At 66.2% G+C, this 53003-nt stretch carries 66 protein-coding genes, 1 tRNA gene and 1 pseudogene (1 of these 68 running past the window's edge); 51 read left to right on the plus strand and 17 right to left on the minus strand.

All coding sequences use genetic code 11. The annotated features are described in order from the left end of the window. From tuf to ACO2RV_RS20660, 34 genes and pseudogenes are all read left to right on the plus strand, one after another. Nucleotides 1-356, plus strand: a pseudogene (gene tuf / locus ACO2RV_RS20495) (elongation factor Tu); the annotation flags it as partial. A gap of 99 nt (nt 357-455) precedes the next feature. After that, nucleotides 456-764, plus strand: coding sequence for a 30S ribosomal protein S10 (gene rpsJ, locus ACO2RV_RS20500; RefSeq protein WP_013166261.1), 309 nt, complete (start codon nt 456-458; stop codon nt 762-764). 22 nt (nt 765-786) lie between these two features. Further along, entirely contained in the window at nt 787-1521 is a 735-nt protein-coding gene (gene rplC, locus ACO2RV_RS20505; protein WP_423296101.1) for a 50S ribosomal protein L3, read from the plus strand. Further along, on the plus strand, nt 1521-2141 hold the full coding sequence (gene rplD / locus ACO2RV_RS20510) for a 50S ribosomal protein L4 (RefSeq protein WP_423296102.1): 621 nt from the start codon (nt 1521-1523) through the stop codon (nt 2139-2141). Before rplC ends, rplD begins: the two co-directional genes overlap by 1 nt. Continuing rightward, nucleotides 2138-2434, plus strand: a complete 297-nt coding sequence (locus tag ACO2RV_RS20515) for a 50S ribosomal protein L23 (RefSeq protein WP_152301884.1) — start codon at nt 2138-2140, stop codon at nt 2432-2434. Before rplD ends, ACO2RV_RS20515 begins: the two co-directional genes overlap by 4 nt. Nucleotides 2435-2457: 23 nt before the next feature. Beyond that, nucleotides 2458-3291: a 50S ribosomal protein L2 gene (rplB, locus tag ACO2RV_RS20520; RefSeq protein ID WP_423296103.1), complete on the plus strand. Its 834-nt coding sequence runs from the start codon at nt 2458-2460 to the stop codon at nt 3289-3291. 17 nt (nt 3292-3308) lie between these two features. Next, entirely contained in the window at nt 3309-3587 is a 279-nt protein-coding gene (rpsS, locus tag ACO2RV_RS20525; protein WP_423296104.1) for a 30S ribosomal protein S19, read from the plus strand. 10 nt (nt 3588-3597) lie between these two features. Further along, nucleotides 3598-3978, plus strand: coding sequence for a 50S ribosomal protein L22 (gene rplV, locus ACO2RV_RS20530; protein WP_018390605.1), 381 nt, complete (start codon nt 3598-3600; stop codon nt 3976-3978). Next, on the plus strand, nt 3978-4685 hold the full coding sequence (gene rpsC, locus ACO2RV_RS20535) for a 30S ribosomal protein S3 (protein ID WP_423296105.1): 708 nt from the start codon (nt 3978-3980) through the stop codon (nt 4683-4685). The genes rplV and rpsC overlap by 1 nt, the downstream gene beginning before the upstream one ends. A gap of 30 nt (nt 4686-4715) precedes the next feature. Then, entirely contained in the window at nt 4716-5129 is a 414-nt protein-coding gene (gene rplP / locus ACO2RV_RS20540) for a 50S ribosomal protein L16 (RefSeq protein WP_423296106.1), read from the plus strand. An 11-nt stretch (nt 5130-5140) separates the two neighbouring features. Beyond that, the gene (gene rpmC / locus ACO2RV_RS20545; RefSeq protein ID WP_423296107.1) at nt 5141-5350 is read left to right on the plus strand and encodes a 50S ribosomal protein L29; all 210 of its coding nucleotides are present in this window, start codon (nt 5141-5143) and stop codon (nt 5348-5350) included. Between the two features lie 10 nt (nt 5351-5360). Then, nucleotides 5361-5609 (plus strand): 30S ribosomal protein S17, encoded by a 249-nt coding sequence (rpsQ, locus tag ACO2RV_RS20550; RefSeq protein ID WP_423296108.1) that lies wholly within the window; start codon nt 5361-5363, stop codon nt 5607-5609. Nucleotides 5610-5682: 73 nt separating this feature from the next. Beyond that, nucleotides 5683-6051 carry a 50S ribosomal protein L14 gene (rplN, locus tag ACO2RV_RS20555; RefSeq protein ID WP_018390610.1) on the plus strand — a complete coding sequence of 123 codons (369 nt, stop codon included), beginning with the start codon at nt 5683-5685 and terminating at the stop codon, nt 6049-6051. Continuing rightward, nucleotides 6051-6368: a 50S ribosomal protein L24 gene (gene rplX / locus ACO2RV_RS20560; RefSeq protein WP_013166273.1), complete on the plus strand. Its 318-nt coding sequence runs from the start codon at nt 6051-6053 to the stop codon at nt 6366-6368. Before rplN ends, rplX begins: the two co-directional genes overlap by 1 nt. After that, on the plus strand, nt 6361-6918 hold the full coding sequence (gene rplE / locus ACO2RV_RS20565) for a 50S ribosomal protein L5 (RefSeq protein WP_423296109.1): 558 nt from the start codon (nt 6361-6363) through the stop codon (nt 6916-6918). Before rplX ends, rplE begins: the two co-directional genes overlap by 8 nt. Before the next feature lie 58 nt (nt 6919-6976). Beyond that, nucleotides 6977-7282 carry a 30S ribosomal protein S14 gene (gene rpsN / locus ACO2RV_RS20570; protein ID WP_423296110.1) on the plus strand — a complete coding sequence of 102 codons (306 nt, stop codon included), beginning with the start codon at nt 6977-6979 and terminating at the stop codon, nt 7280-7282. An 11-nt stretch (nt 7283-7293) separates the two neighbouring features. Next, entirely contained in the window at nt 7294-7692 is a 399-nt protein-coding gene (rpsH, locus tag ACO2RV_RS20575) for a 30S ribosomal protein S8 (protein WP_247030913.1), read from the plus strand. A 20-nt stretch (nt 7693-7712) separates the two neighbouring features. Then, nucleotides 7713-8246, plus strand: coding sequence for a 50S ribosomal protein L6 (gene rplF / locus ACO2RV_RS20580; protein WP_423296111.1), 534 nt, complete (start codon nt 7713-7715; stop codon nt 8244-8246). A 12-nt stretch (nt 8247-8258) separates the two neighbouring features. Beyond that, nucleotides 8259-8621 carry a 50S ribosomal protein L18 gene (rplR, locus tag ACO2RV_RS20585; protein ID WP_423296112.1) on the plus strand — a complete coding sequence of 121 codons (363 nt, stop codon included), beginning with the start codon at nt 8259-8261 and terminating at the stop codon, nt 8619-8621. 42 nt (nt 8622-8663) lie between these two features. Beyond that, on the plus strand, nt 8664-9215 hold the full coding sequence (gene rpsE / locus ACO2RV_RS20590) for a 30S ribosomal protein S5 (RefSeq protein ID WP_152301896.1): 552 nt from the start codon (nt 8664-8666) through the stop codon (nt 9213-9215). A gap of 27 nt (nt 9216-9242) precedes the next feature. Continuing rightward, entirely contained in the window at nt 9243-9434 is a 192-nt protein-coding gene (gene rpmD, locus ACO2RV_RS20595; protein ID WP_423296113.1) for a 50S ribosomal protein L30, read from the plus strand. Between the two features lie 16 nt (nt 9435-9450). Further along, the gene (gene rplO, locus ACO2RV_RS20600; RefSeq protein WP_423296114.1) at nt 9451-9939 is read left to right on the plus strand and encodes a 50S ribosomal protein L15; all 489 of its coding nucleotides are present in this window, start codon (nt 9451-9453) and stop codon (nt 9937-9939) included. 56 nt (nt 9940-9995) lie between these two features. Further along, a complete protein-coding gene (gene secY / locus ACO2RV_RS20605) occupies nt 9996-11327 on the plus strand; it encodes a preprotein translocase subunit SecY (protein WP_423296115.1) in 1332 nt (443 codons plus the stop codon). Further along, nucleotides 11324-11908 (plus strand): adenylate kinase, encoded by a 585-nt coding sequence (locus ACO2RV_RS20610; RefSeq protein ID WP_423296116.1) that lies wholly within the window; start codon nt 11324-11326, stop codon nt 11906-11908. The genes secY and ACO2RV_RS20610 overlap by 4 nt, the downstream gene beginning before the upstream one ends. Before the next feature lie 187 nt (nt 11909-12095). Next, nucleotides 12096-12464, plus strand: coding sequence for a 30S ribosomal protein S13 (gene rpsM, locus ACO2RV_RS20615; protein ID WP_423296117.1), 369 nt, complete (start codon nt 12096-12098; stop codon nt 12462-12464). A 118-nt stretch (nt 12465-12582) separates the two neighbouring features. Next, complete coding sequence (rpsK, locus tag ACO2RV_RS20620; RefSeq protein WP_423296118.1) at nt 12583-12972, plus strand: 30S ribosomal protein S11; 390 nt, start codon at nt 12583-12585, stop codon at nt 12970-12972. A 127-nt stretch (nt 12973-13099) separates the two neighbouring features. Beyond that, a complete protein-coding gene (locus ACO2RV_RS20625; RefSeq protein ID WP_423296119.1) occupies nt 13100-14116 on the plus strand; it encodes a DNA-directed RNA polymerase subunit alpha in 1017 nt (338 codons plus the stop codon). Between the two features lie 72 nt (nt 14117-14188). Then, nucleotides 14189-14614 (plus strand): 50S ribosomal protein L17, encoded by a 426-nt coding sequence (rplQ, locus tag ACO2RV_RS20630; RefSeq protein ID WP_423296120.1) that lies wholly within the window; start codon nt 14189-14191, stop codon nt 14612-14614. 124 nt (nt 14615-14738) lie between these two features. Then, the gene (locus ACO2RV_RS20635) at nt 14739-16157 is read left to right on the plus strand and encodes a DegQ family serine endoprotease (protein ID WP_423296121.1); all 1419 of its coding nucleotides are present in this window, start codon (nt 14739-14741) and stop codon (nt 16155-16157) included. Nucleotides 16158-16164: 7 nt separating this feature from the next. Further along, nucleotides 16165-17487: a replication-associated recombination protein A gene (locus tag ACO2RV_RS20640; protein WP_423296122.1), complete on the plus strand. Its 1323-nt coding sequence runs from the start codon at nt 16165-16167 to the stop codon at nt 17485-17487. A gap of 27 nt (nt 17488-17514) precedes the next feature. Continuing rightward, on the plus strand, nt 17515-17898 hold the full coding sequence (gene crcB, locus ACO2RV_RS20645; protein ID WP_423296123.1) for a fluoride efflux transporter CrcB: 384 nt from the start codon (nt 17515-17517) through the stop codon (nt 17896-17898). 48 nt (nt 17899-17946) lie between these two features. Further along, on the plus strand, nt 17947-19041 hold the full coding sequence (locus ACO2RV_RS20650) for an RluA family pseudouridine synthase (protein WP_423296124.1): 1095 nt from the start codon (nt 17947-17949) through the stop codon (nt 19039-19041). Between the two features lie 269 nt (nt 19042-19310). After that, nucleotides 19311-20732, plus strand: a complete 1422-nt coding sequence (locus tag ACO2RV_RS20655) for an exopolysaccharide biosynthesis polyprenyl glycosylphosphotransferase (protein WP_423296125.1) — start codon at nt 19311-19313, stop codon at nt 20730-20732. 170 nt (nt 20733-20902) lie between these two features. Then, nucleotides 20903-21688: a polysaccharide deacetylase family protein gene (locus ACO2RV_RS20660; RefSeq protein ID WP_423296126.1), complete on the plus strand. Its 786-nt coding sequence runs from the start codon at nt 20903-20905 to the stop codon at nt 21686-21688. Nucleotides 21689-21810: 122 nt separating this feature from the next. Here the strand turns inward: ACO2RV_RS20660 and ACO2RV_RS20665 are convergent. Next, nucleotides 21811-21895 (minus strand) — tRNA-Leu (locus ACO2RV_RS20665). Nucleotides 21896-22061: 166 nt separating this feature from the next. Between ACO2RV_RS20665 and lipB the strand changes: the two genes are divergently transcribed. Continuing rightward, on the plus strand, nt 22062-22799 hold the full coding sequence (lipB, locus tag ACO2RV_RS20670; RefSeq protein WP_423296127.1) for a lipoyl(octanoyl) transferase LipB: 738 nt from the start codon (nt 22062-22064) through the stop codon (nt 22797-22799). A 9-nt stretch (nt 22800-22808) separates the two neighbouring features. Here the strand turns inward: lipB and ACO2RV_RS20675 are convergent, their stop codons facing one another. Continuing rightward, nucleotides 22809-23105 (minus strand): acylphosphatase, encoded by a 297-nt coding sequence (locus ACO2RV_RS20675; RefSeq protein ID WP_423296128.1) that lies wholly within the window; start codon nt 23103-23105, stop codon nt 22809-22811. 149 nt (nt 23106-23254) lie between these two features. On the opposite strand from ACO2RV_RS20675, the gene mgtE reads away from it, so the two are divergent. The 3 genes from mgtE to ACO2RV_RS20690 all read left to right on the plus strand — a co-directional run bounded on the left by mgtE (nt 23255) and on the right by ACO2RV_RS20690 (nt 27973). Continuing rightward, nucleotides 23255-24655 (plus strand): magnesium transporter, encoded by a 1401-nt coding sequence (mgtE, locus tag ACO2RV_RS20680; RefSeq protein ID WP_423296129.1) that lies wholly within the window; start codon nt 23255-23257, stop codon nt 24653-24655. Nucleotides 24656-24854: 199 nt separating this feature from the next. Continuing rightward, nucleotides 24855-27167, plus strand: a complete 2313-nt coding sequence (locus ACO2RV_RS20685; RefSeq protein WP_423296130.1) for a putative bifunctional diguanylate cyclase/phosphodiesterase — start codon at nt 24855-24857, stop codon at nt 27165-27167. Between the two features lie 14 nt (nt 27168-27181). Next, a complete protein-coding gene (locus ACO2RV_RS20690) occupies nt 27182-27973 on the plus strand; it encodes a YdcF family protein (RefSeq protein WP_423296131.1) in 792 nt (263 codons plus the stop codon). A 15-nt stretch (nt 27974-27988) separates the two neighbouring features. Here ACO2RV_RS20690 and ACO2RV_RS20695 read toward each other — a convergent pair whose 3' ends face one another. Next, nucleotides 27989-28276, minus strand: coding sequence for a DUF3253 domain-containing protein (locus ACO2RV_RS20695; RefSeq protein WP_423296132.1), 288 nt, complete (start codon nt 28274-28276; stop codon nt 27989-27991). Further along, the gene (locus ACO2RV_RS20700) at nt 28273-28974 is read right to left on the minus strand and encodes a DUF599 domain-containing protein (protein WP_423296133.1); all 702 of its coding nucleotides are present in this window, start codon (nt 28972-28974) and stop codon (nt 28273-28275) included. The genes ACO2RV_RS20695 and ACO2RV_RS20700 overlap by 4 nt, the downstream gene beginning before the upstream one ends. A gap of 584 nt (nt 28975-29558) precedes the next feature. Between ACO2RV_RS20700 and ACO2RV_RS20705 the strand changes: the two genes are divergently transcribed. From ACO2RV_RS20705 to ACO2RV_RS20715, 3 genes are all read left to right on the plus strand, one after another. Beyond that, nucleotides 29559-30248 carry a glutathione S-transferase family protein gene (locus tag ACO2RV_RS20705; protein ID WP_423296134.1) on the plus strand — a complete coding sequence of 230 codons (690 nt, stop codon included), beginning with the start codon at nt 29559-29561 and terminating at the stop codon, nt 30246-30248. Between the two features lie 35 nt (nt 30249-30283). Then, nucleotides 30284-30718: a DUF1489 family protein gene (locus ACO2RV_RS20710; protein WP_423296135.1), complete on the plus strand. Its 435-nt coding sequence runs from the start codon at nt 30284-30286 to the stop codon at nt 30716-30718. A 70-nt stretch (nt 30719-30788) separates the two neighbouring features. Then, a complete protein-coding gene (locus tag ACO2RV_RS20715) occupies nt 30789-30959 on the plus strand; it encodes a hypothetical protein (protein WP_423296136.1) in 171 nt (56 codons plus the stop codon). Here ACO2RV_RS20715 and panC read toward each other — a convergent pair. Then, nucleotides 30956-31813, minus strand: a complete 858-nt coding sequence (gene panC / locus ACO2RV_RS20720) for a pantoate--beta-alanine ligase (RefSeq protein WP_423296137.1) — start codon at nt 31811-31813, stop codon at nt 30956-30958. The genes ACO2RV_RS20715 and panC overlap by 4 nt on opposite strands. Nucleotides 31814-31953: 140 nt before the next feature. Here panC and ACO2RV_RS20725 point away from each other — a divergent pair, with 140 nt between their 5' ends. Continuing rightward, nucleotides 31954-32670, plus strand: coding sequence for a VWA domain-containing protein (locus ACO2RV_RS20725; protein WP_423296138.1), 717 nt, complete (start codon nt 31954-31956; stop codon nt 32668-32670). After that, on the plus strand, nt 32667-33365 hold the full coding sequence (locus ACO2RV_RS20730) for a DnaJ domain-containing protein (protein ID WP_423296139.1): 699 nt from the start codon (nt 32667-32669) through the stop codon (nt 33363-33365). Before ACO2RV_RS20725 ends, ACO2RV_RS20730 begins: the two co-directional genes overlap by 4 nt. Before the next feature lie 10 nt (nt 33366-33375). On the opposite strand, the gene ACO2RV_RS20735 is transcribed toward ACO2RV_RS20730, so the two are convergent. Next, entirely contained in the window at nt 33376-35112 is a 1737-nt protein-coding gene (locus tag ACO2RV_RS20735) for a serine hydrolase (RefSeq protein WP_423296140.1), read from the minus strand. 375 nt (nt 35113-35487) lie between these two features. Here ACO2RV_RS20735 and ACO2RV_RS20740 point away from each other — a divergent pair, with 375 nt between their 5' ends. The 5 genes from ACO2RV_RS20740 (at nt 35488) to ACO2RV_RS20760 (ending at nt 40221) form a co-directional block, all read left to right on the plus strand. Further along, on the plus strand, nt 35488-35826 hold the full coding sequence (locus tag ACO2RV_RS20740) for a phasin family protein (RefSeq protein ID WP_423296141.1): 339 nt from the start codon (nt 35488-35490) through the stop codon (nt 35824-35826). Nucleotides 35827-36146: 320 nt separating this feature from the next. Further along, nucleotides 36147-36482, plus strand: coding sequence for an ATP-dependent Clp protease adapter ClpS (clpS, locus tag ACO2RV_RS20745; protein WP_423296180.1), 336 nt, complete (start codon nt 36147-36149; stop codon nt 36480-36482). A gap of 31 nt (nt 36483-36513) precedes the next feature. Beyond that, entirely contained in the window at nt 36514-38952 is a 2439-nt protein-coding gene (gene clpA, locus ACO2RV_RS20750; RefSeq protein WP_423296142.1) for an ATP-dependent Clp protease ATP-binding subunit ClpA, read from the plus strand. Nucleotides 38953-39196: 244 nt separating this feature from the next. Then, entirely contained in the window at nt 39197-39874 is a 678-nt protein-coding gene (locus tag ACO2RV_RS20755) for an AzlC family ABC transporter permease (protein WP_423296143.1), read from the plus strand. Then, nucleotides 39871-40221 (plus strand): AzlD domain-containing protein, encoded by a 351-nt coding sequence (locus ACO2RV_RS20760; RefSeq protein WP_423296144.1) that lies wholly within the window; start codon nt 39871-39873, stop codon nt 40219-40221. Before ACO2RV_RS20755 ends, ACO2RV_RS20760 begins: the two co-directional genes overlap by 4 nt. A gap of 4 nt (nt 40222-40225) precedes the next feature. Here ACO2RV_RS20760 and ACO2RV_RS20765 read toward each other — a convergent pair whose 3' ends face one another. The 4 genes from ACO2RV_RS20765 to ACO2RV_RS20780 form a co-directional block, all read right to left on the minus strand. Beyond that, entirely contained in the window at nt 40226-40648 is a 423-nt protein-coding gene (locus tag ACO2RV_RS20765) for an HIT family protein (RefSeq protein ID WP_423296145.1), read from the minus strand. Between the two features lie 51 nt (nt 40649-40699). Beyond that, nucleotides 40700-41947 (minus strand): GNAT family N-acetyltransferase, encoded by a 1248-nt coding sequence (locus ACO2RV_RS20770; protein ID WP_423296146.1) that lies wholly within the window; start codon nt 41945-41947, stop codon nt 40700-40702. A gap of 103 nt (nt 41948-42050) precedes the next feature. Next, entirely contained in the window at nt 42051-42797 is a 747-nt protein-coding gene (locus tag ACO2RV_RS20775; protein ID WP_423296147.1) for a glycerophosphodiester phosphodiesterase family protein, read from the minus strand. A gap of 20 nt (nt 42798-42817) precedes the next feature. Continuing rightward, entirely contained in the window at nt 42818-43279 is a 462-nt protein-coding gene (locus ACO2RV_RS20780; protein ID WP_423296148.1) for a RidA family protein, read from the minus strand. A gap of 151 nt (nt 43280-43430) precedes the next feature. Here ACO2RV_RS20780 and ACO2RV_RS20785 point away from each other — a divergent pair, with 151 nt between their 5' ends. Then, nucleotides 43431-44249 carry a cell envelope integrity EipB family protein gene (locus tag ACO2RV_RS20785; RefSeq protein ID WP_423296149.1) on the plus strand — a complete coding sequence of 273 codons (819 nt, stop codon included), beginning with the start codon at nt 43431-43433 and terminating at the stop codon, nt 44247-44249. Here the strand turns inward: ACO2RV_RS20785 and ACO2RV_RS20790 are convergent. Both ACO2RV_RS20790 and ACO2RV_RS20795 read right to left on the minus strand, forming a co-directional pair. Beyond that, complete coding sequence (locus tag ACO2RV_RS20790) at nt 44206-45588, minus strand: DNA polymerase IV (protein WP_423296150.1); 1383 nt, start codon at nt 45586-45588, stop codon at nt 44206-44208. The genes ACO2RV_RS20785 and ACO2RV_RS20790 overlap by 44 nt on opposite strands. Before the next feature lie 9 nt (nt 45589-45597). Continuing rightward, nucleotides 45598-45912, minus strand: a complete 315-nt coding sequence (locus tag ACO2RV_RS20795; protein ID WP_423296151.1) for a DUF3572 domain-containing protein — start codon at nt 45910-45912, stop codon at nt 45598-45600. Between the two features lie 116 nt (nt 45913-46028). On the opposite strand from ACO2RV_RS20795, the gene ACO2RV_RS20800 reads away from it, so the two are divergent. Next, complete coding sequence (locus tag ACO2RV_RS20800; RefSeq protein ID WP_423296152.1) at nt 46029-46400, plus strand: response regulator; 372 nt, start codon at nt 46029-46031, stop codon at nt 46398-46400. A 289-nt stretch (nt 46401-46689) separates the two neighbouring features. Here ACO2RV_RS20800 and rpmG read toward each other — a convergent pair whose 3' ends face one another. The 5 genes from rpmG to rnr form a co-directional block, all read right to left on the minus strand. Then, nucleotides 46690-46857 carry a 50S ribosomal protein L33 gene (gene rpmG / locus ACO2RV_RS20805; RefSeq protein WP_018390658.1) on the minus strand — a complete coding sequence of 56 codons (168 nt, stop codon included), beginning with the start codon at nt 46855-46857 and terminating at the stop codon, nt 46690-46692. A 119-nt stretch (nt 46858-46976) separates the two neighbouring features. Beyond that, complete coding sequence (locus ACO2RV_RS20810) at nt 46977-48134, minus strand: MFS transporter (protein ID WP_423296153.1); 1158 nt, start codon at nt 48132-48134, stop codon at nt 46977-46979. A 146-nt stretch (nt 48135-48280) separates the two neighbouring features. Next, a complete protein-coding gene (locus tag ACO2RV_RS20815; protein ID WP_423296154.1) occupies nt 48281-49021 on the minus strand; it encodes an NUDIX hydrolase in 741 nt (246 codons plus the stop codon). A 6-nt stretch (nt 49022-49027) separates the two neighbouring features. Beyond that, the gene (locus ACO2RV_RS20820; RefSeq protein WP_423296155.1) at nt 49028-49480 is read right to left on the minus strand and encodes a DUF983 domain-containing protein; all 453 of its coding nucleotides are present in this window, start codon (nt 49478-49480) and stop codon (nt 49028-49030) included. A 19-nt stretch (nt 49481-49499) separates the two neighbouring features. Continuing rightward, entirely contained in the window at nt 49500-51755 is a 2256-nt protein-coding gene (gene rnr / locus ACO2RV_RS20825) for a ribonuclease R (protein WP_423296156.1), read from the minus strand. 254 nt (nt 51756-52009) lie between these two features. On the opposite strand from rnr, the gene ACO2RV_RS20830 reads away from it, so the two are divergent. Continuing rightward, a protein-coding gene (locus ACO2RV_RS20830; RefSeq protein ID WP_423296157.1) for an MDR family MFS transporter crosses the window boundary here: on the plus strand, nt 52010-53003 show its 5' portion. It continues 488 nt past the right edge of the window; the window shows 994 of its 1482 coding nt (coding positions 1-994); its start codon is at nt 52010-52012; the stop codon falls past the right edge of the window.

The following is a 53003-nucleotide window of genomic DNA, read 5'->3' on the forward strand; positions in this document are numbered from 1 at the left end:
TCCTGGTTCGCGGCACCAAGCGCGAGGACGTGGAGCGCGGCCAGGTGGTGTGCAAGCCGGGTTCGGTGAAGCCGCACACGAAGTTCAAGGCCGAGGCGTACATCCTGACGAAGGAAGAGGGCGGCCGTCACACGCCGTTCTTCACCAACTACCGTCCGCAGTTCTACTTCCGCACGACGGACGTGACGGGCATCGTGACGCTGCCGGAAGGCACGGAAATGGTGATGCCGGGCGACAACATCTCGGTCGACGTGGCGCTGATCGTGCCGATCGCGATGGAAGAGAAGCTGCGCTTCGCCATCCGTGAAGGCGGCCGTACCGTCGGCGCCGGCGTCGTCGCCGCTATCATCGAGTGATCGATTAACAATCCCGAGGGGCGCGGGATCGCCTGCGCCCCTTTTTCGTGGAGCTCGTAATAGAGCCCTATTGACGAGCCCTCTGGGAGCCTGAAGTCAATGAACGGCCAGAACATTCGGATTCGCCTCAAGGCGTTCGATCACCGCATACTCGACGCCTCGACGCGCGAAATCGTTTCGACGGCGAAGCGCACGGGCGCCCAGGTTCGCGGGCCCATTCCGCTGCCGACGCGGATCGAGAAATTCACGGTCAACCGCTCGCCCCACGTGGACAAGAAGTCCCGCGAGCAGTTCGAGATGCGGACGCATAAGCGTCTGCTGGACATAGTCGACCCGACCCCCCAGACCGTGGACGCGCTGATGAAGCTCGACCTCGCTGCGGGTGTCGACGTCGAGATCAAGCTCTGAGAGAAGGCGAGGGGACACGGCCATGCGGTCAGGCGTCATCGCCCAGAAGGTCGGCATGACCCGCATCTTTAACGATGCAGGTGAACATGTTCCGGTCACTGTGCTGAAAGTCGATAATTGCCAGGTGGTTGCCCACCGTACGCTCGAGAAGAACGGCTACACGGCCGTCCAGCTCGGTGTCGGTCAGGCGAAGCCGCAGAACACCACTCGCGCCCTGCGCGGCCACTTCGCGGTCGCGAAGGTCGAGCCGAAGCGCAAGGTCGCGGAATTCCGCGTCGAGGAAGGCGATCTGATCCCGGTCGGCGCCGAACTGACAGTCGATCACTTCGTTGTCGGCCAGTTCGTCGACGTGACGGGCACCTCCATCGGCAAGGGCTTTGCCGGTGGCATGAAGCGCCACAACTTCGGCGGTCTGCGCGCTACCCACGGCGTGTCGGTGTCGCATCGTTCGATCGGTTCTACCGGTGGCCGTCAGGACCCCGGCAAGACCTTCAAGAACAAGAAGATGCCGGGCCACATGGGTGCGGAGACGGTGACCACGCAGAACCTGAAGGTCGTACTGACCGACGTGGAGCGTGGCCTCATCGCGGTCGAGGGCGCCGTTCCCGGCAACAAGGGCGGCTGGATCCTGGTCGCCGATGCCGTGAAGAAGACGCTTCCGGCCGAGGCGCCCAAGCCGGGCAAGTTCCGGCTGCCGGGCACCGAGGTTGTCGACGCGGCTCCGGTCGCCGAGGCGGCCGTCGAGGAGAACGTGTGATGGAACTCGCGGTCAAAACCCTCGAAGGAGCCGAAGCCGGTTCCGTGACCCTGTCGGACGAGATTTTCGGTCTCGAGCCGCGCCAGGACATCCTGCACCGCATGGTGGTGTGGCAGCTCGCCCGCCGCCAGGCCGGTACGCACCAGACCCTGTCGCGCGCGGACATCAACCGCACCAAGCGGAAGATGTACAAGCAGAAGGGCACCGGCGGCGCTCGCCACGGCGCGGCTTCCGCTCCGCAGTTCCGCGGCGGCGGCCGGGCCTTTGGTCCGGTCCAGCGCAGCCATGCCAGCGACCTGCCCAAGAAGGTCCGTGCGCTCGCCCTCAAGCACGCGCTGTCGACCAAGGCCAGGCTTCAGCAGATCGTCGTCCTGGACGACGCGACGCTCGCCGAGCCGAAGACGAAGCTGCTGCGCGAGCGTCTGGCGGGTCTCGGCCTGTCGAACGCGCTGATCATTTCCGGCGCGGAAGTCGATGCCAATTTCGGCCTCGCCTCCCGCAATATCGGCCATCTCGACGTGCTGCCCGTCCAGGGCATCAACGTCTATGACATCCTGCGCCGTCACACCCTGGTGCTGACGAAGGCGGCTGTCGACGCTCTGGAGGCGCGCTTCAAATGAGTCTGGATCCGCGCCACTACGACGTCATCGTGTCCCCGGTCATCACCGAGAAGGCCACGGCGGCGTCCGAGCACAACAAGGTCGTCTTCAAGGTTGCTCTGACGGCTACCAAGCCGCAGATCAAGGAGGCGGTCGAGAAGCTTTTCGACGTGAAGGTCGAGAGCGTCAACACGCTGGTCCGCAAGGGGAAGACGAAGTTCTTCAAGGGCCGTAAGGGCGTGCAGAACGACGTGAAGAAGGCGGTTGTGACCCTCGCCGAGGGACACTCCATCGACATCACGACGGGTCTGTGAGCCGGGACTAGGGGATCAGAGACATGGCGCTCAAAACCTTCAAGCCGGTAACGCCGAGCCTCCGTCAGCTCGTCATCGTCGACCGTTCGAGCCTGTACAAGGGCAAGCCGGTGAAGACGCTGACCGAGGGCAAGTCGGAAGCTGGCGGCCGCAACAACACCGGTCGCGTGACCGTCCGCTTCCGTGGCGGCGGGCACAAGCAGGCGTACCGCGTCGTCGACTTCAAGCGCGGCAAGCGTGATGTGCCGGCGGTTGTCGAGCGGATCGAGTACGATCCGAACCGCACGGCGTTCATCGCCCTCATCAAGTATGAGGATGGCGAGCTCAGCTACATCCTGGCGCCGCAGCGCCTGGCGGTCGGTGACCAGGTCATCGCGTCGAAGAGTGTCGACGTGAAGCCCGGCAACGCCGCTCCGCTCGGCAATCTGCCGGTCGGTACGATCGTGCACAATGTGGAGCTGAAGATCGGCAAGGGCGGCCAGATCGCTCGTTCGGCCGGCTCCTATGCGCAGATCGTCGGTCGTGACCAGGGTTACGTGATCCTGCGTCTGAACTCCGGTGAGCAGCGCCTGGTGCACGGTGAGTGCCTTGGCACGGTGGGCGCGGTCTCGAACCCCGACCACATGAACACCAATCTCGGCAAGGCTGGTCGCAAGCGCTGGCTCGGCCGTCGTCCGCATAACCGTGGTGTCACGATGAACCCGGTCGATCACCCCCATGGCGGCGGCGAAGGCCGTACCTCGGGCGGTCGTCACCCGGTCACGCCGTGGGGCAAGCCGACCAAGGGCAAGAAGACGCGGACGAACAAGTCGACCACCAAGTTCATCGTGTCCAGCCGGCACGCCCGCAAGAAGTGAGCGAGGGGAACTGAATAATGTCTCGATCGGTCTGGAAAGGTCCGTTCGTCGACGGCTACCTCCTCAAGAAGGCGGAAGCCGCGCGCTCGTCGGGTCGTCACGACGTCGTCAAGATCTGGAGCCGTCGCTCCACGATCCTGCCGCAGTTCGTCGGGATTACCTTCGGCGTCTATAACGGCAACAAGCATGTTCCGGTCGCGGTGACCGAGGACATGGTCGGCCACAAATTCGGCGAGTTCGCCCCGACCCGTACCTATTACGGGCACTCGGCGGACAAGAAAGCCAAGCGCAAGTAGAGGCAGGGTCATGGGTAAGGCAGCTCGTCCGCGCACGCTCGCGGATACGGAAGCCAAGGCGGTTGCACGCAATCTCCGCGTCAGCCCCCAGAAGCTCAACCTCGTCGCGGGCCTCATCCGGGGCAAGAAGGTAGCAACGGCTCTGGCCGACCTTCAGTTCTCGCGTAAGCGGATCGCCGGCGACGTGAAGAAGTGCCTGGAATCGGCTATCGCCAATGCCGAGAACAACCATGAGCTCGACGTCGACGATCTGATCGTCGCCGAGGCTCATGTCGGCAAGGGGCTGGTGATGAAGCGGTTCGCGGCACGCGCCCGCGGTCGCGCCAGCCGTATCGAGAAGCCGTTCTCGCATATCACGATCGTGGTGCGTGAAGTCGAGGAGAAGGCCTGATGGGTCAGAAGGTTAATCCCGTCGGGCTGCGGCTCGGCATCAACCGCACCTGGGATTCGCGCTGGTTCGCCAGCAAGGGCGAATATGGGCAGCTGCTGCACGAGGATATCAAGATCCGCGAAGTGCTGCACAAGATGCTCAAGCAGGCCGCGGTCAGCAAGATCGTGATCGAGCGCCCGCACAAGAAGTGCCGCGTCACCATCTACTCGGCGCGTCCGGGCGTGGTGATCGGCAAGAAGGGCGCGGACATCGACAAGCTGCGCAAGAAGGTCTCCGAGATGACCGCCTCCGAGGTGTTCATCAACATCGTCGAGATTCGGAAGCCGGAAATCGATGCGCGCCTCGTCGCCGAATCGATCGCCCAGCAGCTCGAGCGCCGTGTGGCGTTCCGTCGCGCCATGAAGCGCGCCGTGCAGTCGGCGATGCGTCTGGGCGCCGAAGGCATCCGTATCAACTGCTCCGGCCGCCTCGGCGGCGCGGAAATCGCGCGTCTCGAATGGTATCGTGAAGGGCGCGTGCCGCTTCACACCTTGCGCGCGGACGTGGATTACGGTACGGCCACCGCCTTCACGACCTACGGCACCTGCGGTGTCAAGGTCTGGATCTTCAAGGGCGAGATCCTGGAGCACGATCCGATGGCGCAGGATAAGCGCCAGGCGGAGAGTGAATCTTCGGGTGGTCGTCCCTCGCGCCGCGACGCGGCGTGAGATTCGTAAAGAAGGAATAAGAGGCGCGTCATGCTGCAACCGAAGCGCACGAAGTTCCGCAAGCAGTTCAAGGGCCGTATTCACGGTGCTGCGAAAGGCGGAACTGACCTCAATTTCGGCCAGTTCGGGCTGAAGGCCCTTGAGCCGGAGCGAGTTACCGCTCGTCAGATCGAAGCCGCGCGTCGCGCGCTGACCCGTCACATGAAGCGTGCGGGCCGTGTGTGGATCCGCATCTTCCCGGACGTCCCGGTCACGTCGAAGCCGACCGAAGTCCGCATGGGTAAGGGTAAGGGCGCCCCGGAATATTGGGCCGCCAAGATCAAGCCCGGTCGCATCATGTTCGAGATCGACGGTGTGACCCAGGACATCGCGCGCGAGGCGCTGCGGCTCGCTGCCGCCAAGCTGCCGATCAAGACGCGCTTCGTCGAACGCATCGCTGAGTGACGGAGGGACAGATGACGAAGGCTTCCGACATTCGGACGAAGACCGCGGACGAGCTCCAGGACAACCTGCTGAACCTGAAGAAGGAGCAGTTCAACCTGCGCTTCCAGAAGGCCACGGGCCAGCTCGAGAACACGGCGCGGGTGCGTCAGGTTCGCCGCGACATCGCGCGGACCAAGACCATCCAGGCGCAGAAGGCCGCTTCTGCGGCCAAGGCTAAGTGAGGAGACAGCGATGCCGAAGCGTTTGCTGCAGGGCGTCGTGGTGAGCGACAAGCAGGACAAGACCGTCGTGGTCCGTGTCGAGCGTCGTTTCACCCATCCGCTGCTGAAGAAGACCGTCCGCCGTTCCAAGAAGTACCATGCTCACGATGAGAGCAATGTGTGGAAGGAAGGCGATACCGTCTGGATCGAGGAGCACCGCCCCTTGTCCAAGCTCAAGAACTGGATCGTGGTCCAGGGCGAGAAGCGGGCTGAAGTCTGAGCTCCCGGTAACACGGGGTTAAGGGTGCGCCGTTTAACGGCTGCGCGCAGTTTTTGCGAGAAATAGGTGCGTCATGATCCAGATGCAGACCAATCTCGACGTCGCGGACAATTCCGGCGCGCGTCGCGTCATGTGCATCAAGGTGCTGGGCGGTTCGAAGCGTAAGTACGCCCATGTCGGCGACATCATCGTGGTGTCGGTGAAAGAGGCTATTCCGCGCGGCCGCGTCAAGAAGGGCGATGTGATGAAGGCGGTCGTCGTTCGTACCGCCAAGGACATCCGTCGCGTCGACGGCTCGGTGATCCGCTTCGACCGCAATGCGGCCGTGCTGATCAACAACAACAAGGAGCCGGTCGGCACGCGTATCTTCGGACCGGTTCCGCGCGAGCTCCGCGCCAAGAACCACATGAAGATCATTTCGCTGGCGCCGGAGGTGCTTTGATGGCCGCGAAGATTAAAAAAGGCGACAAGGTCGTCGTCCTCGCTGGCCGCGACAAGGGTCGCTCCGGCGAGGTGTTCGAGGTGCTTCCGAAGGAAGGTACCGCCCGCGTTCGCGGCGTGAACCTCGTGAAGCGCCACCAGCGGCAGAGCGCGAACCAGGAAGGCGGGATCATCTCCAAGGAGGCCCCGATCGACCTGTCGAACATCGCGATCGCCGATCCGAAGGACGGCAAGCCGACCCGCGTCGGTTTCCTGGTGCAGGCCGACGGCACCAAGGTGCGCGTCGCCAAGCGCTCGGGGGAGAAGATCGATGGCTGAGACCAACTACACCCCGCGCCTGCGTTCTCACTATGAGGACGTGGTGCGTAAGGCGATGATCGAGCAGTTCGGCTACGCCAACCCGATGGAAGTGCCGACGATCGACAAGATCGTCATCAACATGGGCGTGGGCGAAGCCACCGCCGATACCAAGAAGGTGCAGACCGCCGCTGGCGATCTGGCGCTCATTGCCGGCCAGAAGCCGGTCGTGACCCGCGCCCGCAAGGCCATCTCGAACTTCAAGCTGCGCGAGAACCAGCCGGTCGGCGCCAAGGTCACGCTCCGCAAGGTGCGCATGTACGAGTTCCTTGATCGGCTCGTGAACATCGCCCTGCCGCGCGTTCGCGACTTCCGTGGCTTGAACCCGAAGAGCTTTGACGGCCGCGGCAACTACGCGCTCGGCATCAAGGAGCATATCGTGTTCCCCGAGATCAACTACGACAAGGTTGATCAGATGTGGGGCATGGACATCATCGTCTGCACGACGGCGAAGACGGACGAAGAGGCGCGCGCGCTTCTGAAGGCCTTCAACTTCCCGTTCCGTCAGTAAGCATCCCCTTCCGGCAGTGGGGCCACGGCCCCAAACGCGGAGACTAGGAGCAAGTCATATGGCGAAGAAGAGCGCGGTCGAAAAGAACGAACACCGCCGGAAGCTCGTAAAGAACTATTCCGGCAAGCGTTCGCGTCTCAAGGCCCTGGTTAGCAACAAGGAACTCCCGATTGAGGAGCGCTTCGCGGCGGTTCTCAAGCTCGCGGAGCTTCCGCGCAATTCGGCGAAGGTGCGCATCCGCAACCGGTGCGAAGTCACCGGTCGCCCGCGCGCCTACTATCGTAAGCTCAAGATGAGCCGCATCGCGCTCCGTGAGCTTGGTTCGTCGGGGCAGGTCCCCGGCCTCGTCAAGTCGAGCTGGTGAGGAGGCCGAGCATGTCCACGACTGATCCGATCGGCGATCTCATCACCCGCATCCGCAACGCGCAGATGCGTCGCAAGGAAAAGATCTCCACGCCCGGCTCGCGTCTGCGCGCCAGCGTGCTCGAAGTTCTGGCCGCTGAGGGCTTCATTCGCGGTTATTCCGCGTCGGAGCCGGTCAATGGCCGCACCGAGTTCGAGATCGAGCTGAAGTACTATGACGGCGAGCCGGTGATCCGCGAGATTTCGCGCGTCTCCAAGCCTGGCCGTCGGGTGTATTCTTCGGTCAAGACCCTTCCCCGCGTCGCCAACGGTCTCGGCGTCGCTGTCGTCTCCACGCCGCAGGGCGTGATGGCGGACCACGAAGCCCGCGAGAAGAACGTGGGCGGCGAGGTCCTCTTCACGGTCTTCTGATCGGGAGGGAGAGAGAGCACATGTCCAAGATCGGTAAAGCCCCCATCACCATCCCCGCCGGCGTCACCGCCGCGATTGATGGCCAGACGGTCAAGGTCAAGGGCCCCAAGGGCGCCCTTGAAGTGAATGTCGTCGAGGAAATCGACGTGAAGCTCGAGAACGGGACCATCCTGTTCGCGCTTCGCGGCGAGACCAACCGGCACAAGGCGATGTGGGGTCTGTCCCGCACGCTGGTGTCGAACCTCGTCGAAGGCGTGACGAAGGGTTTCGAGAAGAAGCTCGAGATCAACGGCGTCGGTTATCGCGCCGCGGTGCAGGGCAAAGTCCTGAACCTCGCGCTTGGCTACAGCCACGACGTGATCTACCCGATTCCGGAAGGGATCCAGATCGCGACGCCGAAGCCGACGGAGATCGTCGTGTCCGGCATCGACCGCCAGAAGGTTGGCCAGGTCGCCGCCGAGATCCGTGAGTTCCGCGGCCCCGAGCCCTACAAGGGCAAGGGCGTCAAGTACGCTGGCGAGTTCATCTTCCGCAAGGAAGGCAAGAAGAAGTAACGGACCCGAACCATGGCACAGTATCAGGACGCTACCGAGCGCCGTAAGGCGCGTGTCCGTCGTGCGATCCGCGCGACGGCGAACGGGCGGCCGCGCCTCTCGGTGCATCGCTCGTCGAAGCACATCTATGCGCAGGTCATCGACGACGCGCGCGGCGTGACTATCGCCGCTGCGTCTTCGCTCGAGAAGGCTCTGCGGGAAAGCCTCAAGACCGGCGCGGATGTCGCGGCGGCCGAGGCGATCGGCAAGCTCGTGGCGGAACGCGCCGTCGCAGCCGGTGTGAAGGACGTGGTCTTCGACCGCGGCGCCTTCATTTATCACGGCCGCGTCAAGGCGCTCGCCGATGCCGCCCGCGAGGGCGGTCTCAACTTCTGAGATCACGAGCGGGATCTCCCGCAGAACGACGAGGAATAGATCATGGCTCGTGAACGTGAGCGTGAACGCGAAGATCGCGACAACACGTTCGTGGACAAGCTGGTCCACATCAACCGTGTCGCGAAGGTGGTGAAGGGTGGCCGTCGTTTCGGCTTCGCTGCGCTGGTCGTCGTCGGCGACCAGAAGGGCCGCGTCGGCTTCGGCCACGGCAAGGCCCGCGAAGTGCCGGAAGCGATCCGCAAGGCGACTGAAGCCGCCAAGCGCGCGCTGATCCGCGTGCCGCTGCGCGAGGGCCGGACGCTGCACCATGACGTGCACGGCCACCATGGCGCCGGCAAGGTCATCCTGCGCGCGGCCCCGGCCGGTACCGGCATCATCGCCGGCGGCCCGATGCGTGCGGTTTTCGAGACGCTCGGCATGCAGGACGTGGTGGCGAAGTCTTTCGGCTCGTCCAACCCGTACAACATGGTCCGCGCGACCTTCGACGCGCTGAAGAACCAGGACAGCCCGCGTCTCGTGGCTGCCCGCCGCAGCCTGAAGGTGTCGCAGCTCCAGTCCCGCCGCCGCGTCGACGACGCCGAAGCGACCGACTGAGCCGCCTGAGAGGTAGTGGAGCTTATCATGGCGAAAAGCAGCAAGACGGTCACCGTCGAACAGACCGGCAGCCCGATCCGCCGTCCGGAAGAACAGCGGGCGACCCTCATCGGCCTCGGCCTCAACAAGCTCGGGCGTCGTTCGACGCTCGAAGACACCCCGGCCGTGCGTGGCATGATCCAGAAGGTTCGCCACCTCGTCCGCGTCGTCGAAGCGTGACGGCAGGAGATTGGCGATGAGCAGCCTCAAGGACATCAAGGACAACGAAGGCGCGCGTAAGTCTCGCATGCGCGTCGGCCGTGGCATCGGCTCCGGCAAGGGCAAGACCGGCGGACGTGGCGTGAAGGGGCAGACCTCGCGCACCGGCGTCGCGATCAAGGGCTTCGAGGGCGGCCAGATGCCGATCCATCGTCGCCTGCCCAAGCGCGGCTTCCACAACATCTTCGCGCTGGATTGGAACGAGGTTTCCCTCGATCGTATCCAGGTCGCGATCGATGCCGGCAAGCTCGACGCGAAGGCGCCGATCACGCAGGCCGCGCTGGTCGAGGCCGGCGTCCTGCGCCGCGCCAAGGATGGCGTGCGCGTGCTGGGTGGCGAGCTGAAGACCAAGGTGACGCTGGAAGTGGCTCACGCCACCAAGTCGGCTGTCGCGGCGATCGAGAAGGCCGGCGGCACTCTGACGCTCCCCGCGTCGAAGGCTGAGGCTGGCGAAACGGCGGCCTGACGCTTAAGTCAGGCCTTCCGACTATTTTCAGGGCACAGGTGAGGGAGCGAAGCCCCATGGCCTCGGCAGCAGAACAGCTCGCGGCAAACCTCAATTTCGGTGCTCTGGCAAAAGCCGACGAACTCAAGAAGCGCATCTGGTTCACGCTGGGTGCGCTTCTCGTGTATCGGCTGGGCACCTACATCCCGATGCCGGGCATCAATCCCGACGCGCTGGCCGACGTGTTCCGCACGGCGTCGCAGGGCATCATCGGCCTCTTCAACATGTTCTCGGGCGGCGCGGTCTCGCGCATGGCGATCTTCGCCCTGAACATCATGCCGTACATCTCGGCCTCCATCATCATTCAGCTGCTCACCACCGTCTCCCCGACGCTGGAAGCTCTGAAGAAGGAAGGCGAGTCCGGCCGCAAGACCATCAATCAATACACGCGCTACCTCACCGTGGTGCTCGCCGTGTTCCAGTCCTACGGCATCGCCGTCGGGCTCGAGGGCTCGGGCGCCGTCGTGTCCGATCCGGGCTGGTTCTTCCGCATCTCGACGGTGATCACCCTGACGGGCGGCACGATGTTCCTGATGTGGCTGGGCGAGCAGATCACCTCGCGCGGCATCGGCAACGGTATCTCGCTGATCATCTTCGCCGGCATCGTCGCGGAGCTGCCTTCGGCGGTCGCCAACACGCTGGAGCTCGGCCGCCAGGGCGCCATTTCGACCGGCCTGGTTCTGGCCGTGATCCTGATGGCCGTCGCGGTCATCACCTTCATCGTGTTCATGGAGCGCGCCCAGCGCCGGCTGCTGATCCAGTATCCGAAGCGCCAGGTCGGCAACAAGCTCTATGAGGGGCAGTCCTCGCACCTGCCGCTCAAGCTGAACACGTCGGGCGTCATCCCGCCGATCTTCGCCTCGTCGCTGCTGCTGATCCCGACCACGGTCGCGAGCTTCATGCAGGGGCAGGGGCCCGGCTGGCTGACGACGGTGACGACGCTGATCGGCCACGGCCAGCCGCTGTTCATGCTGCTCTATGTGCTGCTGATCGTGTTCTTCTGCTTCTTCTACACCGCGATCGTGTTCAATCCGACCGAGACCGCGGACAATCTGAAGAAGCACGGCGGCTTTATTCCCGGCATCCGTCCGGGCGAGCGCACGGCCGAGTACATCGACTATGTGCTGACTCGCATCACCGTCATCGGTGCGGCTTACCTTGCGATCGTCTGCTTGTTCCCTGAGATTCTGATCTCCTACGCGGCGGTGCCGTTCTACTTCGGCGGTACGTCCCTGCTCATCGTGGTGAGCGTGACCATGGACACCGTGGCTCAGGTTCAGGGGCACTTGCTGGCGCATCAGTATGAAGGGCTGGTCAAAAAGGCCAAGCTCAGGGGGAAGCGCCGATGAGGCTGATTCTGCTCGGACCGCCGGGAGCGGGCAAGGGCACCCAGGCACAGCGCCTGGTCGCACGTCACGGGATCGTGCAGTTGTCGACTGGCGACATGCTGCGCGAGGCGGTTCGAAATGAGACGCCGATTGGCCTGAAGGCGAAGGCGGTGATGGAGGCGGGCAAGCTCGTCTCCGACGAGATCGTGATCGGCATCATCTCTGATCGCATCGACCAGCCGGACTGCGCCAAGGGCTTCATCCTTGACGGTTTCCCGCGCACGGTTGCCCAAGCAGAGGCTCTCGACGCCATTCTGGCGGCGAAGGGGCTGAAGCTGGATGCGGTCATCGAGTTCAAGGTCGATCAGGAGAAGCTGGTCGACCGCATCCTGCAGCGCGCGCGAGAGACTGCAGCGCGCGGCGAGCCGGTGCGCAAGGACGATGATCCGGAGATCTTCAAGACCCGCCTCGAGGCGTATAATCGCGACACCGCCGTGGTCGCGCCGTACTACTCCCAGCGGGGCCTTCTGGTGACGGTCGACGGCATGAGGCCGATCGACGAGGTGTCCAAGGCGATCTCGGACGTTCTCGAAACGGTCTGACGGAACCATCGCGCGGCTTGACATATGGAGTGAATCGCTCTATGTGCCGCGCTTCACTTAAGCGAGCGTCGCGCATCGACATCATTCGCTGATGTCGCGTGGCTTCGTGCGTATCCCTGCAGGGGCCGGCCTCCACCGGACGCGGGGCAATCAATTCCGGTTCGTCCGGTTACATGGAGTGAGCGAAGTGGCTCGTATTGCAGGCGTAAACATCCCGACCAACAAGCGCGTCATCATCGCGCTCCAGTACATTCACGGCATCGGCGCGAAGAACGCCGCCGACATCGTGGAGAAGGTCGGTATCCCGCTCGACCGTCGCGTCAACCAGCTGACCGACCAGGAAGTTCTCCAGATCCGCGAGACCATCGACCGCGACTATATCGTCGAGGGCGATCTGCGTCGCGAAGTCTCGATGAACATCAAGCGCCTGATGGACCTCGGCTGCTACCGTGGCCTGCGTCATCGTCGCGGCCTGCCGGTTCGCGGCCAGCGCACGCACACCAATGCCCGCACCCGCAAGGGGCCGGCCAAGCCGATCGCCGGCAAGAAGAAGTGATGCGGCGGGCCTCGGCCCGCCTTTTCAGCGTCGGCGGCGAGAGCCGCCGGCTTCAACAACGGCAATTATTGTCCCGAGCGCCTGGTATGACGGGCGCGCCTGAAGGATCGAAGGTCAAATGGCTAAAGAAGCAGCCCGCATCAAGCGCCGCGAGCGCAAGAACATCGCGTCGGGCGTCGCGCATGTGAACGCGTCGTTCAACAACACGATGATCACCATCACCGACGCGCAGGGCAACACCATTTCGTGGTCCTCGGCGGGCGCCATGGGCTTCAAGGGTTCGCGCAAGTCGACGCCGTATGCGGCGCAGGTCGCGGCCGAGGATTGCGCCCGCAAGGCTGCCGATCACGGCATGCGCACCATTGAGGTCGAGGTCTCCGGTCCGGGTTCGGGGCGCGAGTCGGCGCTGCGCGCCTTCCAGGCGGCGGGCTTCACGGTGACGTCGATCCGCGACGTGACCCCGATCCCGCACAATGGTTGCCGTCCGCGCAAGCGTCGGCGCGTCTGACGCGATTTGATCTGGCGGCGCATCGGTGCCGCCAAGGCCGCTGCGTTTGGCATTCCCTCCCGGTTCGACCGGGGGCGGTGTTGGCGGGCGAGGTGCCCGGAGCACCGTCGAAAGCAAGGGTGACGTCGTGATTCAGAAGAACTGGCAAGAGCTGATCAAGCCCGAGAAGCTCGAGGTCGCGGTCGGCAGCGATCCGAAGCGGTTTGCGACCGTTGTGGCGGAGCCGCTGGAGCGCGGCTTTGGCCAGACGCTTGGCAATGCGCTGCGGCGTATCCTGCTGTCCTCGCTGCAGGGCGCGGCGGTGACGTCGGTCCATATCGACGGCGTCCTGCACGAGTTCTCCTCGATCCCGGGCGTTCGCGAGGACGTGACGGACATTGTCCTGAACATCAAGGACATCGCCATCAAGATGGCCGGCGACGGCCCCAAGCGCATGGTGGTGAAGAAGCAGGGTCCGGGCATCGTGACCGCCGGCGACATTCAGACCGTCGGCGACGTCCAGGTGCTGAACCCCGAGCTCGTGCTCTGCACGCTCGACGACGGCGCCGAGATCCGCATGGAGTTCACGGTCGACACCGGCAAGGGCTACATTGCCGCCGATCGCAACCGTCCCGAGGACGCGCCGATCGGTCTCATCCCGGTCGACAGCCTGTACTCGCCGGTGAAGAAGGTCTCCTACAAGGTCGAGAACACCCGTGAGGGCCAGATCCTCGACTATGACAAGCTGACCCTCTCTATCGAGACCAACGGCTCGGTCAGCCCGGAAGACGCGCTGGCCTATGCCGCGCGAATCCTGCAGGACCAGCTTGAGATCTTCGTGAACTTCGAGGAGCCCAAGCGCGAGACGGAAAGCCCGGCGATCCAGGAGCTGCCCTTCAACCCGGCGCTGCTGAAGAAGGTTGACGAGCTGGAGCTGTCGGTCCGTTCGGCGAACTGCCTGAAGAACGACAACATCGTCTACATCGGCGACCTGATCCAGAAGACCGAGGCGGAGATGCTCCGTACCCCGAACTTCGGCCGCAAGTCGCTGAACGAGATCAAGGAAGTTCTTGCCAGCATGGGCCTGCACCTCGGCATGGAAGTGCCGGGCTGGCCGCCGGAGAACATCGAAGACCTCGCCAAGCGCTTCGAAGATCACTACTGAGCATTAGACGCGGCGGTCGAGCCGCCATCATCGAAACCCGGCTCGAAGGCCGTCGCATTTAGGATACTCGCCATGAACCACGGCAAGACGTATCGGAAGTTCAACCGCACCGCGGAACACCGCAAGGCCATGTTCGCCAATCTGGCGCAGGCCCTGATCACGCACGAGCAGATCGTCACCACCCTGCCCAAGGCGAAGGATCTTCGCCCGGTCGTGGAGAAGCTGATCACCCTCGGCAAGCGTGGTGGCCTGCACGCCCGTCGTCAGGCGATCGCCGACATCCGCGACGTCGCGGTCGTGCGCAAGCTGTTCGACGTGATCGGCCCGCGCTACAAGGAGCGCAATGGCGGCTACACCCGCATCATCAAGGCGGGCTTCCGTCATGGTGATTCGGCTGCCGTCGCGGTGATCGAGCTGGTCGATCGCGACGAAAGTGCCAAGGGCGCCGCCGACCTCGCCCGCCACGAGGCGGAGAAGTCGGCCGAGGCCGCCGCCTGATTTCTGGCGCGTACAGCACGTTTTGGGGAAGGGGCGGCATTTGCCGCCCCTTTTCTTTTGCCCGCGGCGGGGGCGCGGGCCCGCGACCCTTTTTCCGCCGCGCGGCGAGGGCTATATCTCAGGCATGAAACGCTTCGTCCCTGCCTCTGCCGCCATCCTCCTTCTCGCGCTCCCCGCCGCTGCGCAGACGCCGCAGCCGCGCGTGCCGACAACGCGTGCCGAGATCGGGCTCAGCTTCGCACCTGTGGTGGCCAGAACGGCGCCGGCCATTGTCAATGTCTACGCGCAGCGTACCGTGGAGGCCCGGCGCGGTCCGTCGTTGCTGGAGGACCCGTTCTTCCGCCGCTTCTTCGGCCGCCCGGATGGGCCCGGCTTCGGCGGGCCCAGCGAGCGGGTGCAGCGGGCGCTTGGCTCGGGCGTCATAGTCGACTCCTCCGGCCTCGTGGTGACGAACAACCACGTTATCGAGGGGGCGGACGAGGTCCGGGTATCGCTCGCCGACAAGCGCGAGTTCGACGCCGACATCCTGCTGCGCGATCCGCGCACCGATCTCGCCGTGCTGAAGCTGCGCGGGGGCAAGGGCGCGTTTCCCTCGGCGGAACTGGGCTCGTCCGACGACCTTCAGGTCGGCGACATCGTGCTCGCCATCGGCAATCCGTTCGGCGTCGGGCAGACGGTGACGCAGGGCATCGTCTCGGCGCTGGCGCGCACGCAGGTCGGCATTACCGACTACCAGTTCTTCATCCAGACCGATGCGGCGATCAATCCCGGCAATTCCGGCGGCGCTCTGGTCGACGGCGCCGGCCGCGTGATCGGCATCAACACGGCGATCTTCTCGCGCTCGGGCGGCTCGCAGGGCATTGGCTTCGCCATTCCCGCCGACATGGTGCGCGTGGTCCTGCAATCGGCGCTGACCGGGGGAACCTCGGTGCGCCGGCCGTGGCTGGGCGCGGCGCTGCAATCGGTCACGCCGGACATCGCCGAAGGGCTGGACCTGCCGCGTCCCGTCGGCTCGCTGGTGCAGACCGTGCGGCCGGGCAGCCCGGCGGAGAAGGCGGGCTTGCGCGTCGGTGACCTCATCACCGGCATTGCCGGGCAGGAGACCGACGACGCCGACGCCTTCGGCTATCGCTTCGCGACCCGGCCGCTGGGCGGGGCGGTCGACGTGGCGGTCGTGCGGCAGGGGCGGGCGTTGAATCTCAGCATTCCGTTGCAGCCGGCGCCGGAGACGGTGGCGCGCGAGGAGGTGACCGTGACCAACCGCTCGCCGGTCGGCGGCGCGACGGTGGTCAACCTGTCGCCCGCGGTCGCGGAGGAACTGCGGACGGTCGAGGCCGACGCCGGCGTCGTGGTGACGGCGGTCGTGGAGGGCTCGCCGGCGGAGATGACCAATCTGCGCGTCGGCGACGTCATCCTCGAGGTGAACGGGGTCAAGATAGAGCGCACGGCCGATCTGGTACGCGTGACGGGATCGCCGTCGCGCGTCTGGCGCATCACATTGCAGCGCGGCGGGCGAAAGCTGACCGCCATGCTTCCCGGGTGAGGTGACATTGGCCGATCTTTTCGCCAGCGCGGGACTGGAGGCGGCGGTGCCCCGGCCCCTGGCCGACCGCTTGCGCCCGCAGCGTCTCTCGGAGGTCGTCGGCCAGGAGCACCTGACCGGGCCGGAGGGAGCGCTCACGCGCATGCTGGGCAACCGCGCGCTCGGGTCGCTCATCTTCTGGGGTCCACCCGGCACCGGCAAGACCACCATTGCCCGCTTGCTGGCGCATGAGACGGATCTGCATTTCGAGCAGATCTCGGCGATCTTCACCGGCGTCGCCGACCTTAAGAAGGTGTTTGAGGCCGCGCGCGGGCGCCGTGCCGTGGGGCAGGGCACGCTGCTCTTCGTCGACGAAATCCATCGCTTCAATCGCGCGCAGCAGGACGGCTTCCTCCCGGTGATGGAGGACGGCACCATCACGCTGATCGGGGCGACGACCGAGAACCCGTCCTTTGAACTCAATGCGGCGCTGCTGTCGCGCGCGCGCGTGCTCACCTTCCGCCCGCTGGACGAGGTTGCGATCGGCCGCCTTCTGGAACGAGCGGAGTCGCTGGAGGGACGCCGCCTGCCGCTCGAGCCCCAAGCGCGTGCGGCGCTGTCGGGCATGGCGGATGGCGACGGGCGCTACCTGCTCGGCCTTGTCGAGGAACTGCTTTCCTTGCCGGAGGGGCCGGAACTGGATGTGGCGGCGCTGGCCGCCACCGTGCAGAAGCGGGCGCCGATCTACGACAAGGGGCAGGACGAGCACTACAACCTGCTCAGTTGCTTTCACAAGAGCCTGCGCGGCTCGGACGTCAACGCCGCCATGTACTGGGCGGCGCGGATGATCGTCGGCGGCGAGGATCCCGGCACGGTGTTCCGTCGCCTGGCCTGCGCTGCGTCAGAGGATGTCGGCATGGCCGATCCGCAGGCCATGCCGCAGGTGGTGGCCGCCTGGACGGCGTTCGACCGCGTCGGCTGGCCGGAGGGTCGGCTGTTCCTGGCGCAGGCCATCGCCTATGTCGCCACCGCGCCGAAATCCAACGCCGCCTATTCCGCTTTCAATGCCGCCATCGCGCTGGCGCAGAAGACCGGCTCGCTGCCGCCGCCCAAGCATATTCTCAACGCGCCGACCAAGTTGATGAAGGAGCTCGGCTATCACGCCGGCTACCGCTACGATCACGATTATCCCGACGCCTATGCCGGCCAGGAGTTCTTTCCGGAAGAACTCGCCGGCGATCGTCAGGCCGACCTGTACGCGCCGAACGAGCGCGGTTTCGAGCGCGAGGTGAAGAAGCGGCTGGAATACTGGGCGCGTCTGCGCGCGGAACGGCAGGGCGGAGGGAAATAGGGCAATGTGCAAGGTGGAGCCGGCGGCGTGAACGGCATCCTCATGGTCTTCTTCGGTGCCGGCATCGGCGGCGTATTGCGGCATGGAGTGAACATGCTCGCGCCTCGATTGCTGGGGATCGCCTTTCCGGGCGGGACGCTGTTCATCAACGTTCTGGGCTCGTTTCTCATCGGCTGTGTCGCGGGATGGCTCGCCTTCAAGGCCGGCGAGGCCTGGGCGCAGGGTGCGCGGCTGTTCATGGTGACCGGCATACTCGGCGGGTTCACCACCTTCTCCGCCTTCTCGCTGGAGACCGCGTTATTGGTCGAGCGGGGAGAGGCGGGGCTTGCGGCGCTGTATGTGGGCAGTTCGGTCGCGCTCTCGCTCGTCGCCGTGTTCGGCGGCCTCGCGCTGATGCGCTCTCTCGCGTGACGTGAGGCCGCGTCTCGGCTATGTGCTGGGGCGAGGAGAAATCTATCCATGGCTGTTGAGATCCGTCGCGTCGTCTCGGACGAAGAGGGCATGCGGCTCGACCGCTGGTTCAAGTCGCATTTCCCCGACCTGTCGTTCGGGCATCTGCAGAAGCTGCTGCGCAGCGGGCAGGTGCGGGTGGATGGCGGGCGCGCCAAGACCAACACCCGGCTGGCTGCCGGCCAGAGCGTGCGGGTTCCCCCGCTGGAAGAGAAACCGCAACTCTCCGCCGCCGACCATCTCGACGCGCAGGAGCGGGCCGAGAGGGGCGAGCCGCCCGTCCGCCCGGCACCGCGCGAGGGCAGGGCGGCCGGCGAGCCTGGCATCGCCGCGCCGGCAGTCAAGCGCGCCAGCGCCGACGACAAGGACGCGGCCGCGCTCAAGGCGATGATCCTTTATGAGGACCGCGACGTACTGGTGCTGAACAAGCCGTACGGTCTTGCCGTGCAGGGCGGCTCGGGCACCCATCGCCACGTCGACGGCATGCTGGAAGCGCTGCGCGGCGATGACGGCCAGAAACCTCGTCTCGTCCACCGCATCGACAAGGACACCTCCGGCATCCTGCTGGTGGCGAAGACGCGGCTGGCTGCCTCGACACTGGCCAAGACCTTCCGCTCGCGCTCGGCGCGCAAGGTTTACTGGGCGCTGGTTCCCGGCGTGCCGCGCCCGGCTCAGGGGCGCATCTCGACCTATCTCGCCAAGGACGAGGCGGCGGAACGCATGCGGGTCGCGCGCCATGGCGACGACGAGGCGAGCCACGCCATCTCCTATTACGCCATTGTCGATCACGCCGCGCAGAAGATGTCGTGGCTGTCGCTCAAGCCGGTGACGGGCCGTACCCACCAGCTGCGCGCGCATGCCGCCCATATCGGCCATCCGATTGTGGGCGACCCGAAATATTTCGACATCGAGAACTGGCCGCTGCCCGGCGGGCTGCAGAACCGCCTGCACCTTCTGGCAAGGCGTCTGGTCATTCCGCATCCGCGCGGGGACAGGCTGATCGACGTTTCCGCGCCGCTGCCGCCGCACATGCAGCAGAGCTGGAACGTGCTGGGTTTCGATGCCGGCCAATATGACCCGATTGTCGATGCCCCCGAGGAATGATGCCTCCATTCCTGCCGGCAACTGAGTTATATTTAATGGATATCCGGCACCGTAGATTCGTTGCGCTTTCCTTTTATCCAGCGGCCGGGTGAATCGATTGCTGCTGCCTCGATTTGGTGTGCAGTCGCGATCACAGCGTCAGATGCTAGCGTACATAATCGGACGATCGGTCGGCGTCGGCGACCGGTAATCCATCGGGGGGTGCCACGAGAGGCGATCCGGGCTGTGGGGCCAGGGGCGATCTTCTGAGGCTGTTGGGGAACGTCACGATGACGGAGCTCGGAGCCCGCAGCGGCCTTGCCAGGGCCACGGGACAGGGCCAGATGCGTCGTTCAAATGACTTTGTCTGGCGCCATCGGAATCTTTTCCGCCTGGCGATCACCGTCACGGCGGTGTTCGCCGACCTGATCGCGCTGCTTCTTGCCTGCCTTCTTGGCACGCTGCTGCGCCACGGTGACTTCGATGGTGGCAACTCGGTAGAGACCTTCATCCTCGTTGCGCCGATCTATCTGCTCGCTGCCGTGGCACTGCGCGCCTATCGACCGTCGTCGCTGCGTTCGTTGGGGCGTTCGCTGTTCTCGGGGACCGCTGCCTTCTTCATCGCGACCAGCATCGCACTCAGCGCGGCCTTCGCGCTGAAGGTGGGTACGATGCTGTCGCGGCTCGAGACCGGCTATGCGGTGCTGCTGGCACTGTGGTTGCTGGTCATTGTGAGGGTCGTCGGCGTCTATGTGCTGCGCCGGCTCTTTAGATCCGTGATCGAGCCGCGGCTGATCGTGCTGACCGACGGGCTCGGTGCGGACGGTTCCGATGACAGGCTGACGCAACTCGTCAATGTGCGTCAGCTCAACCTTCGTCCGGCTCTGGGCGATCCGCAGTTCTTCGATCGCGTCAGCCGCACGGTCCGCGATGCCGACCGGGTCATCCTTTCATTCTCGAACGTCAACGAACGCCTCAAATGGGCCGAGGCGATGCGCCTGAGCGGTCTCGACGCGGAGATTGTCGCGGATCTCGGCGATGTGAAGCCGCTGGCGCTGTCGCACTGGCGCCATCACACGACACTGGTCATTTCCCGCGGCCCGCTCAATCTCGGGGAGAGGATCACCAAGCGTGCCTTCGATATCGCCGTCGCGAGCGGTATCCTGTTCGTGGCCGGCCCGATCATCGCTCTGGCCGCCTTGTTGGTGAAACTCGATTCGAGGGGCCCCGTGCTTTTCGTTCAGGAGCGGGTAGGGCGCAACAACCGGACCTATCGCTGCTTCAAGCTGCGCACCATGCGCATCGATGCCATCGATGCCGCCGGCGAGGTGTCGACCTCGCGCAACGACGAGCGCGTCACCCGGATTGGCCGCTTCCTGCGGCGGACCAGCATCGACGAACTGCCGCAGCTGTTCAACGTTCTCAGGGGCGACATGAGCCTTGTCGGGCCGCGGCCGCATGCGCTGGGTTCCCGCGCCGAGGGCGCCCTGTTCTGGGAGCTCGTGCCGGACTACTGGAGCCGTCATTCGATGAAGCCGGGCGTCACCGGGCTGGCGCAGATCCGCGGCTATCGCGGCGCGACGCACAACCGGGAAGCCATTGTCGATCGCGTGGCGGCGGATCTCGAATACATCAACAGCTGGTCGCTCTGGCTCGACATCAAGATACTGGTCAAGACCGTCCGCGTGGCGATCCATCACAATGCCTACTGAGCCGGCCGAGCTCGCCGCCTGCTGCGTGGAGGTCTGCGGGAGCTGCGCATGACGCGTGGCCAAGGCATGTGCGAAGATCGCATTTCATCCCTCTTATTGCCGCAGTTCAACGCTCTTACACGCCAGGGCCGGCGAGCGGCCAATCGTTGCAATCTCGATCCGGAGACATCATGTCCCCCCTCTACCGGTGCGCCGCTGCCTTGCTGCTGGCCTGCGGCCTTTCCGCTTCGCCGGCCTTTGCCGCCGCGTCGTGCGAGGGGCGCCTTGGCACGTCGCGCGTCATGGAGGTGCAGGCGGCTGGGCTTCAGGTCGGCACCAAGCACTTCCCGCAAACGCTGGATTTGGCCGAAGGCGAGGTCGTACTCACCTTCGATGACGGCCCGCATCCCGGCACCACCAATATGGTGCTGGCGGCACTGTCGCGGGAATGCGTCCGGGCGACCTTCTTCCTCGTCGGACGCGCGGCGGCCGCCCATCCCGATCTCGCCCGTCGCATCGTGGCGGAGGGACATACGGTGGGGCACCACAGCCAGACTCATCCGATGACGCTGGCCGACATGCCCTTCGAAAAGGCGGTAGCGGATATCGAGAAGGGCTTCAGCTCCGTCGAGAAGGCGGCCTATGGCAGTGCCGCGCCGCAATTGCGCGTGCCGTTCTTCCGATTCCCCGGCTTCGGCTCGTCGCCGCAGTTGCTCGACTATCTCGCCAAGCGCGGCGTCGGCGTCTTCGGTGCCGATCTGTGGGCGGGCGACTGGAACCCGATGACGCCCGACGAGCAGCTACGGCTGGTGATGGAGCGGCTCGATCATCAGAAGCGTGGAATCATCCTGTTCCACGACACGCGCGCGCAGACCGCGAAGATGATTCCGGCTTTCCTCGTCGCGCTGCGGGAGCACGGCTATCACGTCGTGCATATCGTCCCGGCCGGTGTCGTCACCGCCGCCGCGCCGCACTGAGGCAAGGGTCGAGGACGGCTACCTCAAATTCGGATAAAATGTCTTGGAAACGACAACGGCGACCCTGAGGTCGCCGCGCGAATTCCACTTTCCGGTCAGCTGACCGAAGCCGCTGAAGTAGTTGGTGCGGTCGAGAGGACTCGAACCTCCACGGTGTTACCCACTGCCACCTCAAGGCAGCGCGTCTACCAATTCCGCCACGACCGCATCCGCTTACAGGCGAGGTCGACGAAGCGACCGCCACAGGAAGCGGGGCATCGTCTAACAGATCGATTGCCGGTCCACAAGGCCTGCGGGGGGCTGTGGATAGCGCCGTGACGGTCGCGGGGGCGGTGGGGCAGACAGAAGGCGCGGGGATGATTATCTCTAGGGCATGAACGAGCTTGTCGAGGACGGCGCCACCGCACCGGCGCATCTGCGGGGCGATCTGGTCGCGAGGCTTCCGGCCCGGCCGGGCAGCGCGCCCGTACGCTGGCGCATCGAGCGCCAGCCGGTCGAATATCCGCTCGCGCTCGCCGAGATGGACCGCCTCGCGGAGGCCATCGCCGCCGGGCGCGAACCCGAGACGGTCTGGCTGCTGGAGCATCCCCCGCTCTACACCGCCGGCACCAGCGCGCGGCCGGAAGACCTCGTCGATGCCAACCGCTTCCCGATCTTCCAGACCGGGCGGGGCGGGCAGTTCACCTATCACGGCCCCGGCCAGCGCGTGGCCTATGTGATGTTGGATTTGCGCCGCCGATCGCCGGACGTGCGCCGTTACGTGGCGGCGCTGGAGGAATGGATCATCCGCACGCTGGCGGGCTTCAATGTGCGTGGCGAACGGCGCGAGGACCGGGTGGGCGTGTGGGTTCGCCACCCCACCAAGGCGGGCGAGGGGGAGGACAAGATCGCCGCCATCGGCATCCGTGTCCGGCGCTGGGTGACCATGCACGGCATCTCGCTCAACGTCGAACCGGAGTTGGCGCATTTCGGCGGCATCGTGCCGTGCGGCGTACGCGAGCATGGTGTCACCAGTCTGGTGGAGCTCGGCCTGCCGATCACCATGGAGGATGTCGACCTCGTGCTGCGGCGGGAGTTCGAGCAGGTCTTCGGGCCGACGACGGACGAATAGGCGCGCGAGTCAAATCGTCGGGCGCACGTCGAAACCGGTGAAGGGTCCGTCTGCCTCGCCGGGCTCGATCTCCAGGATTTCGATACGCGTCACGCTGGCCGTCGGCGGTCCCATACGGCACGCGACGAGCAGTTCGGCCAGCGCGGCCTCCTCGGCGAACAGCAGAGCCTCGACGCTGCCCGCGCGGCGGTTGCGTACCCAGCCGGACAGTCCACGGCGGCGCGCCTCGCCCGCGAGCCAGGCGCGATAGCCGACGCCCTGCACCCGGCCGTGAATGAGCAGGCGCGTGGCCACGGCCGAATTCATGCAGCCGTCCTGTTGCAACGGGACAACGCGCAGGTCCGCATGGGAACGCTACCCCGAGGACTGAATTGCCATAGCGCGCCGCGCTTCATAAGAACGGCTCCTGTTCCACATTTCGAATGGCTCCCCCCGAACCCCAGCCGGAGAGCGGCATGCGCGAAGAGACCGAGCTCGCCGCCCCGCCGCCGTCGCGCGGGCCGGATCATGACATCGACCTGATGGAGGCACCAGGCTTCGTCGAGGCGGTCGTCGGCGCGATCGAGACCCGGCAGGTCGACACGCTGCGCGGGCTGATCGCCAATCTGCATGAAAGCGATCTGGCCCGGCTCATCGAGGCGTTGCCTGCCTCCGATCGGCCGCTGATGATCGAGCTGCTGGGCAGCGACTTCGACTTCACCGCGCTCACCGAGCTCGACGAGACGGTCCGCCTGCAGATCCTGGAGGAACTGCCGACCCAGACTGTCGTCGACGGTGTCCGCGACCTCGATTCCGATGATGCCGTCTACATCCTCGAGGACATGGACGATGCGGACAAGCAGGAGATTCTCGACAGCCTGTCGGTTCCCGAGCGCGCCGCGCTGCAGCGCAGCCTCGACTACCCCGAAGAAAGCGCCGGCCGGCGCATGCAGACCGAGTTCATCGCCTTGCCCCCGTTCTGGACCGTCGGGCAGGCGCTGGACTACATTGGCGAGACGGAGGGGCTGCCCGAGGTCTTCTTCGAGGTCTTCATCGTCGACCCCTCGTACCATCTGACCGGATCGGTGCCGCTCGACCGGCTCATCCGCACCAAGCGCGGCATCAAGCTGGGCGAGGTGGTGACGCCCGACCGGCATGTCGTGAAGGCGACCGACGACCAGGAGGACGTGGCGCGCGTGTTCGAGCGCTATAACCTGATCTCGGCTCCGGTGGTCGATGATGGCGAGCGGCTTGTCGGTGTACTCACCGTCGACGATATCGTCGACGTCATCCAGGAGGAGGCGGACGAGGACCTCAAGGCGCTTGGCGGCGTCGCCGGCGACGAGGAGCTGTCGGACAGCTTCTGGTACATCGCCAAGAGTCGCTTCTCCTGGCTGCTGCTCAATCTGATCGCGGCGAACATTGCCTCCTTCGTCATTTCGATGTTCGAGGGTGAGTTGCAGCGGATGGTCGCTCTCGCCGTGCTGATGCCGATCGTCGCCAGCCAGGGCGGCAATGCCGGCACGCAGACCATGACGGTGGCGGTGCGTGCCCTCGCCACGCGCGAATTGCGGGCGAGCAATGCCAGGCGCGTCATCGCCCGCGAGTTGCTCGTCGGCCTGTTCAATGGCGTGGTCTTCGCCGTGATCATGGCGGCGGTGGTCTTCGCGCGCTTCGGAATTGCCGATCTCGGTATCGTCATCGCCCTCGCCATGATCATCAATCTGGTGGCGGCGGCGCTCGGCGGAATTCTCATTCCGCTGGCGCTGAATCGGCTCAAGGTCGACCCGGCCGTCTCGTCGGGGCCTTTCGTGACGACGATCACCGACGTCGTCGGCTTCTTCGCCTTCCTCGGCATCGCCTCGCTCTGGTTCTAGAGCGACATCCGGTCGGTGAGTCACCTGTGCGGAACCAAGGCGTTCGCCGGTGCGGTGGCGGGGACAGAACCTGCTTCAAACGACGCTGTCCTACCGATCGTTCTGCCCACGCCGGAGGCCGTTGCTGCAACTGATTTGCTTCAAGCTGCATTAAGGAACGGCACCTACTGTACCGGCGAGGTAACACGGGAGGGAACGGATGAGGTGGCTGCTCGGCCGTCTTGCCGGATTCCGTTCCGCCGAGCCTCTGGAGACGGTGAAGTTGAACACAGGCCGCGAGGGCAGGGTCGCGCTGGGGCAGGCCGGCGACAGGACCATCCTGGCGGTGGCGCTGGTCATAGCAGCAGCGATCGCGGCGATGGTCGCGTTTTCCTTCCTCGCCGCCGGCCGCGTCGATAGCGCTTCACGTTCGCGCTGGGCGGTGCTCATGACGGATTCACTTTTCCGGCGAGCGCACGCCCTGGAACGCGATCTCGCCAGTTTCGCGCATTGGGATGAATCGGTGCTGCGCACTGCCTATTTCCTCGATACCGAATGGGTGCACGAGAATTTCGGCCGCTGGCTCCATGACACGCAGGGGCACGATCGCTCCTACATCATACTCGATGGCCGTGTGGCCTATGCGTCGATCAACGGGGCGCTCGTGGTGGCAGAGGATGCGAGCTTCGATGAGCAAGCCGTGCTGCCCCTCGTGCGAGGGGTGCAGGATGCCTTCATGGAACAGGTCGCCCATGCTGCGGGGCGCGGCACCATCGGCAGGACGGCGAGCGAGCCGGCACCGGTGTTCCGGGCGGGCTATCTGCGCGTCGAGGGGCGGCCGGCGCTGGTCGGCGCCATCAGCATCACGCCGGATTATGGACGGGTGGTGTCGCCCGATCGCGCGCCGCCGATCGCGGTGACCGTGGTCTTTCTCGACGGCGCCTTCCTCCGGGACGTCGTCGCGGAACTGCATATCGCCGACCCCGTGATTTCCGACGAGCCGGCAGATTCCAGCCGGCTCTCGGTGCCGCTGCCGTTCCACGATTCCACCATTCCTCCGGCATGGCTCAGCTGGATACCCGAAAATCCGGGTGCCGCTTTGTTGCGCGCGCTGCTTCCGGCCTTGCTGGGAACGGCCGCCCTGCTGCTGGCGGCCGCGGCGATCACGTTGTGGTACGCGCGCCGGGCCACGCGGGAGCTGGCCGCCAGCGAGGCGCTGGCCTCCCATTTGGCCTACATCGATTCACTCAGTGGGCTGGCCAACCGAGCCATGCTGATGCGCGCGCTCGACGAGCGGCTTGCCCGGATCGGCTCGGACGATCGGCTGGCGGTCTTCTTCCTGGACCTCGACGGTTTCAAGGACATCAACGATACGCTCGGCCATCACATCGGCGACCGGCTGCTGGCGGAGATCGGCGCCCGCCTCAAGGATCTCGCATTGCCCGCAATGCTGGCCTCGCGTTTCGGCGGCGACGAGTTCGTCCTCATCGCCTCGGTGGGCGCGGACAATCACGAGGTCGAGGCGATGGGTGCCGTCATCATCGAGGCGATCCGCCGCCCGACGACCGTCGCCGGCCACGTGCTCTCGGTGAGCGGCTCCATCGGCGCCACCGTGGCGCCCGATCACGGTGTCGAGGCCAGCCAGCTGATCCGGCTTGCCGACATCGCCGTCTACCGGGCCAAGGCCGAGGGGCGGGGAGGGGTCCGCCTCTTCGTGCCGCGCATGGAACGCGAGGTGGTCCGCCGCCGTGATCTCGAACTGGATCTGCGGCGGGCGCTCAAGGAGGGTGAGTTCACCGTCTATTTCCAGCCGCAGTTTTCCGTGGATGGCGAGGCGGTGGTCGGCTTCGAGGCGCTGGTGCGGTGGTTGCACCCGACGCAGGGGGTCATTTCGCCGGGCGAATTCATTCCGGTGGCGGAGCAGACCGGCCTCATCACCGAGCTCGATCTGTGGGTGCTGCGCCATTCCTGCACGCAGGCGCGCAACTGGGGCGAGGTGAAGATCGCGGTGAACCTGTCGCCGGTCGATTTTCGCAGCCGCAACCTTGCGACCACTGTTGGCGAGATCTTGAGGGAAACCAGCTTCCCCCCGGATCGGCTCGAGATCGAGATCACCGAGAACCTGTTGATCGGCAACCACTCCGAAGCCTTCGCCACCCTGTCGGCGTTCCGCAACATGGGCATCCGCATCGCGCTCGACGACTTCGGCAGCGGGTATTCCTCGCTCGGCTACATCAGGCGATTCCGGATCGACACCATCAAGATCGACCGGAGCTTCACCCAGAACATCGGCCAGAGCGACGATGCCGCCGCCATCATCGACTGCGTCGTCCGCCTCGCCCGTGCGCTCGCCATAACGGTGACGGCGGAAGGCGTGGAGACGCGCGAGCAACTGCGCTACCTGCGACTGGTCGGGTGCCATCAGGTGCAGGGCTTCCTGCTGGCCAGCCCGGTTTCGGTGGAGAATATAGGCCGTTTCCTGGAACGTGTTCGTCCCGCCGGAAGTGTGGGGACGAGGCGCGACCTGCCCTGATGAGGAGGTGAAGGATGTTCTTCGGCGCCTCGAAGCTGATCTGGATGGTGATGGTTCCGTCGACCTTCCTCGTGCTGCTGGCGGTCGTCGGCCTCCTTGTCCTGCGGCGATGGCGGCGACTGGGAACAAGTCTCCTCGTACTCGGCGTCGTGGGCCTGTTGGCCGTCGGCCTCGGTCCGTTCGGTCGCATGCTGACCGTGCCGCTGGAGAACCGTTTCCCGATCTTCGTCGATGATGGCCGGCCGGTGGACGGTGTCGTCGTGCTGGGCGGCGCGGAGCTTCCCGAGATAACGGCCGCGTGGGGGCAGCCGGCCTTCCAGGAATCGGCCGAGCGCATGTTCGCGCTGGCCGATCTCGCCCGGCGCTATCCGCAGGCGCGCCTTATCTTCTCGGGCGGAAGCGGCAGTCTCCTGGGCTCGTCCATGCAGGAGGCGGATGTGATCCGGATGGCGCTGCCGCAGCTCGGCGTCGATCCCGCGCGGGTCGCGTTCGAAACGCAGTCCCGCAACACCGAGGAGAATGCGCGGCTGTCGCGCGAACTGGCGGAGCCGAAGGCGGGGGAGCGCTGGCTGCTCGTTACCTCGGCCATGCATATGCCGCGTGCGATCGGCAGCTTCCGCGCGGCAGGGTTCCCGGTCACGGCCTACCCGGTCGACTTCCGCACCTCGGGACGCGGCGATCCCTGGCGCCCGTTCGGTTCCGTCGCCGAAGGGCTGGAATTCTTCGATGGCGCCGTGCGGCAGTGGACCGGGCTGGTGGCCTACTACTGGAGCGGCCGGAGCAGTGCGCTGTTTCCAGCGCCGTAGCGATCCGGCCGCCTGTCAGCCATCCGACGGCGGCAGCCCGAGGCGGAACACGCCGCGCAGCTCGTCGGGGTCGACCGGCTTGCCCTTGCGATAGATGACAATCTTGCCGGCCTTCGCCAGCCGGATGGCGGCGCGCCGTACGGCAGGGAGGGTGCCATGCCATTGCGGTCCCGGCGACACCGCGCGCGCCACGTCCTCGGGCGTGATCGAGCGCCCCTTTTCCGCCGCGGCGGCGACTTCGAGCACGGCGGCCTCGACGGCCTCCTCGGACGGGCGCGGTGGGCGCGAGGAAGGTTCGGTCATAGCGATGGGGCGTCCGTGTTCTCGTCGTCGAGGATCCAGTGGGAATCGCGGCCGAACTGGCGGTTGGTCATGACGATGAAGATCGCCACCGTCGCGGCCATGAAAGCCCACGCATTCACATACCAACCGAGATAGCCGATGGCGAAGAAGAATGAGCGCTGTCCCCGGTTGAAGTGCCGGCCGGCAACGGTCGCCATGCGAGCCACCTTCAGGGCATGGGCGTGGGCGTAGGTCTTTCCCGCCTCCGCCGGCGGAGGGGTCGAGCCGAGCAGGATGGTCGTGTAGTTGAACAGGCGATAGGCCCAGGCGAACTTGAAGAAGGCGTTGGCGAAGATCAGCGTCAGTCCTAGCGTCTTCAGCTCCCAGCTGGTGCGGTTCGGCGTGACGAAAGGTAGGTCGGCGAAGATCGCCATCACCGCGTCGGTGGATTGGAGAATCGCCAGCGTGGCGCCGATCGCCAGCAGCGATGTCGATGCGAAAAAGGCCGTGCCGTTCTGCAACGCAGCGACGATCTGTGCATCGACGATGCGATTCTCGCGCAGCAGCATGCGCTGCATCCACTCCAGCCGGAAATGGTCCATGCGGCGGTTGAACGAACGACGCTCCGCCCAGCCGCCCTCCATCAGCTTGTGATAGGCGGTCCACGCCACGAGGAAGGCGGCAAAGGCTATTCCATCAACATAGGTAAGTCCGAACATTGGCTTATGCCATGAAGTTCGCGTGATGCGTGAAAGGGAAGGGCAGCAGTTTTCGCCTGCGCATCGTGGCCTGCGCGTCTCCGAGGTTCAATAGCGAGGGATGGCTGTGGAAAAGCCCGCCCGACTGGCCCCGCAACGCTGCCTTGCGCGCTGTGCGGGGGATCGTGGCGATTTTGCGATTGCGAACGCGGTAACATTTCATTAAGTATCGTTTCATCGAGCGAGCGCACCGGAGAAGAAGCCGGTAGTGTCGCGGACTGAACTTCAAGGGATCATCGATGAATTCCGTTTCCGAGCACTCCTGTTGGGGAGTCGCACGTTGGACTGTCGTCGCTTTCCTGGCCGCAGTGGCCCTGTTCTACCTGTTCGGTGGCTTCCATGCCGCCGGGGTGAGCGCCAGCTGACTTGGCCGTCTGCCGCACGGCATCCCTGATCTGATGACGGTCCGGCCTCCAGGCCGGGCCGTTTTCGTTTCGGCGGTCCTCGACGCATCAAGGCCGCTTATGGCCCGCATCACATCTCGCTGTTTGCCCAAGCCGTGACGCTGGTCGATGTTGGCCCCGCAACGAGAGGGGAAATCGGACATGGCCTTATCGGACACGACCCTGAAGCTGATCATCGGCAACAAGAACTATTCCTCATGGTCGCTGCGGCCGTGGCTGGCGCTGAAGGCCTTCGAGATTCCGTTCGAAGAAGTCACCGTCCTGTTGGGAGACGATGACTTCAAGGAGCGGGTGCGGCAGCATTCGCCCGTGGGCAAGGTGCCGGTGCTGATCGACGGCGATGCCGTGGTATGGGAATCCATCGCGATCATCGAGCATCTGGCCGAGCGTTTCCCGGAAAAGGGGCTGTGGCCGGCGGATCCGGTCGCCCGCGCCCATGCGCGCTCAATCGCCACCGAAATGCATGGCGGCTTCGCTGGCCTTCGTTCGGTGGCGCCGATGAATCTCTGGCGCCCGATCGAGGTGCGCTCCCTGCCGGAGGCCGCGCTCAAGGACGTTCGCGTGCTGGTGCGGCGCTGGGGCGAGGCCCGCGAGCGGTTCGGCCAAGGCGGGCCGTTCCTGTACGGGACCTTCTCGGCCGCCGACGCGATGTATGCACCGGTCGCTACCCGCATCCGCACCTATGGCATCGCCGTCGATCCGGCGACGCAGGCCTATGTGGCGGCGATCCACGACCACCCCGCCTTTGTCAACTGGAAGCAGCAGGCGCTGCTCGAAACGCAGCTGCTGCCGGAAGACGAAGTCGACTGGCCGGTCGTCAAGCGGGTATAAGGCTGGCCGCCATTGCCCTTGCTGGACGTCCGCCCATGCCTCTCCACCTACTGAAACTCTGCGTCGGTGCCGAATCCGTTCAGGACCTCGAGGAGTGGATCGTGGAGAATCTGGCGGAGAAGGCCGCGCGGGGGCAGCCGGTCGAGCAGTTCCACACCACACGCATGGTGCCGACCCGCACCGGCGATTTGCTGGCCGGCGGCTCGCTCTATTGGGTGATCAAGGGCGAGATCGCTTGCCGGCAGGCGCTGACCGGCATCGAGCCCTTCGTCGATGCGGACGGCATCCGCCGCTGCCGGCTGATGCTCGATCCCGTCGTGCACCGCGTTGAGCCGCGCCCGAGCCGGCCGTTCCAGGGCTGGCGCTACCTCGCCGCCAAGGACGCGCCGGCCGACCTCGATACGGCGGCTGGCGATGCGCCGTTGCCGGAGAACCTCAGGCGCGAGTTGCGCTCGCTCGGCCTTCTCTGAGCCGGGGCGGAACCTGATGCCGCCCTCCGCGCGTTGTCCTCCCGTTACGACAGCAACGGGAGGGACAGCGATGACCCAGGATTCGGACGATCACCGCGTGGTGGAGAACGGTGAGGTCGTCGTGAAGGCGAACACCGAGGAGCGTCAAGCCGTCGAAGTGCGCCCGATGCGCTACGTGCTCGGCATCGGGCTGGCGCTGGTAATCATCGGCATGGCGGTCAGTTATCTCGGCGTGGTCTAGACCGCCAGATTGTCGATGAGGCGGGTCGTGCCGATACGTGCCGCGATCAGCAGGCGGATAGGGCCTTCGCTGCGTGCCGCGAGCGGGGCCAGCGTGGCGGCATGGCGCGCCTCGAGATAGTCGAGCGCGAAACCCGCTGCCACCACGCTTTGGCGCGCTTCCTCGACCGATGCGTCGACATCGCGCCCATCGCGGATGTCGGCGGCGGCCTTGGCGAGGGCGCGGTGCAGGGCCGGCGCTGCGGCACGGTCCTCGGGGCTCAGATAGACATTGCGCGAGGAGAGGGCGAGGCCGTCAGCTTCTCGGACGGTCGGCACGCCGAGGATGGCGACCGGAATATCGAGATCGCGCGCCATGCGCGTCACCACCTGAAGCTGCTGATAGTCCTTCTCGCCGAACAGCGCGACGTCGGGCGCCGCCTGAAGCAGCAGCTTGGCCACGACCGTGGCCACGCCGGCGAAATGAGTGGGGCGGAAATCCGTCTCCAGCCCCAGCGCTGGTCCGGTAAGCGAAATGGTGGTGGCGAAGCCGTCCGGGTACATCTCCGCCACATCCGGCACGAAGGCGGCGTCGACGCCGGCACCGCTCGCCTTTTCGAGATCGGCGGCAAGGGTGCGGGGATAGCGGCTCAGATCCTCGGTCGGGGCGAACTGCGTCGGGTTGACGAAGATCGAGACGATGATGCGCTCGGCCTGCTTGCGGGCCGCCTCCATCAGGGCGACGTGGCCGACATGCAGCGCCCCCATGGTCGGCACCAGCGCGACGCGCTCGCCAGCGGCTCGCCAGCGCCGGACCTGCGCCCGTAACTCGGCGACGCTGTGGAGGGTGGCGATGGTGGACGAAGGCGCACTCATGATCATCATTCCGCTTGAGACCGGGCGCGGCTGGTCTAGCAAAGCGGAGCGGCGGGTCAACCGTTCGGGAGGACGCTATGCGTGGGCGAGGAGGTCGCTAAACTCGCGCCGAATCTGCCACGCGTGCTGTGAAGGCGTCCATGGGCTCCGACAAGACCGTACCGAAAGCGCCGTCCATCGCATCCTCACCGGATGTCGCCCGCTTTCTCGCCGAGGTGAATGCCCGCCGGCCGGTGTCGGCGGATCGGCGCGGGCGCCTTGTCTTCGCGCTCGACGCCACGATGAGCCGGCAGCCGACCTGGGATCTCGCCTGTACCCTGCAGGCGGAGATGTTCGAGGAAGCGGGTGCGGTGGGCGGTCTCGACATCCAGCTGGTCTATTACCGTGGCATCGGCGAATGCCGGGCCTCACCGTGGATCACGGACGCCGCGCGCCTCGGCGCGCTGATGGCGAAGATCGATTGCCGGGGCGGGCGCACGCAGATCGGCCGGGTGCTGCGCCATGTCGCCAATGAGGCGGGCAGGGGGCCAGTGGGTGCGCTGGTCTTCGTCGGCGACGCCATGGAGGAGCAGCTGGACCATCTGTGCGCCGAGGCGGGGCCGTTGGCACTACGCGGCATCCCCGTCTTCATGTTCCAGGAGGGGCGGGACCCTTCCGTCGAACGGGCCTTCCGCGAGATCGCCCGCCTCACGCGCGGCGCGTGGTGCCGTTTCGATGCCGGCGCCGGGGCCGAGCTGCGCGCGCTGTTGCGTGCGGCCGCGAGCTACGCCGCCGGGGGGACAGAGGCTCTGAAAGCTCTTTCGGCCAGTTCCGGCGGCGCGCGCCAGCTGCTCGCCGCCATGCGGGATACACGATGATCAATCTGCTTGTCGGCGCGGCCATCGTCGCGCTGGTCTATTACGGCCTGAAGGCCTTCGGCCGGGCCGATGCCAAGGCGCTGGTGAAGCTCGGGCGCTCGGTCGGCGGGACGGTCATGCTGCTGCTGGCCGGCTTTCTCGCCATGCGCGGCCATATCGAGACGGCCATCCCGCTCGGCATCTTCGGCCTGTCGCTCATCGGCTGGAACATCGGGCAGGCGGCGCCGTGGAACCGGCTGCGCACCACGAAGGGACGTACGTCCTCCGTGCGCACCGCCGCGCTCGACATGGTGCTCGATCACGACAGCGGGCGGCTGAGCGGCACCATCACCAGCGGCTCATTCGCCGGGCGCGAGCTTGACACGCTCGATGTGCCGCGCGTGGCGGCTCTGGCACTGGAGCTGGACAGCGAGAGCCGCCAGCTACTCGAAGCGTATCTGGACCGCCGGGCGCCCGGCTGGCGTGAAAACGCTCAGCGTGATGCGGGCGGGCGGAGCGCTGACACGGCGCGCCGCGGCACGATGACGAAAGAGGAGGCCTACCAGATCCTGGGGCTTGCGCCGGGGGCGGGGACGGATGACGTCCGCAAGGCTCACCGAACCCTTATGAAGAAACTCCATCCCGACCAGGGCGGGTCGAATTATCTCGCTGCCCGGGTGAATGAAGCCAAGGATATCCTGCTCGACCGGCATTGAGGCCTCCCACTCAATTCCGGAAGACCATGCAGCTGAAGTCGTTGCGCTTGAGAGCCTGACAGGCCTTCTTGGCAGCGGCCTCGGCGTCGAACCCGGCGAAGCGGGCGCGCACGATCTTGGTGGAGCCCTTCACCGCTTGCTCGGTGTAGGAGTCGGCCTTGGAAAGCGGGGCGCCCGCCTTGGCCTTGGCCTTAGCCAGCTGGGCCTGCGCGTCGGCGACGCTGCCATAGGCGCCGATCTGGATGCCCCAACCGCCGGAACGCGGGCTGGCGGCGGTCTCGGCATTCTCGGCTTCCTGACGCGGGATCTCGGTCGGGCCGGCGCTGGCGAGTTGCACCCGCTTGATGGCCTTCTGTGCCGGCGCCTGCTGGGCGGGCGTCTGGGCAACGGCAGCCTGGCCGCCAGTGGCATCGCCATTGGTGAAGGAAAGCGTGCCGAGAATGCCCGGCTGGTTGCTGAAGGTCGCGGTCGGTGCAGCGGGGCGGGCGACGGCGACGGTCTTGACCGCCACTGGCACGATAGGCTGGGCGGAGCCGACCTGTGCGGCAGATTGCGCGGCGTCGTCCACAGCGGCAGCGCGCACGGGAGGAGTCGGTACGGAAGCGGTCGTCATCGCATCGGTTTCGACTGCGGCAACGGCGGACGCCATGGCGACGCGCGGGTTGGCGGCCGGAACCGGAATGACCTGCGGCGCGCGGGCGACGACCGGAGCCGGCTCGGCAGCCGCGATCTGCGCCGGGGCCGGCTCGGGGGTCGGAATCTCGGCCGCGGCGACCGCGACTTCCGGCGCATCGTCCTCGGAGAGGGACGGGGCGGAATTCATGCGGGCGACCATCTGCCGGCCGGCATAGGCCTTGGGCAATGCCGCGCTGACCAGCTGCACCATGCGGTTGTCGCGCGAGGCGGCGCTGGCGCCACCCATCACCACGCCGATGACGTAGCGGCCATTGGCCTTGACGCTGGTGAGCAGGTTGAAGCCGGAAGCGTTGGTGTAGCCGGTCTTGATGCCATCCACGCCCTCTATGCGGCCGAACATCCGGTTGTGGTTGCGGATCGCCTGGCCGCGATACACGAAGGAGCGGGTCGAGAAATACTCGTAGTAGCGCGGGAAGCGCTCCTGGATGGCGCGGCCGAGAACGGCAAGATCGCGCGCGGTCGTCACCTGCTGGGGATCGGGCAGGCCGTTGGGATTGCGATAGGTGGTGCGCGACATGCCGAGCGAACGGGCGCGCTGGGTCATGCGGCGAGCGAAGCTGGCGGAATCGCCGGCGAGGTTCTCGGCGATCACCACCGACACGTCGTTGGCCGAGCGAGTGACCAGCGCCTGAATTGCGTCCTCGACCGAGATGGTCGAGCCGGCCTTCACGCCGAGCTTGGAAGGCTGCTGGGCGGCGGCGTAGGCGGAGACCCGCAGCTGCGAGTCGAGCCGGAGCTTGCGGGCCTCGAGCTGCTCGAACAGCAGATAGAGCGTCATCACCTTGGTGACGGAAGCGGGATGGCGCAGGGCGTCGGCGTTGTCCTCGTAGAGCACCCGGCCGGTATTGGCATCGACGACGATCGCGGAGGCGCCGCGCTTCCACACGCCCTTGTCAGCGGTGGCGACCGTTCGCGTGACGGTCGACTTGTTGCGCGCCTGCTTCTTTTTCTTGGGAGCGGCATCCGCCACCCCCGCGCCCAGCAGCGATATCGCCAACAACGCCACACCGGCCCGCATCACATACGTGCCGAATTTCCCCGGAACCCGCATTTACCCGTCCCGCTACTCGATCCCGGCTCAGGCCGGGACTCTACAAATTGGAGCGCACTCAACAACGCAACCGGCGTGCTGCCGGCGCAAGTCGTGAAAACTCAAGGAACGTTGCCGAGCGACCACGCCGCGAAGCTTATGAAGAGTGCGGTTACGAACTCGTAAACCAGAGGTCATCAAACCGGTCCTTGTGGCGATATGATGGGCCTTGTTCACAGCGCCGGAAAAAGTGCCGCGCGAGACATATTGCACTGCACAAAATTTCTTGACGGCGATGCTGCGTCGCATTAGATAAAGACAAGGGAGAAGCGATCCCGGCGGGCGCGGGCGAGAGCAACAACTCGGCACGCGTGGAACCACCACAGGAGTTGGGTCATGCTGCAGAATTTCGACGACATCCAGAAGCTCGGCAAAGACAATCTCGAGCTCTCGGTGAAGAGCTTCGGCACCGTTTCGAAGGGCGTGCAGGCGATCGCCGTCGAGGTTGCCGATTATTCCAAGAAGTCGTTCGAGGAAGGCACGGCCACGGCTGAGAAGCTGTTCGGCGCCAAGACCCTCGACAAGGCCGTCGAGATCCAGTCCGACTATTTCAAGAGCGCGTATGAGAGCTTCGTGGCTCAGGCGACCAAGATCGGCGAACTCTATGCCGACCTCGCCAAGGAGGCCTACAAGCCCTACGAAGGCGTTCTGGGCAAGTTCCCCGCCACCAAGTGACGCAGGCTGGGTGACGCCAGCTGCCGGGGGCGAGCGCTAGCCCGGCGCGGCATTGACCGATTTCGCGAAAGGCCCGGCCGCAAGCCGGGCCTTTTTGCATGCGTGGTTCGGCGTCGTGCATGTCACCTTTCCGACATGCGGCAAACGCCGGCACTTGAAAGGCGCGTCCGGCCCAGGTCACCGGATTGCGACGGCGGCCAGGTAACGAGCCTCTGGCGCCGCCCGCGAGGCGTACCTATTATATCTGGGCAACCCCGGCATCCGGCCGGCAAGGTCCAGCCTGAATGTCAGCATATGTCACGTCCAAGCTGCCCGAAGTGATGATGGCCGACGATGAGCGGCGTCGGCGCGGCGAGAACGCGCCCGGCACTGCGGTCATCACCCGAACCAAGCCGCAGGTGAAGCGGCCAAGTCTCTATCGGGTGCTCCTGCTCAACGACGACTACACGCCAATGGAGTTCGTCGTGCACGTGCTGGAGCACTTCTTCGCCAAAAATCGGGAGGAGGCGACCCAGATCATGCTGCATGTGCATCAGCATGGCGTGGGCGAGTGCGGCATCTACACCTATGAAGTGGCCGAGACAAAAGTCACACAGGTGATGGACTTCGCACGAAAGCACCAGCATCCTTTGCAGTGCGTCATGGAGAAGAAGTGACGCTCCGCGACGGCTAAACGAAGAGGTCCCGATGCCCACCTTCTCCCGCAGCCTCGAGCAGTCGCTTCACCGGGCCCTCGCGCTCGCCAATGAACGCCACCACGAATACGCGACGCTCGAACACCTGCTGCTGTCTCTGGTCGACGATCAGGACTCGGCCGCAGTCATGCGCGCCTGCAACGTCGACCTCGAAAAGCTGCGCCGCAATCTGGTCGAGTACATCGACACCGAACTCGACAATCTGGTGCAGGACGCGGGCGAGGATTCCAAGCCGACCGCCGGCTTCCAGCGCGTGATCCAGCGCGCCGTCATCCACGTCCAATCCTCCGGTCGCGAGGAGGTGACCGGCGCCAACGTGCTCGTCGCCATCTTCGCCGAGCGGGAAAGCCATGCGGCCTATTTCCTGCAAGAGCAGGACATGACCCGCTACGATGCGGTCAACTACATCAGCCACGGCATCGCCAAGCGCGCCGGCATGTCGGAAAGTCGTCCGGTCCGCGGCGCCGAGGAGGAGACTGAGACGAAGACCGGGGAAGAGACCAAGAAGAAGGCCGACGCCCTCGACGCCTATTGCGTGAACCTCAACAAGAAGGCGCGCGAAGGCAAGATCGACCCGCTGATTGGCCGTGATGGCGAGATCCAGCGCACCATCCAGGTGCTCTGCCGCCGCTCGAAGAACAACCCGCTCTTCGTGGGCGATCCCGGCGTGGGCAAGACTGCCATCGCCGAGGGGCTTGCCCGCCGCATCGTCGCCGGCGAAGTGCCGGACGTCCTGATGAAGGCCACCGTCTTCTCGCTCGACATGGGCGCGCTGCTCGCAGGCACCCGCTACCGCGGCGACTTCGAGGAGCGCCTGAAGCAGGTGGTCAAGGAGATCGAGGCATATCCCGACGCCATCATGTTCATCGACGAGATCCATACGGTGATCGGCGCCGGCGCGACCTCGGGCGGGGCGATGGATGCCTCCAATCTGCTCAAGCCTGCCCTTGCCGCGGGCACGCTGCGCTGCATCGGTTCGACCACCTACAAGGAGTACCGCCAGTACTTCGAGAAGGATCGCGCGCTGGTGCGCCGCTTCCAGAAGATCGACGTCCCGGAGCCGACGGTTCCGGATGCGATCGAGATCCTGAAGGGCCTCAAGCCGTATTTCGAGGACTATCACCGGCTGCGCTACACCAACGAAGCCATCAAGGCGGCGGTGGAGCTTTCCGCGCGCTACATCCATGACCGCAAGCTGCCCGACAAGGCGATCGACATCATCGACGAGTCGGGCGCCGCGCAGATGCTGCTGCCGGAGGCCAAGCGCAAGAAGACCATCGGCGTGAAGGAGATCGAGGCAACGGTCGCCACCATCGCCCGCATCCCGCCAAAGAGCGTCTCGAAGAGCGACACCGAGATCCTGGCGGCGCTGGAGACCACGCTGAAGCGCGTCGTCTACGGGCAGGACAAGGCGATCGAGGCGCTGGCCTCGGCGATCAAGCTCGCCCGTGCGGGCCTGCGCGAACCGGAGAAGCCGATCGGCTCCTACCTGTTCTCCGGCCCCACCGGCGTCGGCAAGACGGAAGTGGCCAAGCAGCTCGCCTCCTCGCTCGGGGTGGAACTGCTGCGCTTCGACATGTCGGAATACATGGAGCGGCACACCATCTCGCGGCTCATCGGCGCGCCTCCCGGCTATGTCGGCTTCGACCAGGGCGGCCTGTTGACCGACGGCGTCGACCAGCACCCGCATTGCGTGCTGCTGCTCGACGAGATCGAGAAGGCGCATCCCGACCTGTTCAACATCCTGTTGCAGGTGATGGACCATGGGAAGCTGACCGACCACAACGGCAAGCAGGTGGATTTCCGCAACGTCATCCTCATCATGACGACGAATGCGGGTGCCGCCGACCTGTCGAAGTCGGCCTTCGGCTTCACCCGCTCGAAGCGTGAAGGCGACGATGTGGAGGCGATCAACCGCCTGTTCGCACCGGAGTTCCGCAACCGTCTCGACGCGATCATCACCTTCGCCCACCTCACCAACGAGATCATCGCGTTGGTGGTGGAGAAGTTCGTTCTCCAGCTGGAGGCACAGCTTGCCGACCGCAACGTGACGATCGAGCTGTCGGACGACGCGACCGCCTGGCTGGTTGAGCGCGGCTACGACCAGCAGATGGGCGCGCGCCCGATGGGCCGGGTGATCCAGGAGCACATCAAGAAGGCGCTCGCCGACGAGGTGCTGTTCGGCAAGCTGCGGTCGGGTGGCCATGTCCGCGTCGTCGTGAAGATCGACGAGGAGGGCGAGACCACGCTCGGCTTCGAGTTCCCGGAAGGGCCGATCACGCCCAAGCCGGAAAAGATCGAGCTGCCCAAGGCCAAGCGTGCGCCGCGCCGCAAGAGCGCGGCGGCCGCCAAGCCGAAGAAGCCGAGCGAGGCCGTCAAGCAGCGCCCGAGCGGCTCCAAGGTGCCGAAGGTTCCTCTGGTGAAGGCCTGAGGATCGCATAGCTCCCGATCTGGGAGAGGAGATCGACCCCGCCGGTGCATGTGCGCCGGCGGGGTTTCTGTTTTGGACGGCTTACCGGTTCGCATGGCACCCATGCGGGTCCGACCAAAGGAGCGGCTTGACGCCTGGAACTTCGCGGTCGATGTACGCGGCTCGCTGAGTTCGCCATATGCATTCGCCCTTTGCGCCGACACCGTCCGCACCGCACGCCTCCACGCGCTGGTTCCTCCGCGGGATGCTTGGGGCGTGCGCGACGCCCGGCTTCGTGCTGGTCTTCACCTTTGTCGGCTTCGGCGGGCTGATGCATGACGTCGGCTTCCCGATCATCGCCGGGCTGCTGTCGACGCTGCTGGTCTGGGCGCTGCCGGCCCAAGTGATCCTCATCGGCGGATTGGCCGCGGGAACCCCGCTGCCGGCGCTGGCGCTGGCGGTCTGCCTGTCCGGCGTACGGCTGATGCCGATGGTGGTGGCGCTGCTGCCGCTGATGCGCGGGCCGCGGCCGCAGCTGTGGAAGGAACTCATCTGCGCCCATTTCGTCGCGGTGACGATGTGGGTGGAGGGGTTTCGCCTGCTGCCGCCCGTGGCAGCCGAGGGCCGGCCGGCCTATGCCTGCGGGCTCGGAGCTGGCCTGACCTCGATGAGCATGGCCGGCACCGCCATCGGCTTCCATCTCAGCCACACATTGCCGGGTCCGCTGGCCATCGCGCTGCTGCTGCTCACCCCGATCTCCTTCACCATCCTGTTGGTGCGCAATGCGCGCCAGGCGGTGGACTGGCTTGCCATCGCGCTTGGCGCGGCGATCGCACCGCTGGTGGCGGGTTCGCCCGGCGGGCTGGACCTGTTCTGGGCCGGCGTGGGTGGGGGAACGCTGGCCTTCCTCATCGCCCGCTACGGGACGGGGAGGCGCGCATGAGCTTCTACAGCCACGAGCTTGCCGCCATCCTCATCGTCATCTTCGTGGGCTTCCTGCCGAACGAGGTCTGGCGCGTGCTGGGCGTGCTGTTCGGCCGCCGCATCGACGAGGACGGGCTGTGGATGCAGTGGGTGCGGGCGGTGGCGACGGCACTGCTCGCCGCCGTGGTGGCGCGCCTGCTGCTGATCCCCAGCGGCGCGCTGGTGGCGCTGCCACTCTGGCTGCGCGTCGGCGGCGTGGCGAGCGGCATCGCCGGATTTCTCCTGGTGCGCCGCTCGGTACTTGCCGGCGTGCTCACGGCCGAAGCGGTGCTCGTCCTCGGCGCGTGGTGGCTCGGCATTCGCTGAGGCGTCAGCCTGCGAGTGCAGCCTTCAGCCGGGCCGCCTGTTCCGCCAGAACCTCCGGCGCTTCCTTGTAGGACAGCGGCGCCCGCAACTCGACGCCGGTGTGGCGCGGGATGACGTGCACATGGAGGTGGAACACCTCCTGGCCGCCGGCCTTCTCATTGTGCTGGGTGAGGGTGATGCCGTCGGCCGCGAAGACGTCCATCTGCGCGCGGGCGATGCGCTGGGCGGCAGCCGCCACGGCGGCGAGATCGTCGGGCTCGACGTCCAGCAGGTTGCGCGACGGCGCCTTCGGAATGACCAGAACATGGCCGGTCGCGCGCGGCATGATGTCGAGGAAAGCGACCACGCGGTCGTCCTCATAGACGCAATGGGCGGGAAGCTCGCCACGCAGGATCTTCGCGAAGATGTTGCCGGGATCGTAGGTCATTCGAATTCCTCCCCTGTCAGCCTGACCTGATCGCAAGCGCGGTGGAGCCGGTCAAGGCTCATCCGCTTCCGCGTCGAGGTTGCGGCGGAAGGGACCGAGCTCGGACAACTCCTCGCCGGTCTCGGCGACATAAGCCCGCTCACGCTCGAGATAGGTGGCTACCGCGGCGCGGAAATCGGGATCGGCGATGTAATGGGCCGAGCGGGTGGTGACGGGAAGGTAGCCGCGCGCCAGCTTGTGCTCGCCCTGCGCCCCGGCCTCGACGGTGCCGAGCCTGCGGGCGATCGCGAAGTCGATGGCCTGATGGTAGCAGACCTCGAAATGCAGGAAGGGGTGGTGCTCGATCGCCCCCCAGTGCCGGCCATAAAGCGCGTCCGGGCCGATGAAGTTAATCGCGCCGGCAATCCAGCGCCCCGCGCGCTTGGCCATGACCAGCAGGATGCGCTCCGCCATGCGTTCGCCGATCAGCGAATAGAAACGACGGTTGAGATAGGGCCGACCCCATTTGCGCGAGCCGGTCTCCATGTAGAAGCCGTAGAAGGCGTCCCACGCCTCCTCGGTCAGGTCGCTGCCGGTGAGCCAGTGGATACTGATGCCTTCCGCCAGCGCTTCGCGCCGCTCGCGGCGGATCGCCTTGCGCTTGCGCGAGGCGAGGTCGCCAAGAAAACCCTCGAAATCAGCATAGCCGCGATTGTGCCAATGAAACTGCTGGTCGGTGCGCGGCAGAAAGCCCTCGTTCTCCAGCGCCTGCGCATCCTCATCACTCAGGAAGGTGGCGTGGACGGAGGAGGCATGCCGCATGCGCGCGAGCGCCACCAGCCCGCCGGCGAGCGCCCGCCTTGTGGTGTCGGGCTGCTGCCCCTCGCGTACCAGCAGGCGCGGGCCGGTGGCGGGGGTGAAGGGCACAGAGACCTGGAGTTTGGGGTAATAATGGCCGCCGGCGCGCTCATAGGCATCCGCCCAGCCCTGGTCGAAGACATATTCGCCGCGCGAGTGCGACTTCAGATAGGCAGGGCAGACGCCGAGCACGGTGCCATCCGCGCGTTCCAGCACCAGATGCTGCGGCAGCCAGCCGGTCTCCGGCGACACGCAGCCGGACTCCTCCAGAGCGGAGAGGAATTCGTGCGCGATGAACGGATTGACGAGGCTTCCGGAATCCCCGACACCCATACTCTTCAGTGGCTTAGACGAATTTGTGGATGTATCGTGTGATCTCAGGGCGGCGCAGGCATTCCAACTCGTGGCCGAGAGCGCGGTGATGTCGCTCTCGACGCGAAGAGTGAAGGTGTCGTCGGGCATGAGGCGGATCAGCTCGGGCGGGCGCGGGACGGTGCGACTTCAATTTGCGCGCCTTTGGGCCGGTGCGAAAGGGCGTTCACGCGAACGCGAACGTCGCCGGCCCCTAGGGGACGAAGCCCTCGAAAATCATCTGGTCGGCATGGCGTGCCGCCACGGCCCGGTCCTCCGGCGTGCGCACGGTCCAGGTCAGCACCGGCAGGCGGAAGGCGCGGCGGGCCAGCGAGACCGGCGTCGACGGCAGCTCCTTCACATAGTGCGCGATGAAGTCCGGCCGCGTGCGCGGGAAATGCAGCAGGTTGCCCCAGGTGAATTTGGTGGCGGGGCTGAGGATGTCCCATTCGGGATCGTCATAGGCGTGCTCCATGGTGATGCCGCGTGGAATCTGCGGCGCCAGCCTACGCACGGCGGCGACGAGGTCCGGGTCGAACGACATCAGCGCCGCGGGGCTGTCATAGCCTGCCAGCACCTCGACGGCGCGCTTGGCAACGCTCACATCGCCGTCGAACCGGCTTTTCAATTCGATGATCAGCGGCACGCGGCCGCCGACGCGGGCGAGCAGCTCGCCCAGCGTCATCGTCCGGTCGACTGTCCCGCGCAGCTCGGTCGCCTTGAATTGCGCGGCGGTCAGCGCATGGGCCGGGCCGCTGGCCAGCGTCAGGCGCTCCAGCGTGTCGTCATGGAACACCATGGCCTCGCCATCGCTGGAGAGCTGGATGTCCACCTCGATGGCGAAATCATGCGCCAGCGCGGCGTCGACCGCCGAGGGCGTGTTCTCGATCACGCCGCGCGCGGCATCGTGCAGCGCGCGGTGGGCGACGGGCCGAGCGGTGAGCCAAGCGGGAGCGTTCATGATGAGTGGCCGGGCAGGGGTCAGGCGAATTCGACGACGGCTTCGATCTCGACGCTCACATTGAACGGCAGGGCGGCGACGCCCACCGCCGAGCGGGCGTGCCGGCCGGCTTCGCCGAACACCTCGACGAGGAGGTCGGAGGCGCCGTTGATCACCTTCGGCTGGTCGGTGAAGTCGGGCGCCGAGTTCACGAAGCCGACCAGCTTCACCACGCGCTTCACCCGGTCGAGGTCGCCGAGCGCGGCCTTGATCTGGGCGATGATGTTGATGGCGCACTGGCGCGCCGCCGCGCGGCCGCCATCGATGTCCGCCTCGCCGATGAGCTTGCCGACGAGGAACTTGCCATCCGCCACGGAAATCTGGCCGGAGATCCAGAGATGGTTGCCGCTGATGACGGTCGGCACATAATTGGCCGCCGGGGCGGTGGCGGCAGGTATCGTGATGCCGAGGGCCGCGAGCTTGGCCTCAACCGTTCCGGACATTGGAATCTCCATGCTATTCTGCCGCAAGCGGGGATTGTTGGCGGTTTCCAACTTTCGCCCTTGTTCTCGCCTTGTCTTCGCGGTGCGATGTTTGTCTGATCGACATGCCGGGCGCAAGTCGCGCGCGGCCGCCTAAGGGAATTCCATCTCCATGTCCGCAACCGTGTCCGTCCGCGCCCTTCTTGCCGCCGCGCTCCTGGTCACCGCCGCCGTGCCGGCCGGCGCGGTCCAGCTCTCGCCGCATCGGGCGACCTACGCGCTCTCGCTGGACAGCAGCAAGCCGGCCAAGCGCGTCAACGGCGCCAAGGGTGAGATCACCTATGAGCTGCGCGGCAACTCTTGCGCGGGTTATTCGGTCCAGCTGCGCCAGAGCACCGACCTCGACACCGAGGGCGGGCGCCTCAACAGCGCGGTGACGACCGCCACCTGGGAGGATGGCGACGGCAATGCCTATCGCTTCCGCGTCACCAACACGATCAATGGCGAGTCGCCCGAGGAGGCCGACGGCGTCGCCGAGCGCAAGGACGGCCAGCTCGTCGTGCGCGCGACCAAGCCGGAGACCGAGACCATCCAGCTGACCAAGGGTGTGTTGCTGCCGACGCAGCACATTCTCAGCGTGCTGGCGAAGGCGCAGCAGGGCGATTCCATCTTGGAGGCGCCCGTCTATGACGGCTCGCCGGATGCGCGGAAGATCTTCGACACGCTGTCGGTGATCGGGCGGGGAACCAGCGATCCGAAGGGGCTGGAAGGGCCGGCGACCGCGCCCGATCTTTCCGGCCGCACCCGCTATCCCGTGACCATCAGCTATTACGAGCGCGGCGCCAGCGGCCAGACGCCGGACTACACGATCAGCTTCGATCTCTACGACAACGGCGTCAGCCGGGCGCTCAAGCTCGACTATGGCGACTTCGCCCTGCGCGGCACGCTCACTTCCTACGAGGCGCTGCCCCAGGAGGCGTGTTCGAAGTGACCTTGTCCGACGCGGTGTCGGTTGAGCTGAAGTCATCCGGCGCGTTACGGTTCGGCTGAGCTGCCGGCCGGCGGCGCGGCGCATCGAGCAGGATACCGCGGTCGATGATGTCCTTGCCGAAGCGTGCGCGCAGATCGTCCAGCGCCAGCTCCGCCTTGCCGCGCTTGGCGCCCTGGATGTCGACGAGGTCGGCGGGGTCGGCCAGCGCCGGATCGGCCAGTTCCGACACGCCGACGCCGATCAGCCGGAAGCGCCGCCCGTCGGTCTCCTTCGCCAGCAATTCGCGCGCATGCTCGAAGATGCGGTGGGCGAGCCGGGTCGGGTCCTCCAGCGAGCGCGCGCGGGTGATCGACTGGAAGTCGGCGGTCTTCAGCTTCAGCGTCACGGTGCGGCCGGAATGGCCGGCCGCCTTCAGCCGGTCGGACAGCTTGCGCGAGAGCGCGTAGAGTTCCTGCTCCAGCGTGCGGAAATCGCTGATGTCGACGTCGAAGGTGGTTTCGGTGGAGACGCTCTTGGTCTCGCGCTCGGGATTGACCCGCCGCTCGTCGATGCCGCGCGCCAGCCGGGCGAGGCGAAGCCCCTCAGCGCCGAAGCGGCGCGCCAGCGTCGTCTCGTCGGCGGCCTGTAAGTCGGCGATGAGGCGATAGCCCTCGCGTGCCAGCCGCTCCTGCGTCGCCTTGCCGACGCCCCAGATGGTGCCGACGCCGCGCGGGGCGAGGAAGGCGGCGGCTTCCGTGGAGCCGATCACCGCGAAGCCGCGCGGCTTGTCGAGATCGGAGGCGATCTTGGCGAGGAATTTGTTCGGCGCCAGCCCGACCGAGATGGTGACGCCGATCTCCGCCTCGATGGAGCGGGCGAGCCTGGCCAGCGCGCGCGCCGGGCTCTCGCCGTGCAGGCGCTGCGTGCCGGCGAGGTCGAGGAAGGCCTCGTCGATGGAGAGCGGCTCGACCAGCGGCGTGAGGCTCAGCATGCGCTCGCGGATCTGCCGGCCGACCGCGACATATTTCGCCATGTTCGGCTTGACCACGGTCGCCTCGGGGCACAGCGCCAGCGCCTTGAACATCGGCATGGCCGAGCGCACGCCCCTCACGCGGGCAAGATAGCAGGCGGTCGAGACCACGCCGCGCTTGCCGCCGCCGATGATCACCGGCACATCGCGCAAGGCTGGGTCGTCGCGCTTCTCCACCGCCGCATAGAAGGCGTCGCAATCGATATGGGCGATGTGGAGTTCGTCGAGTTCGGCGTGGCGGACGAGGCGCGGGCTGCCGCAATGCGGGCAGCGCGGGGCAGCACCGACATCATTGAGGCAATCGCGGCAGAAGGCCGGTGTGCCCGCCATGATGCCCCCTCAGTCGCCCGCCATGTCCGCATGGGCGAGGATCTCGCGCGCGGCCACGACATGTCCCGGTTCGATCTTCGCCTGCTCGGCATAGGCGATGAGCAGGTCCTGCCGGTTGATCAGGAAGTCCAGCAGCGCCACATGGAACGCGGCCGAGCCGGCGACGCCGCGAAGATCGGCCGGCGACAGCCCGCTTTCCGCGAGGAAGGGCCCGATCCGCTCGGGGTCGCCGGCCAGGAAGCCGAGCGCGCCGAGGCTTACCTCTCGGGCGGCCCGCTGGGAGGAGAGGCGGGTGGATTTGGGCGTGGATTTGCGGCTTTGCATTTGCGGTTCCGTAAGGAATGGCAGCGTAATGTAGAGGTTGAGGATAGGGCCGACACGCTGCTGGATACCGGCCCGCGCGCGGACCGTCGACGACGAAGTTCAGGACTCACGGACCGATGGCCAAGACCGTACTGATCGTTGAGGATAATGAGCTCAATATGAAGCTCTTCAACGATCTTCTCCAAGCCCATGGCTATGTCACGATCGGCACGCGGCACGGCGGCGAGGCGGTGGACCTCGCGCGGCGTCACCACCCCGACCTGATCCTGATGGATATCCAGCTTCCGGAAATCTCAGGCATCGACGTGACCCGCCGGCTCAAGGCCGATCCGGAGCTGAAGGCGATTCCCGTCATCGCCGTCACCGCCTTCGCGATGAAGGGCGATGAGGAGCGAATCCGCGAGGGCGGCTGCGAGGCCTATCTGTCGAAGCCGATTTCCGTCGCCAAGTTCATCGAGACGGTCCGGCAGTTCCTGCCCGAAACTTGAGCGGTGGGGCCGGGCCGGCGTCGTGTCGCTGCCGCGGCGAACCCCGTTGCTTTCGGTGCGCGTTGCGCTAGCTTCATCGGCGGTATGAGCTTGCCCTGCGGAGTGCTCGGGTCCGCCGCATCTCCTGGGTCCGTGGGGTCCGGTCGGCGGGTGGTGGTTCAGGAAGGCCTCTCCGGACCATCACCTGCCGATCACCGGCCAATCTCCTGAAAAGCCAACAAAAAAGGCGCCTCGCGGCGCCTTGTTCGTCTCAAGCGATCGGCCCTGCAGGGCCGGGATCACTCAATGCTCACTTGATCTTGCCTTCACGGAACTCGACGTGCTTGCGCGCGACCGGGTCGTACTTCTTCACGACCAGCTTGTCGGTCATGGTGCGCGAGTTCTTCTTGGTAACGTAGAAGAAGCCGGTGTCGGCGCTCGACACGAGCTTGATCTTGATGGTCGTTGCCTTGGCCATTGACCGGGTCTCCTGGTACGTGGCTCGGCCACGTCTAAAAAATCGGGTTCGCGCGGCAGCGATGCCGCTCGTTGGGCATCCGTATCCGTGATCGGGACGCGAATGTCAAGAAATCCCGCTCAGCGATCGCGCCATATCTGTCCGGCGACCACGGCGGCATAGAGCGCCAGGAAGGCGCCGATCGTCCAGGCGAAACCGTTGGGGTCGAACAGCTGCATGCCGCCGCCGACGGCGGTGGGGCCGACGATCAGCCCCACCGAATACAGCATGATGAAGGCCGCATTCGCCGTCGCCAGCGCCGCGCCGTCGAATCGCGCCCCGAGCAGCGTGAGCCCGACCGTGTAGAGGCCCGCGACGATGCCGGTGGTGGTGAACACCGTCGCCCACATCGCCCAGCTGTCGATGGCGAGGTGGGGAATCAGGAAGGCGCCGACCACGCCGATCGTGCCGCAGACGAGCAGCAGCTTGCGGCGGTCCACGCGGTCGCTCAGCAGGCCGAGCGGCAGCTGGAGCCCGACATTGCCCAACTCGGCGATGGTGAGCAGCAGAGCCGACTGCGGCTCGTTCAGTCCGCGATGCAGGCCGTAGAGCGGCAGGAAGTTGATAAGCCCGGTTTCCACGGCGCCGAACACGAAGGCCGCCAGCGTCGCCGCGGGCGCGATCCGCATCAGGCTCAGCACGCCGCGCGAACTTTCCTTCTCGATGGCCGGCGCGCTTGCGGCACCGATCATGACGGGGATCGAGGCCAGCACGAAGAAGATGGCGCCGCAGAGATAGGGCGCCCATCCCGTGGTGCCGACGAGGCTGAGAATCGCCGGGCCGCCGGCGAAGCCCATCGACAGCACCGTGCCGTAGATGCCGATGACCAGGCCGCGTCGGTGATTGGGAGCAGCGGCATTGATCCAGAACTCGCTGACGACGAACAGCACGCACAGCGCGCCGCCGAAGATGAAGCGCAGCGGGAACCACAGCAGGAACGAAGCCGTGACCTTGAAGGCCAGCAGGCTGACGGCAGCTGTGAGGACGGCGACCATCAGCAGCGCCCCGGCGCCGAAGCGGCGGACCATGTTCGGCAGGAACGGCGCCAGCGTAATGGTGGCGATGCCGCCGGTCGCGGTGTTGATGCCGATCCAGGTCGGCGAGATGCCACGCGCGTCGAGCTCGAAGGCGAGCAGCGGAATGGACAGCGCAAGCCCCAGCCCGACGACCGAGATGGCCCCGATCGCCGCGGCGATGGAGGCGATATTCACGCTCCGCGGCGCAACGGGGGCTGACATGGTCGACACTTGAAAAGGCACCTGTGACGAAACGGGAGGCGATGCCTCCAGCCGGCTTCGTCTAAACCAAACAAGCGGAAAGTCGAATGACTTTTGGCAATGTGTTCATGACGGCAATTGCTGGATCGGCGGCCGCGTGAACGCCCTCAGGCCAGGGTGTCGCGATACATCCGCCCGACCCGCGAAAAGTAGAACGGCACCGGCAGCCACGGGCGATTGCCGGCTTTCAGCCGGGTCTCGACCTCCTCGATGATGGCAAGCGTGATGGCGGGCACGTCGGTCTGCTTGGCTTCGGCGAAGGTCAGCCACGCGGTTTCGACCAGCTCCGCATCCGGGCCGACGACGCCTTCCTCGCGATGCGTGACCTCGGATGCGTCCGCCAGAAAGAACCGCGTGTCGAAGCGGCGAGGGAGCCGCGGCGGGGTGATCGCGCGGGCGACGAAGGTCAGGCCCTCGAGATTGGGAAACACGCCCGCTCGCGCGAAAGCCTGCCAGCTCTCCGGCAGTCCTTCCGGCGCGCCGGCCTCCCGCGTGCCGAGCAGAAGGCCGGTCTCCTCGAAGATCTCGCGGATCGCGGCCAGCGCCAGCGCGCGAGCCCGCGGCGCGCCGGGGCGGGTCACGCGCGCCAGCAAGCGCCGCTCGCTTTCGCTATCGAGCGTGCCGTAGACAGGGACACGGCGGTCATGCGGGTCGACCCGCCCGCCGGGGAAGACGAACTTGCCCGGCATGAACTTCAGCGCCGGATTGCGCCGGCCGAGCAGGATGCGCGGCGTACGCCGGGTGCGATCCACCAGTACCAGCGCCGCCGCGTCGACGGGGCGGACACTGGAGTGCGCAGCAGGGCGCGGCGCGCCGGCAAAGCGCGCGGAGACGTCGGCGGGTTCCATGTCGGCTCAGGTCTTCGCGGCGAGGGAGCGCGCGACAAGCTCCTCGGCCTCGCGCTGGCTCGGCGGCACGGGGTCGCGCTCGGGGTCTGTCGGGTCGAAGCCGTGCATGCGCATGACCCATTGGTAGCCGATCAGCGCGCCTTTGACCGGCGGCAGCAGCACAAGCGCGAGAATCAGCGTCATCGGCAGCCAGACGATCATGTGGATCCACAGCGCGGGATGTAGCGCCATCTCCACCGCGAGCAGCAGCGGCACGACGATGTGGCCGACGATGGTGATGACCATGTAGGGCGGGGCGTCGTCGGCGCGGTGGTGCCACAGCTCTTCGCCGCAGGCGGGGCAGTGTTCATTGACCTTGAGATAGCCGCCGTACAGCTTGCCCTCGCCGCAGGCCGGGCAACGCATGCGAAAGCCATTGGTGAGGGCGGGGCCGAGAGCCCTTTCCTTGCGTGCGACCATTTCCTGTTGCCTCCCGGCGCTATCTGCGCTTGCCGCGCCCCACCGGGCGCGAACGCTCCGCGGAGCGGCTGAAGCGATTGCGGCCGGGGCCGCGAGGGCCGCGCCGGCCGTCCATCACGAACTGCCCTTCAGATATGAGCTCGAAGCGCAGCGCGCCAGCCACCGGCGCCGCCTCGACCAGCTTCACTTCGACGCGGTCGCCGAGGCGGTGCATCTCGCCGGTGCGTTCTCCGATCAGCGCGTGGCGCGCCTCGTCGAAGCGGTAATAGTCCTGGCCGAGGGTGACGGCGGGGATGAAGCCGTCGGCGCCGGTGTCGTCCAGCGCGACGAACAGGCCGACCTTGGTGACGCCGGCGATGCGCCCCTTGAAGGTGGCGCCGAGCTGCTGCGCCATGTGGTGGGCGATCAGCCGGTCGATGGTCTCGCGCTCGGCCGCCATGGCACGGCGCTCGCTGGCGGAAATGCGGGCGGCGATTTCCGCCAGCTGTTCCGGCGTCGTGGTCTCCGGTAGGCCGTCATGGCCGAGGCCGAGCGCTCGGACCAGTCCGCGATGCACGATGAGGTCGGCATAGCGGCGGATCGGCGAGGTAAAATGCGCGTAGCGCCGCAGATGCAGGCCGAAATGACCGTAATTCTCCTGCGCATATTCCGCCTGCGCCTGGCTGCGCAGGATCACCTGGTTGACCAGCGGTGCCAGCTCCGAGCCGACGACGCGGGCGAGGATGTCGTTGAACTGCGCCGGCCGCACGGTCTCGCTCTTGGGCAGCTTGATGTCGAGCGTCTGCAGGAATTCGCGCAGGCCCGACATCTTCTCCAGCGAGGGCTGGTCGTGCACGCGGTAGACGAGGGGCGTGCGCTTCTCCTCCAGCGTCTCGGCGGCGGCGACATTGGCGAGGATCATGAACTCCTCGATCAGCTTGTGCGCGTCGAGCCGCTCGGGGACGATCACCTTGTCCACCGTGCCGTCGGGCTTCAGCAGGATCTTGCGCTCCGGCAGGTCGAGCTCCAGCGGCGAGCGGGCGTCGCGCGCCTTCTTCACCGCGCCATAGGCGGCCCAGAGCGGGCGCAGCACGTCATCCAGCAGGGGCGTGGTGGTGTCGTCGGGGCGCCCGTCAATGGCGGCCTGCGCCTGCGCATAGGCGAGCTTGGCGGCCGAGCGCATCATGATGCGGTGGAAACTGTGGCGCTTCTTGCGCCCATTGGCGCCGACCACCATGCGCACGGCGAGGGCCGGGCGGTCTTCCAGCGGGCGCAGCGAGCACAGGTCGTTGGAGATGCGCTCGGGCAGCATCGGCACCACGCGGTCGGGGAAATACACCGAATTGCCGCGCACCAGCGCTTCGCGGTCGAGCGCGCTGCCGGGGCGGACATAGGCGGCGACATCGGCGATGGCGACGGTGAGGATGAAGCCGCCTTCATTGTCGGGGTCGAGGTCCGGCACCGCATGGACGGCGTCGTCATGGTCCTTGGCGTCGGGCGGGTCGATGGTCACCAGCGGCAGGTCGCGCCAGTCCTCGCGTGTCTCGTGACGCCCGGCGAGGGTGGCGGGCCGGGCCGCCTCGGCCTCGGCCAGCGCCTCGCGGCGGAACACGCTGGGAATGCCGTGGGCGTGGATGGCGATCAGGCTGATCGCCTTCTCGGTCGCGACAGAGCCGAGCCGCTCCTTCACCTTGGCGGTGGGCAGCCCATAGGCGTGGTGGCGCACGACCTCCACGGAAACGAGGTCGCCGTCTTCCGCGTCGCCGGCGAAATCCGCCGGGATGGCGAGCTCGCGCCCCATATTGCGCTTGTCGACGGGAATGAGCCGCCCACCACCGCCCTGCGCATCGCGCCGGAAGATGCCGAGGGTGAGCGCGCGCGCCTTCTCGATCAGCTTGAGGACCTGGCCATTGTGGCGGATGCGCCCGTCCGCCTCCGGCATCTCCTCTGTCTTCAGCAGCACGCGGTCGCCGAGGGTGGGGGCGGGGCCGGCGACACGGCCGCGGCGCGCGAGGCGGACAAGGATCCTCGGTGCTTCGCCGTGCTCCTCCGTGTCCCAGTCGATGGGCTGGGCGATCAACTCGCCGTCCTCGTCGCGCTCCACCACCTCCGCCATCACGACCGCGGGCAGGGCGCCGGGCAAATGCAGCTTGTTGCGCTTGCGGCCGATCAGCCCCTCGTCGGCGAGTTCGCGAAGCAGGGACTTGAGGATGATGCGGTCGCTGCCGTCGAGCCCGAAATGGCGGGATATCTCGCGCTTGCCGACATCACCGCCATGAGCGGCGATGAACGCCATCAAATCGTCGCGACTGGGCAAGCCCTTCGGGGGCCTTGGCGCGATGGTCTTGCGGGTCTTCGTTTTGGCAGGCTTGCGCACGATTCACTGTCCTTGAAGGGCGTCGCCACGCTACCGGCAACGCGTGCCCGCGTCGACCGCGCATCGCGGACTGAAGCATTCGTCCTCCAGGGATGTCTCTTGCATTTCACCGCCCAAGCGACGATTTTGCCGCCCTTCCGGGGGGGCCGGAACCGTCGATCTGGATTCGCCTTATGGATGCCCGCTCACCGGAGGCAGCCGACGCACCGCTGTCTCATGCCGAGATTCGCACGATCATCGTCGGCGTCATGCTCGCCATGTTCCTCAGCGCGCTGGACCAGACCATCATCGCCACGGCGCTGCCGACCATCGGCGCCAGCTTCGGTGATCTCGAAAGCCTTTCCTGGGTCGTGACGGCCTATCTGCTGACCGGCACGGCGGTGACGCCGCTGGTGGGCAAGCTGGCGGACATTCACGGCCCGCGCCCGGTGCTGCTGGTATCCATCGCCTTCTTCCTGATCGGCTCGGTCATGTGCGCGCTTGCTCCGGGCATGATCTGGCTGATCGTGGGTCGCGCCGTGCAGGGGCTGGGCGGCGGCGGTCTCATCGCGCTGGCACAGACGATCATCGGCCTTCTCGTCGCGCCGCGCGAGCGCGGGCGCTATCAGGGTTATTTCGCGGTGGTGTTCATCACCTCCAGCATTGGCGGGCCCATCCTCGGCGGCTTCTTCGCCGAGCACCTGCACTGGTCGCTGATCTTCTGGATCAACGTGCCGCTCGGCATCGCGGCGGCGGCGATGAGCGACCGCGCGCTGCGCAACCTGCCGGCGCATCACCATCCGCACCGACTCGACATTCTCGGCGCATTGCTGATGTGCGTCGCGACCGTGGCGCTGCTGCTGGCGCTCAGCTGGGGCGGCACGCATTTCCGCTGGTTCTCGGCGCCGATCATGAGCCTGCTGGCCGTATCTGTCCTCGTATGGGCCGCCTTCGGCCTGCGGGTGGCTACCGCCGCCGAGCCGCTGCTGCCGGTCGCCGTGCTGGCAAATCAGGTGGTGCGCACCGGCGTGCCGGCGGCCGCCTTCGCCATGGGCACGCTGGTCGGCCTGTCGATCCAGATGCCGCTCTACCTCGAAGGGGTGATGGGCCTCACCGCGTCGCAGTCCGGTGTGGCGCTGATCCCGCTGATGGGGGGCGTCGTCGTCGGGGCGACCGGCGCGGGCCGCG

It is taken from the genome of Ancylobacter sp. VNQ12, from assembly GCF_049445835.1.
Classification (GTDB): domain Bacteria; phylum Pseudomonadota; class Alphaproteobacteria; order Rhizobiales; family Xanthobacteraceae; genus Ancylobacter.

Bases quoted from the DNA above. Each gene is read 5' to 3' on its own strand.
- rpsJ (WP_013166261.1), top strand. From the start codon at position 456: ATGAACGGCCAGAACATTCGGATTCGCCTCAAGGCGTTCGATCACCGC.
- rplC (WP_423296101.1), top strand. From the start codon at position 787: ATGCGGTCAGGCGTCATCGCCCAGAAGGTCGGCATGACCCGCATCTTT.
- rplD (WP_423296102.1), top strand. From the start codon at position 1,521: ATGGAACTCGCGGTCAAAACCCTCGAAGGAGCCGAAGCCGGTTCCGTG.
- ACO2RV_RS20515 (WP_152301884.1), top strand. From the start codon at position 2,138: ATGAGTCTGGATCCGCGCCACTACGACGTCATCGTGTCCCCGGTCATC.
- rplB (WP_423296103.1), top strand. From the start codon at position 2,458: ATGGCGCTCAAAACCTTCAAGCCGGTAACGCCGAGCCTCCGTCAGCTC.
- rpsS (WP_423296104.1), top strand. From the start codon at position 3,309: ATGTCTCGATCGGTCTGGAAAGGTCCGTTCGTCGACGGCTACCTCCTC.
- rplV (WP_018390605.1), top strand. From the start codon at position 3,598: ATGGGTAAGGCAGCTCGTCCGCGCACGCTCGCGGATACGGAAGCCAAG.
- rpsC (WP_423296105.1), top strand. From the start codon at position 3,978: ATGGGTCAGAAGGTTAATCCCGTCGGGCTGCGGCTCGGCATCAACCGC.
- rplP (WP_423296106.1), top strand. From the start codon at position 4,716: ATGCTGCAACCGAAGCGCACGAAGTTCCGCAAGCAGTTCAAGGGCCGT.
- rpmC (WP_423296107.1), top strand. From the start codon at position 5,141: ATGACGAAGGCTTCCGACATTCGGACGAAGACCGCGGACGAGCTCCAG.
- rpsQ (WP_423296108.1), top strand. From the start codon at position 5,361: ATGCCGAAGCGTTTGCTGCAGGGCGTCGTGGTGAGCGACAAGCAGGAC.
- rplN (WP_018390610.1), top strand. From the start codon at position 5,683: ATGATCCAGATGCAGACCAATCTCGACGTCGCGGACAATTCCGGCGCG.
- rplX (WP_013166273.1), top strand. From the start codon at position 6,051: ATGGCCGCGAAGATTAAAAAAGGCGACAAGGTCGTCGTCCTCGCTGGC.
- rplE (WP_423296109.1), top strand. From the start codon at position 6,361: ATGGCTGAGACCAACTACACCCCGCGCCTGCGTTCTCACTATGAGGAC.
- rpsN (WP_423296110.1), top strand. From the start codon at position 6,977: ATGGCGAAGAAGAGCGCGGTCGAAAAGAACGAACACCGCCGGAAGCTC.
- rpsH (WP_247030913.1), top strand. From the start codon at position 7,294: ATGTCCACGACTGATCCGATCGGCGATCTCATCACCCGCATCCGCAAC.
- rplF (WP_423296111.1), top strand. From the start codon at position 7,713: ATGTCCAAGATCGGTAAAGCCCCCATCACCATCCCCGCCGGCGTCACC.
- rplR (WP_423296112.1), top strand. From the start codon at position 8,259: ATGGCACAGTATCAGGACGCTACCGAGCGCCGTAAGGCGCGTGTCCGT.
- rpsE (WP_152301896.1), top strand. From the start codon at position 8,664: ATGGCTCGTGAACGTGAGCGTGAACGCGAAGATCGCGACAACACGTTC.
- rpmD (WP_423296113.1), top strand. From the start codon at position 9,243: ATGGCGAAAAGCAGCAAGACGGTCACCGTCGAACAGACCGGCAGCCCG.
- rplO (WP_423296114.1), top strand. From the start codon at position 9,451: ATGAGCAGCCTCAAGGACATCAAGGACAACGAAGGCGCGCGTAAGTCT.
- secY (WP_423296115.1), top strand. From the start codon at position 9,996: ATGGCCTCGGCAGCAGAACAGCTCGCGGCAAACCTCAATTTCGGTGCT.
- ACO2RV_RS20610 (WP_423296116.1), top strand. From the start codon at position 11,324: ATGAGGCTGATTCTGCTCGGACCGCCGGGAGCGGGCAAGGGCACCCAG.
- rpsK (WP_423296118.1), top strand. From the start codon at position 12,583: ATGGCTAAAGAAGCAGCCCGCATCAAGCGCCGCGAGCGCAAGAACATC.
- rplQ (WP_423296120.1), top strand. From the start codon at position 14,189: ATGAACCACGGCAAGACGTATCGGAAGTTCAACCGCACCGCGGAACAC.
- ACO2RV_RS20635 (WP_423296121.1), top strand. From the start codon at position 14,739: ATGAAACGCTTCGTCCCTGCCTCTGCCGCCATCCTCCTTCTCGCGCTC.
- ACO2RV_RS20650 (WP_423296124.1), top strand. From the start codon at position 17,947: ATGGCTGTTGAGATCCGTCGCGTCGTCTCGGACGAAGAGGGCATGCGG.
- ACO2RV_RS20655 (WP_423296125.1), top strand. From the start codon at position 19,311: ATGACGGAGCTCGGAGCCCGCAGCGGCCTTGCCAGGGCCACGGGACAG.
- ACO2RV_RS20660 (WP_423296126.1), top strand. From the start codon at position 20,903: ATGTCCCCCCTCTACCGGTGCGCCGCTGCCTTGCTGCTGGCCTGCGGC.
- lipB (WP_423296127.1), top strand. From the start codon at position 22,062: ATGAACGAGCTTGTCGAGGACGGCGCCACCGCACCGGCGCATCTGCGG.
- ACO2RV_RS20675 (WP_423296128.1), bottom strand. From the start codon at position 23,105: ATGAATTCGGCCGTGGCCACGCGCCTGCTCATTCACGGCCGGGTGCAG.
- mgtE (WP_423296129.1), top strand. From the start codon at position 23,255: ATGCGCGAAGAGACCGAGCTCGCCGCCCCGCCGCCGTCGCGCGGGCCG.
- ACO2RV_RS20685 (WP_423296130.1), top strand. From the start codon at position 24,855: ATGAGGTGGCTGCTCGGCCGTCTTGCCGGATTCCGTTCCGCCGAGCCT.
- ACO2RV_RS20690 (WP_423296131.1), top strand. From the start codon at position 27,182: ATGTTCTTCGGCGCCTCGAAGCTGATCTGGATGGTGATGGTTCCGTCG.
- ACO2RV_RS20695 (WP_423296132.1), bottom strand. From the start codon at position 28,276: ATGACCGAACCTTCCTCGCGCCCACCGCGCCCGTCCGAGGAGGCCGTC.
- ACO2RV_RS20700 (WP_423296133.1), bottom strand. From the start codon at position 28,974: ATGTTCGGACTTACCTATGTTGATGGAATAGCCTTTGCCGCCTTCCTC.
- ACO2RV_RS20705 (WP_423296134.1), top strand. From the start codon at position 29,559: ATGGCCTTATCGGACACGACCCTGAAGCTGATCATCGGCAACAAGAAC.
- ACO2RV_RS20710 (WP_423296135.1), top strand. From the start codon at position 30,284: ATGCCTCTCCACCTACTGAAACTCTGCGTCGGTGCCGAATCCGTTCAG.
- ACO2RV_RS20715 (WP_423296136.1), top strand. From the start codon at position 30,789: ATGACCCAGGATTCGGACGATCACCGCGTGGTGGAGAACGGTGAGGTC.
- panC (WP_423296137.1), bottom strand. From the start codon at position 31,813: ATGAGTGCGCCTTCGTCCACCATCGCCACCCTCCACAGCGTCGCCGAG.
- ACO2RV_RS20725 (WP_423296138.1), top strand. From the start codon at position 31,954: ATGGGCTCCGACAAGACCGTACCGAAAGCGCCGTCCATCGCATCCTCA.
- ACO2RV_RS20730 (WP_423296139.1), top strand. From the start codon at position 32,667: ATGATCAATCTGCTTGTCGGCGCGGCCATCGTCGCGCTGGTCTATTAC.
- ACO2RV_RS20735 (WP_423296140.1), bottom strand. From the start codon at position 35,112: ATGCGGGTTCCGGGGAAATTCGGCACGTATGTGATGCGGGCCGGTGTG.
- ACO2RV_RS20740 (WP_423296141.1), top strand. From the start codon at position 35,488: ATGCTGCAGAATTTCGACGACATCCAGAAGCTCGGCAAAGACAATCTC.
- clpS (WP_423296180.1), top strand. From the start codon at position 36,147: ATGATGGCCGACGATGAGCGGCGTCGGCGCGGCGAGAACGCGCCCGGC.
- clpA (WP_423296142.1), top strand. From the start codon at position 36,514: ATGCCCACCTTCTCCCGCAGCCTCGAGCAGTCGCTTCACCGGGCCCTC.
- ACO2RV_RS20755 (WP_423296143.1), top strand. From the start codon at position 39,197: ATGCTTGGGGCGTGCGCGACGCCCGGCTTCGTGCTGGTCTTCACCTTT.
- ACO2RV_RS20760 (WP_423296144.1), top strand. From the start codon at position 39,871: ATGAGCTTCTACAGCCACGAGCTTGCCGCCATCCTCATCGTCATCTTC.
- ACO2RV_RS20765 (WP_423296145.1), bottom strand. From the start codon at position 40,648: ATGACCTACGATCCCGGCAACATCTTCGCGAAGATCCTGCGTGGCGAG.
- ACO2RV_RS20770 (WP_423296146.1), bottom strand. From the start codon at position 41,947: ATGCCCGACGACACCTTCACTCTTCGCGTCGAGAGCGACATCACCGCG.
- ACO2RV_RS20775 (WP_423296147.1), bottom strand. From the start codon at position 42,797: ATGAACGCTCCCGCTTGGCTCACCGCTCGGCCCGTCGCCCACCGCGCG.
- ACO2RV_RS20780 (WP_423296148.1), bottom strand. From the start codon at position 43,279: ATGTCCGGAACGGTTGAGGCCAAGCTCGCGGCCCTCGGCATCACGATA.
- ACO2RV_RS20785 (WP_423296149.1), top strand. From the start codon at position 43,431: ATGTCCGCAACCGTGTCCGTCCGCGCCCTTCTTGCCGCCGCGCTCCTG.
- ACO2RV_RS20790 (WP_423296150.1), bottom strand. From the start codon at position 45,588: ATGGCGGGCACACCGGCCTTCTGCCGCGATTGCCTCAATGATGTCGGT.
- ACO2RV_RS20795 (WP_423296151.1), bottom strand. From the start codon at position 45,912: ATGCAAAGCCGCAAATCCACGCCCAAATCCACCCGCCTCTCCTCCCAG.
- ACO2RV_RS20800 (WP_423296152.1), top strand. From the start codon at position 46,029: ATGGCCAAGACCGTACTGATCGTTGAGGATAATGAGCTCAATATGAAG.
- rpmG (WP_018390658.1), bottom strand. From the start codon at position 46,857: ATGGCCAAGGCAACGACCATCAAGATCAAGCTCGTGTCGAGCGCCGAC.
- ACO2RV_RS20810 (WP_423296153.1), bottom strand. From the start codon at position 48,134: ATGTCAGCCCCCGTTGCGCCGCGGAGCGTGAATATCGCCTCCATCGCC.
- ACO2RV_RS20815 (WP_423296154.1), bottom strand. From the start codon at position 49,021: ATGGAACCCGCCGACGTCTCCGCGCGCTTTGCCGGCGCGCCGCGCCCT.
- ACO2RV_RS20820 (WP_423296155.1), bottom strand. From the start codon at position 49,480: ATGGTCGCACGCAAGGAAAGGGCTCTCGGCCCCGCCCTCACCAATGGC.
- rnr (WP_423296156.1), bottom strand. From the start codon at position 51,755: ATGGCGTTCATCGCCGCTCATGGCGGTGATGTCGGCAAGCGCGAGATA.